The organism is Aureibacillus halotolerans (assembly GCF_004363045.1).
Classification (GTDB): domain Bacteria; phylum Bacillota; class Bacilli; order Bacillales; family DSM-28697; genus Aureibacillus; species Aureibacillus halotolerans.
In genome coordinates this window covers 1-57671 of the sequence record NZ_SNYJ01000021.1, presented here as the reverse complement: position 1 = coordinate 57671, position 57671 = coordinate 1, and the positions used below count along the sequence as shown (strand labels likewise).

Here is a 57671-nt window from a genome sequence, read left to right as displayed (position 1 = left end):
GCGCCGAGGAGGCTCGCAGTTCGCCCGCGGAAAGCGAGCGTATGACCGCTCGTATTTAAGTCAATCCCAAGTTATGGTGATAACCCGTTTAGGCTGAATGAAAACGCTTGTCTTATCTAAGCGCAAAGGCTTGGGAGGCGCGGAGTTGCCATTAGGGCAATGAGCATCGGACAAGGCAAAGCAACGAAGAAAGCGAGCGTTTCTCATCAGCCTAAACCTTACCAAGCGCGATCGTATTGCGTAGGAGGATCAATCTTTTCATTGAGCTCATTTGCCGCCTGAAGTGCCCAATACGGATTGACAAGCAATGCACGGCCAATAAAAATCAAGTCAGCCTGACGATTTTGAAGGATGTCCTCTGCTTGCTGCCCAGAAGTAATGAGACCAACGGCACCAGTAGGGATATTTGTGTCTTTACGAATTCCTTCCGCGTGAGGCACTTGATAGCCAGGAAACGTACTGATTGCTTTTGGTAATGCAATGACGCCACCCGTAGAGCAATCAACTAAGTTAACTCCTTGGGCTTTCATTTTCTGAGCAAATGGCACATAGTCTTGCCATTTCATACCGTTGTCATCATAGTCCTCGGCGGAAATGCGGACGAAAAGGGGACCGTCCCAAACGGTATTCACGGCTTCGATAATTTCTTGTAAAAAGCGATAGCGTTTCTCTGGCGTTCCCCCATACTCGTCTGTACGGTGGTTCGTTAATGGAGACAAAAAGGAATTGATCAAATACCCATGAGCAGCGTGGATCTCGATGATATCGAAGCCAGCTTTTTTAGCTCTTTCAGTAGCGTCCTTGAACGCTTGAATTGTACGCTCAATATCGCCAAGCGTCATTTCGGTTGGCGTTTGGTAACGATCACTAAAAGCAATAGGAGAGGGACCGTAAATCACGCCGGGACCTTCGGATTTTCGACCCGCATGTGCAAGCTGAATAGAGGTTTTTGCGCCATGCTCCTGGAGCAACTGCACAATCTCACTCAACCCTTCAATGTGCTCATCTGACCAAATACCAAGGTCCTTTGTTGAAATTCGTCCTTCAGGAAGAACAGCCGAGGCTTCTAGCATAACGAGACCAACCTGCCCAACAGCTCTGGACGTGTAGTGCGTTCTATGCCAATTCGTCACCTTTCCGTCTTCCTCCGGACACGAATACATACACATTGGCGACATGACGATGCGATTTTTAAGCGTTACATTTTTTATTGTATAAGGTGAAAACAAGGTTGGTGTCATATAGAAGTCCTTTCTAGGTTTTCTCCATCTAAGCACATGCATTTAATTAAAATCAAATATAATGAACGAATCAATGAAGCGGTTAGAGATCAAAGTGAATTCGCTACATCGTAAATATCAAGAAAATTTGTTCAGGACCCGAAGAAAATCGAGAAATATGTCGAAAAAACGGTTGTCACGTCTATAAGAGTATGTTATTCTTCAACATGTACTTATAATAACCGTTAACAACGCAGTGCTTCGCTCTCTATCATCGAAGCATTGCGTTTTTTATATGCCAATATATGTATATATATGTAATTTGCTATTTCCATCATGACGATCAACCGTGATATACTAATTTAAAATTCGTGAAAGGAAGCGGAGGCCAATGAACCAAATGCTCAAAGAAGATCTGATTGCCTATAGCAAAACCATCGGTATTGATGACATTGGGTTTGCCTCGGCTGACCCTTTTTTAACGTTAAAGGAACGCCTCAAGCAGCAACAGGCATTGAATTATCAATCAGGGTTTGAGGAGAGCGACATTGAAAAACGCACTCATCCAGAGCTATTGCTTCCACAAGCGAAGTCGATTATTGCCATTGCGCTCGCGTATCCTTCGAAAATGAAGAATACACCTAAAAGCACGAAAGAGGACCCCCGTGGTTTGTTTTGCCGTGCTTCATGGGGAGAAGATTATCATACGGTTCTTCGAGATCGTTTGGACAAGCTTCAAGCGTATTTGCAAGAGCGGGTACCAGAGGCTTATGTGACATCGATGGTCGATACGGGAGAGCTATCCGATCGCGCTGTTGCGGAACGGGCAGGCATTGGCTTTAGCGCGAAAAGCTGTGCAATTATATCGCCGATCTATGGCTCTTATATTTATCTTGGCGAGATGATTACATCGGTCCCTTTTGAGCCAGATACGCCTGTTGAGGATGGATGTGGGACGTGCAATATTTGTGTGGAGGCGTGTCCTACGGGCGCACTAGTGCAAGGTGGGCAGCTTGATGCGAAGAAATGCATCTCTTTTTTGACACAAACGAAGGGGTTCCTTCAGGACGAATATCGAAAAGTCATTGGCAATCGACTTTACGGCTGTGACACATGCCAAACCGTGTGTCCGAAAAATCGTGGCGTTGATTTTCATACCCAGCCTGAATTTGAACCAGACCCTGAGAAGGTGAAGCCGCTCTTAAAGCCGCTTCTTACGATTTCTAATCGAGAATTTAAAGACACCTACGGCCGGATGTCAGGCTCTTGGCGCGGAAAGAAGCCTATTCAGCGCAACGCCATTTTGGCCTTAGCCATATATAAAGATGACACTGCGCTTCCCCTACTAGAGGAGCTGATCAAAAGTGACCCTAGACCCGTTATTCGTGGGACAGCAGCGTGGTCATACGGAAAAATTGCCGCAAACAAGCAACCTGAAGCGTTGCGTTTTCTATCTGAACGTTTAGAAGTAGAAGAGGACGAGGAAGTACGAGAAGAAATTCAAAAAGGGCTTCGCTTTGAGAAGGAGATAACCCCATGACCATTTCATTTTATGAGCTAGATGATACACCTCTTGGAACACTCACCCTGTATTTTAGTGAAAAGGGCTTGTGTCGGCTAGCGTTTGGGACGTATGAGGAGCGTCTGGAAAAAGAAACTCCTTGGTTTGAGCGGTATTTTGACAATCCAAGTTTTGAGCAAATCAATGCATCTTCTTCAACGAGGTCCCAGCTAGAAGAGTATTTTTCTGGCGAGAGAACGGCATTTGACGTGCCACTTGATTTACGGGGAACAGACTTTCAAGCAAAGGTTTGGCAAGCCCTGATGGATGTGCCTTATGGAGAAATGACGGCCTACAAGGGAATTGCTGAAACCATTGCCTCCCCAAAGGCAGTGAGAGCAGCGGGTGGAGCGATTAATAAAAATCCAATCCCTGTCATTGTCCCTTGTCACCGTGTTATCGGAAGTGATGGATCACTTGTTGGGTATAATGGCGGCTTGTCCATTAAGAAAACGTTGCTTGAGATTGAAAAAAGATAGGTTGTTCAAATACAGACGGCAAAATCTACTTTCAATTTGTACTAAGACAAAAGCATTTCGGAGATGATGGATAGGATAAGCTTTTCATCGAATCGAAAATGTCACTAGTGATAGGTAACTAGCAAACATAAGGCTATTGAATAAGGAGTGTTCCATAATGGAGGAACGTGAGTTAAATCCGAAAGTTGATGAATTTTTAGCTAAGGCTAAAACGTGGAAGGAAGAGTACAAGAAGTTGAGGACCATCATTCTTGACTGTGAGCTGACCGAAGATTTCAAGTGGATGCATCCCTGCTACACATTGAATTCGAAAAACGTCGTGTTAATGCACGGATTTAACGACTATGTGGCGCTATTGTTTCACAAAGGTGCGTTGTTAAAGGACGAGCATGGGATTCTCATCCAACAAACGGAGAATGTACAATCAGCGCGCCAAATTCGCTTCACCAATGTTCAAGAAATCGTAGAGCTGGAACCGATCTTGAAAGCGTACGTGAAAGAGGCCACTGAAGTGGAAAGGGCGGGTATGAAAGTCGTTAAAGAGAAAAAAGACCTTGTTTACCCCGAAGAATTCAAAGCGAAATTGGACGAAGTCCCTGGCCTGAAAGAGGCTTTTGAAGCACTGACACCGGGGCGACAAAGAATGTATGTGATCCATTTCTCTTCACCAAAACAATCCAAAACACGGACGTCAAGAGTAGAAAAATGCATGCCGAAGATTTTTGAAGGCAAGGGGATAAATGATCGGTAGATGAAATTCGACTCAATCATTATAATAAGAAAAACGATCTGTTCAGGCGTACACCTAACGGATCGTTTTTTCTATTTAAAGAGATGAAGAGACACGACCGTTTTTCCGTCGTGATGTTCATCTTTTTAGCGATTGACTTGACGATGGATAGTCCGATGTTTGCGCCGAATTTTTCGGATGGCTGATCGAAACCTGGCCCTTTATCGACAATGTCAATTTGAAAGCCAGCTGCTGTTTTTGTAGAATAGATGCCTACAAATGCGCCGAATTTCGCATGACGAATAACATTCTGCAGCAGGTTGTCGCTTTTGCGTTGTTCGTCTTCATGTCAATCGGTCTCTTCTATACGACGAAAAAAGGATATTTATAGGGGGAAGGCACATAACTTCATTTTGGGCATAGGCTAATCGAAGATGACTACCTTTTTTGGAGGTTTGTGATGATTGAGATTAGCTTATGTATGATCGTGAAAAACGAAGAAGAAGTGCTTGCCGATTGCCTTAAATCCGTGGAGAACGTGGTGGATGAAATCATTGTGATGGACACGGGATCCACTGATCAAACGAAAGAGATTGCGAGTAAATTTACGCAACATGTGTACGAATTTGATTGGGTTGAGCATTTTGCTAAGGCACGTAACGCAGCTTTTGCTAAAGCAACGAAGCCGTATATTCTTTGGTTAGACGCTGATGATGTGTTGACAACAGAGGATCAGGAAAAATTCCTTAGACTAAAAGCGTCTCTTGATCCTTCCGTAGATGCTGTTTCAATGCATTACCATACAGCGTTTGATGACAGTGGCAAGCCTAGCTTTACGTATCGACGAAACCGACTCATTAAACGTGAACGAGGGTTTCAATGGATTGGTGCGGTCCATGAATACTTGGCCGTAGGCGGCAATATCTTTGCCTCCGACATTGCTGTCACGCATCAGAAGAGTAAAAAAACGACCGTCCCCTCAAGTGATCGAAATTTAAAGATCTATGAATCCATGCTGGAACGCAAAGAGGAAATGACAGCGAGAGACGTCTATTACTTTGCCAATGAATTGCGTGAGCACGGACAACATAGACGTTCCATACAATACTATGAGCAATTTTTAACATCAAAAGCAGGCTGGGTCGAGGACAACATCGCTGCCTGTTTGAGCATTAGCGATAACTACAACGCCTTAGATGAAAAAGACAATGCACAACGCGCGATTGTTCGTTCCTTTCTTTATGACATGCCCCGCCCACAGCATAGCTGCCGAATGGGGGATTTTTTCTTCGAAAAGGAGCAATATAAAGCGGCGATTTTTTGGTTTTCTCACGCCCTGTCGTTTGAAGAGGTTGAATTGCCTGGTTTTAATCTTAAAGCCTTCTCGACTTGGTATCCCGCGCTACAACTCGTTGTGTGTCATTGGCGACTGAATCAAATGGAAGAGGCACGTCGCTATCACGAAATCACTAAAAAACACCACCCTACCCATCCAAGCGTCCTTTATAATGAACCCTATTTTTTGACGTGACGTTAGCCAAGTTTTCCACTTGCTAGGTGAACGTCGCTACAAACGCAACACTCTCCTCATATGATGAAGCATACGGCAGGGAAATCCTGCTGAGAAAAGGAGAGTGTGCGTAAGTGAAACGTTACTTCCGAACTGAATCAATACTTGATTTAGAAGACCAGCTTCGTCGGAAACGCAAGCACAAAAAGTGTAAGAAAAAGCATGATTTCTGTGGAGAATCTGTAGAATCTGCTGAGTGTGAATCATGGAATGACGAATCTAGCGAGCGGAACACCGTAAACGAAATTCATATCCATTGTAATGATTCCAATGAGTCTAACGAGTCAAATGAAACAAATGGGCATCACAAGAAGCATCATCATTGCAAGCCTAAGAGTTGTGAGTGCCAAGAAGGTGCAGTAGTTGAAATGGGTGTCACAACTCAAAATGGATCCTTAATCATTACTGCAGCGGCTAATACAACCGTTGAAGAAATTCTTGGGCAAGTATCTGTTGAGTGTTCAGAAAACGGCGATGTCGTTCTTTTGACAGGCTCCATGTTTCTAGAATGGGGAGATCCATCGATTGCCCAGAATCTTCTAATTCGCAAGTCAAACCGTTACCAAGATCCACTCCAAGGTCAAATCATTTACTCTATGCCACTGTTAACAACAGATATGAACGTTCCTTTCGATGCAAAAGACGTTCTCAATAGTAGAGATGATGACATTATTTACACACTAACATTACGAAAAGTGGCTGGTGGAACCGCTTCATCTGTCGAAGTTTCCAACGCAACATTTACTCTATTCCAATACCGTTAATAGAGGTTGTGCAAAGGTCTGGGTTGTTTCCAGGCCTTTTTTATTTAGATGAGCACAATTTTAAAAAAGTAATGAAAAAGTGTAAGCAGATCAATGGAATACCACATAGGATAAATTTGATCCACTTTTAGAAAGGAGTCTTATAATCCAAAATGAGCGAAGACAAACAATCTCGAAAAAAGAGAAGAAGACGCAGTGAGTCTGAACATCGTAACGATTCCCGGAAGTCGTCTACTGAAGAAGAACAATGTTGTATCCCAGGTCCTCCAGGTCCCCCAGGGCGACCCGGCTCAAGAGGTCCACAAGGTCCTCCAGGTGCTGACGGACCTGCCGGAGGTCCTACCGGTCCCACTGGTCCAACGGGAGAACCTGGAGAAACGGGAGCAATAGGAGCGACCGGCGCCACTGGAGCAACGGGTGAAACAGGAGCGACCGGCGTCACCGGAACAACGGGTGAAACAGGAGCAACAGGAGCAACTGGCGCCACTGGAGCAACGGGTGAAACGGGAGCAATAGGAGCGACCGGCGCCACTGGAGCAACGGGTGAAACAGGAGCAACAGGAGCGACCGGAGCCACTGGAGCAACGGGTGAAACAGGAGCAACAGGAGCGACTGGCGCCACTGGAGCAACGGGTGAAATAGGAGCAACAGGAGCGACCGGCGCCACTGGAGCAACGGGTGAAATAGGAGCAACAGGAGCGACCGGGGCCACTGGAGCAACGGGTGAAACAGGAGCAACAGGAACGACCGGGACCACTGGAACAACGGGTGAAACTGGGGCAACAGGAGCGACCGGCGTCACCGGAACAACGGGTGAAACTGGGGCAACAGGAGCGACCGGGGCCACTGGAGCAACGGGTGAAACAGGAGCAACAGGAGCAACAGGAGCAACAGGGATTGGCCTAGATGGAGTCGTCCCATTTGATCCAGAAGATGCACCAGGATACCTAGCAGGTCAAGTCGTAAGCTATGAGGGCGGTTTGTATGTTGTCAATGTGGATAGCCCAACAGGCACTCCAGACACATCGCCTGACTATACGCTACTTATCCCACCTGCGCCAACCGGAGCAACAGGTGTCACAGGAGCAACAGGGGTAGGCCTAGATGGAGTCGTTCCATTTGATCCAGCGGATGCACCAGGATACCTAGCAGGTCAAGTCGTAAGCTATGAGGGCGGTATGTATGTTGTTAATGTGGATAGCCCAACAGGCACACCGGACACATCACCTGACTATACGGTACTTATCCCACCTGCACCAACAGGAGCAACAGGAGCAACAGGAGCAACAGGAGTAACAGGAGCAACAGGTCTTACGGGCGTCACCGGAGCAACAGGCGTAACTGGCTTGACAGGAGCAACAGGTCTCACTGGTTTGACAGGAGCGACAGGCATCACTGGCTTCACAGGAGTAACAGGCATCACTGGCTTCACCGGAGCGACAGGCGTAACTGGTTTGACAGGAGCAACAGGCGTCACTGGAGCAACTGGAGTAACAGGAGCAACAGGAGTAACAGGCATCACTGGCTTCACAGGAGTAACAGGCGTCACTGGCTTGACAGGAGTAACAGGCATCACTGGCTTCACAGGAGTAACAGGCGTAACTGGCTTGACAGGAGCAACAGGCGTCACTGGCTTGACAGGAGCAACAGGTCTCACTGGTTTGACAGGAGCGACAGGCATCACTGGCTTGACAGGAGCGACAGGCGTAACTGGCTTGACAGGAGCAACAGGCGTAACTGGCTTGACAGGAGCGACAGGCGTAACTGGTTTGACAGGAGCAACAGGCGTCACTGGAGCAACTGGAGTAACAGGAGCGACAGGAGTAACAGGCATCACAGGAGCAACAGGCATTGGAGTAGGTCTCACCGGAGTAACAGGTGTTACTGGAGCAACCGGAGTAACGGGAGCAACCGGAGTAACAGGAGCGACAGGAACAGGGGCGACTGGAGCAACGGGTGTCACAGGAGCAACGGGCGTCACGGGTGCGACCGGAGTGACAGGAGCAACAGGCGTGAGCGTCACCGGCGTCACTGGAGCCACAGGAGTGACTGGAGTCACTGGACCAACAGGAGAAAGGGGTCTTACCGGCGTCACCGGAGCCACTGGTATCACAGGAGCAACAGGTTCTACAGGGGTCACAGGTTTAACCGGAGCCACAGGTACGGGTGTAACTAGTACACTAGGTTTTGGAACAAACAGCGGCTCCGTTATCGCAGTCGTCCTAGCGGGAACCACAATTCCGTTACCGGTAGGTCAGGTACTAAACAACGTCACCGTTAACGGAGCAAATACGGTCTTCACCGTCACTCAAGCAGGAACGTACCGCATTAACTACAATGTAAACGTCACGGCAGCGTTACTCTTAAGTTCAGGGTTATTGATTAACGGCGTTGCCTTAGCCGAATCCAACGTCACACCACTTCTCAGCATATCCAACTTTAGTGCAGAGGTTATTTTACCTCTGACTGCAGGTACAACAATCAGCCTTCAACTATTTGGCTTGCTTGGAGCAGCAACCTTAACTACGGGTCAAGGTGCAGAGATGTCGATTATCCGATTGTCGTAAGAGTAGCTTTACTTTAAACATCCAGAGCATATGTATGACGCTCTGGGTGTTTTTTATTTTGTGGTTTCTGTTCGTTAAAGTCGCAACCTTACATATCATCTTTCATAGTCGGAATTAATATGTTTTTTTGTGCAATTGAAAACAAGGATGCCCCATCTCATCGTTCAACCATATCTATATAAGCATGAACACCACCCCTCCTCTCATAAGCTTTAACAGGAGGTGAGGCGGATGTCAGATGACTTACAAGCCCTTTGGAGGCAACGTCTTTCGTATCTAGTTCATTCAGGGTCAGCATTGACCGATCGGCATGCTGCGCCATTTATTGCAATGAAAGATTCCTTTCAGCGCCGTGGCATGAAGATTGTCAAAGCAGAGGCTGTGGCAAAACCGCTCGTTGAAGAGAATCACGATCATCGCATGTATTTTTGTCACCTTTCTCTTATGTATCAAGGAAAAGAAGGGATGTTATACAAGGAGGAGCGGTTGCAGGAACGGGTCTTCGATGAGAATGGGGATTGGGAGCATTACAGAGTAGAGGAAGAACAGCCAGTTCTTTCGCCAGGATCAGAGGACATTGATTCTCGTGATCCACACGAATCCACACGTTTTTCATACAATCGCAGGGAGGCTGTGCGCTATGCGGACTATTGGTGGAACTCCTACAATCCAGCGTATCGCGAGTTTGAGGTAGACTGCACCAATTACATTTCTCAATGCCTTCGTGCAGGCGGGGCACCGATGAGAGGGCAGCCAAACCGGGGCAAAGGCTGGTGGTATTCTGGATCCTCATGGAGCTATAGCTGGGCTGTGGCGCACTCCCTTCGTTGGTACCTTAGTGGGTCAACGGCAGGCTTGCAAGGGGAGGAGGTCGCAAGCCCATTGGATCTTCAGTTAGGGGATGTGATTTGCTACGACTTTGAGGGAGATGGCCGATGGAATCACAACACGATTGTGACCGCCTTCGATGAAAATGGAGAGCCGCTCGTGAACGCGCACACATCAAACAGTCGTATGCGATACTGGGCCTATGAGGATTCGACAGCGTATACGCCAAATATTCAATACAAGTTTTTTCATATTAAAGGGTAACGCACATCCCATTGCATTGGGTGGTATAATGGTACGGTAGTTTACACATGAGGAGATGACAGGTGTTTTGGCCAACCACATTGTATTATATCAACCAGAGATTCCATCCAATACAGGCAACATTGCTAGAACCTGTGCTGCAACGAACACTGCCCTTCATCTAGTGAAGCCCCTAGGGTTTTCCACAGATGATAAAATGTTAAAAAGAGCTGGATTGGATTATTGGGAGTTCGTAGAGGTTTACTATCATGACTCTTTAGACATTGCCATGGAGCAATTAAAAGGGGCATCTTTCTATTTTTTAACCAAACATGGCGCAAAGGCGCACAGTGAAGTGTCCTACAAACAGCCTGAGGATCAAGTGTTTGTGTTTGGGAGAGAAACGTCAGGATTGCCAGAAGAAGTGCTCGCGGCGCATAAGGACAATTGCTTGCGCATGCCGATGACGGAAAATGTCCGCTCGTTAAATCTTGCCAATACGGCGACCGTCATGATTTATGAAGCCTTACGACAGCAGGGGTATCCAAACCTGGGGTAGTCGAATACACACAAGCGTTTCCTGAGCAGTTTCTCAGAGAGAACGCTTGTTTTTTATGTTTTTTCGTTTCAATATTCAGTTAAATAAAAAGGCAATCACCATCAAATGGCGATTGCTGAAAAAGCGCTTACTTGCTTTTTCGCTTTAATGCGTTAGGTGGATCATTGTATCCGGCCGTCATAATAGACGCCAGGAACGTGAGCATTACAAGCAGGATGATAAAAAAGCTCATGTTCATTCCTCCTCGAACAAGCTTGTTTCAAGTGTGTATTATACGCTATTTTTCATCAAAAGTGAACGCTAATTCTACTCATGGGCATGCCATTAGCTTTTCGTGCATACAGTGGAAGTACACTAAATCCTTGAATTTTAGGAACCAGGATAGCCAAGGAGGTCCACATGAGCATACTGAGGAAAATTGAAGCATACAGGGAAAGGGAAAATGAACTTGAATGGGAAGGTACGTTTGCCGAATATCTTGAAATTGTAAAACAACGTCCTGAAGTCGCGCAAACCGCACACTCACGCATTTATAATATGATAAAAGATGCCGGCATTACCGAAAAAGAAGGCAAGAAGCATTATCATTTTTTTGACAACCATTTGTTTGGCGTCGAGGAAGCGTTGGAACGGCTTGTCGAAGAATATTTTCATCCATCTGCCAAACGTTTAGACGTTCGGAAGAGAATTTTGCTTTTAATGGGACCAGTGAGCGGAGGAAAATCCACTTTAGTTACGCTTTTAAAGAGAGGGCTCGAGCACTATTCACGCACCGATAGTGGAGCCGTGTATGCCATCAAAGGCTGCCCGATGCAAGAAGACCCACTCCATCTTATTCCGCAGCATCTTCGTGAAGATTTTTATGATGAATACGACATTCGCATTGAAGGCAATTTATCTCCGCTTAATTTGATGCGTCTTGAGCAGGAATATGAAGGGAAAATTGAGGATGTCCGTGTTGAACGTGTGCTGCTCTCAGAGGACAAACGAAAAGGTGTAGGTACGTTTTCGCCATCCGATCCGAAATCACAAGACATTGCCGATTTGACTGGAAGTATTGATTTTTCCACAATTGCAGAGTATGGCTCGGAATCCGATCCACGTGCCTACCGATTTGACGGCGAATTGAACAAAGCCAACCGTGGATTGATGGAGTTTCAGGAGATGCTGAAGTGCGATGAAAAATTTCTTTGGCATTTGCTGTCATTGACGCAAGAAGGCAATTTTAAGGCGGGGCGATTTGCCTTAATTTCGGCTGACGAAATGATCGTGGCCCACACGAACGAAACAGAGTATAAAACGTTTATCGGCAATAAGAAAAATGAAGCGTTGCAGTCACGGATGATTGTCATGCCGATGCCGTATAACTTGAAGCTTGATGAAGAAGAAAAAATTTACGAGAAAATGATCCGTGAAAGTGATATGGCGCATGTGCATATTGCCCCTCATACATTAAAGGTTGCGGCAATGTTCACGACCTTGACGCGACTGAAGGAATCAACGAAGAGTGGCGCCGATTCGTTGAAAAAGATGAAGCTTTACAACGGTGAGGAAGTCGAAGGGTTTAATCAAATCGACTTAGAAGAGTTACAAAAGGAATTTCCAGATGAAGGCATGGATGGCATCGACCCACGGTATGTCATCAATCGAATCTCGTCCTGTATTATTCGGAAAGATGTACCTGTGCTTAACGCATTGGATGTTCTTCGCAGTATCAAGGATGGGCTTTACAATCATGCTTCGATTTCACAGGATGATCGTGAACGCTATTTGAATTTCATCTCAGTTGCCCGCAAGGAATACGATGATATTGCCAAAAAAGAAGTGCAAAAAGCGTTTGTGTACTCTTACGAAGAATCTGCGAAAACCTTAATGGACAATTATCTCGACAATGTCGAGGCATTTTGCAACAAAAACAAGCTACGCGACCTGTTAACAGGGGAAGAAATGAATCCAGATGAAAAACTGATGCGTTCCATCGAAGAACAAATCGGGATTTCCGAGAATGCCAAAAAATCCTTTCGAGAGGAAATTCTCATTCGAATTTCTGCCTATGCTCGAAAAGGGAAGAAATTTGATTACAATTCACATGAACGTTTGCGTGAAGCCATCCAGAAGAAGCTGTTTGCTGACTTAAAAGATGTTGTCAAAATCACCACCTCGACGAAAACACCAGATGAACAGCAGTTGAAGAAAATTAACAATGTCATTGACCGTTTAACCGAGGAGCATGGGTATAACTCAACGTCAGCAAACGATTTGCTTCGTTATGTAGGAAGCTTGCTCAACCGATAAAACCATTCCATTTGGCTTACACCTTAGGTGATAAGCCAAATTTTCAAAAGGAAAGCTTGGATAAGCATCCTGCCCAATCAATAAGGATGAGACACTGCATACAATACAAGACCTTTTCAAAAGGATTTGATTGATCAACGAGGGAATGAGACGAGAAAAGGAATGGAATTGAGTAGAGGAGGGGGAACGTTGAAAGAAGAGGCCGCAAGCTGGATGATCTCCCAGGAAGATTGGTCACTCCACCGAAAAGGCCATGATGATCAGATGCGCCATCAGGAAAAGGTCAAAGAAGCAATTAAAAACAATTTGCCTGATTTAATCACTGAGGAAAACATCATCATGTCGAACGGGAAGGACGTTGTCAAGATTCCAATTCGTTCACTGGACGAATACCGCATTCGATACAACCATGACAAAAACAAGCACGTTGGCCAAGGTGATGGGGACAGTCAAGTGGGCGATGTCATTGGTCGTGATGGGTCCGCAAAAAAGGATACCGGTGCTGGCCAAGGCGCAGGGGATCAGCCAGGAGAAGATTTCTATGAAGCTGATGTGTCCATTGCTGACCTAGAGGAGGTTTTATTTAAAGAGCTCGAGCTACCGAATCTGGAGGAAAAGGAAGAGAAAGAGGAAATTATTGAGGATATCGCTTTTACAGATATTCGCAAAACCGGACTTATGGGAAACATTGATAAAAAACGTACGATGATGCAAGCTTTTAAACGAAATGCCCTAAAGGGAACGCCATCGTTTCAGCCTATTTTTCCAGAAGATTTGCGCTTTAAGACGTGGGATGAAATCATTAAGCCTGATTCAAAAGCTGTCGTGCTTGCCATGATGGATACAAGCGGGTCCATGGGGCTTTGGGAGAAGTATATGGCACGCAGCTTCTTTTTCTGGATGACACGGTTTTTACGCACTAAATACGAAACCGTTGAAATTGCCTTTATCGCCCATCACACACAAGCAAAAGTCGTATCAGAAGAGGATTTCTTTCAAAAAGGGGAAAGCGGTGGCACCATTTGTTCCTCAGCTTACTCAAAAGCGCTCGAACTGATCGATGAAAAATACTCACCGTCCATGTACAATATTTATCCCTTTCATATTTCTGATGGCGACAACCTCACATCCGATAACGCACGTTGTGTAAAACTCGTGAATGAACTCATGGACGTGTCCAACATGTTTGGGTATGGTGAAGTTAACCAGTACCAACGCCACTCCACCTTGATGAACGTCTATCGCAATATCGATCACCCAAAGTTTCTACACTATGTACTAAAACGAAAAGCAGACGTCTTCCCTGCGATGAAGCATTTCTTTCATGATCGGCAACTGCAGCAACAAGCATAAGCGATACAAGAAGCGGTGGTTTGCCGCTTCTTTTTTTGGGGGGCTGCAGAAAAAGTGAAGGGAAAGAACCACAATGAATTGAGTCATCTGCTGACGTGTTGCAGTGCAACGGATAGAAAGAAGATCTGCGCGGATAGGGAGCGTCAAGTGCTCGGATTATGGGACATGCCGCGCGTGTACGAGGTAAAAGTTCTCGCTAACGTGTCAAGTGCTCGGATAAAGTGAAGACCTGCGCGGATAGGAACGGAAGGTGCTCGGATGACAGGACAAACTGCGCGTGTACGAGGCAAAAGTGCTCGCTTATCAGGACAAGCCCTAGGATTCAACCTCAAACTACGCGGAAAGTGCCATCGATGAATCGGTCTCAACACGTTTGATAAGATGTTGCAAAACGAGCCACACTAGTACCATTATCATACATTGAGGTGGTGGTGAAATGTATCAAATTGAGGGGCACTCTTGGGAAGGAAGGACGCTTGTTTTGCATCTTAGCATTGACAAGGTTGAATTTGGTCAGGACATTGAGACGACGGACAGCAAATCAACGGGGTGGCTGGCGAGCGTGAAGTCTTACGTAAAGGAGCATCTTCCAGGGCAAGGATCGGAGTCGGTGAAGGTAATGCTTGGTCCTTTAATGCTTGCCAACCTTCCGGCGGACACACTCGGAATGAGAATGCCACTTAGCCAGCATAAAGCGAAGCTAACGAACCTTCACTATCGGTGGGGAAGAAGTAGCGACCGTATGGATATGGCTGAAGACTTTGGTGTGGACCTGCATGTTCTTGAAGGTGCAACAGAAAACGAGTTGATCACGATCCCCGTCCAACTGTATCAACGTCCATACCAGCTGCCAGTTAAGCAGGAGTGGACATTTACTTTTCGAGAAAGCGGGATGACACGTGAAATTCGACAACGTATGTCGAAATGCCCTCTGAGAGAGGAAATGAAGATTCTCCCAGACACAAGAAAATTACGCCTTATGTATCAATTGCCCTATGAAGTGAGGCTTGGCGACCGAAACACGGGTGTTGAAGCACTCCAAGAAGCGTTTCACGTGTGTGGTCTGCAATGTCCAGTAACAGGGACGTTTGATGAAGCAACAGCGGCTGCTTGTGAGGATTGGAAGGCGAGTTCAGGTTTTTCTCATACGGGGGTCGCTTTTGGACCCATTCATCGAGATGCCATGATTCAGCGATTGCTGCAAACCGCGGTGCACTTAAAAGGGAACGAACCAACGCCCCTCCTTGTGAACAGTTGGAATCGTCTAGAAAGAACAGCGAAGCCAACGGACTTAATCAAGCTTGGCGTCGACATTACTGGTGAGCACTGGCTGACATCACAAACCGCGCATGCATTGCATCGATGGATGGAGGAAGCGAGAAAACGCGGTCTGCAAATGACACTTCAAAAGGCCTATCGTTCAGGGGATATCCAGCACTTGGCTTACAGAGAAGCCTTGACACGAAACAAAATGACTCCATGTAAAGCGCCTGGTGAAAGTGAGCACCAAACGGGTGAAGCCATCGACATCATGCCTCTAGATGAAGAGGATAAAGGCTGGATTCAAGCAACAGCGGCTCGGCATGGATTCACGCTTCGCTATCCAGAAGGTAAAGAGGCTTGGACAGGGCAACCTGGGGAAGCATGGCATTTTCGTTATGTTGGCAAAGACATTGCCGATGTGCTCAAGCAAAACAATTGGGTCTTGGAGCAATGGTGGCTGTATCAAGTATTCGGCAGAGAGCCATTCAATGACCTATAGGAGGATGCGGTGAGGTTGAGGAACAATGAAGGGGGACGGAGCGAGCCGAAACGTTCAAAGCGAGCCCGAACAGCAAGGAAGCGAGCCCGAAATCCGTTCGAGCGAGCCCAAAATGAGGGAAAGCGAGCCCAAAACGGACCGAAGCGAGCCGAAACGTTCAAAGCGAGCCCAAATTGCAAGGAAGCGAGCCCGAAATTCGTTCGAGCGAGCCCAAAATGAAGGAAAGCGAGCCCAAAACGGACCGAAGCGAGCCGGAACGTTCAAAGTGAGCCCAAATTGCAAGGAAGCGAGCCAGAAATCCGTTCGAGCGAGCCCAAAATGAGGGAAAGCGAGCCCAAAACGGACCGAAGCGAGCCGAAACTTTCAAAGCGAGCCCAAATTGCAAGGAAGCGAGCCCGAAATCCGTTCGAGCGAGCCCAAAATGAAGGAAAGCGAGCCCAAAACGGACCGAAGCGAGCCGGAACGTTCAAAGTGAGCCCAAATTGCAAGGAAGCGGGCCCAAAACGGACCGGAGCGAGCAGCCAGCAACGGCAGTATGAACCAAACCCCATAACGTAGCAAAAAGGCTATCCCCTCACGTCATTCTATGACGTTTCGGATAGCCTTTTCATTTACCCAATAATTACTTTTTCTTTCGGGTAGCGATAACTGTCTTTTCTTAGATCTCCTCGAAGCAAAAAGAGAAATGAGAAGATGCCGATTCGTCCAATAAACATGAGCAGCATCAGGAGAACTTTACTTATTGGAGTCAGCTCTGGTGTAATGCCTAGTGACAATCCTGCTGTACCAAATGCAGAACATACTTCAAACAGAATTGGAATCACCGAGAAAGGCTCTACGACGGACATGATGAGAATGGAAGTGACACATAAAAAAATACCAGTAGTGACAACAACAAACGAACGTGTGACGTCTTCAAAATGAATTTCCCGTCGGAAGACTTTAATGTTTTCCTTTCCACGCGCATAAAACCACAGGGCAAGTAAGATAATCGCCAGTGATGTCGTTCGGATGCCGCCGCCTACAGAGCTAGGGGAAGCCCCGATAAACATTAGGATGGACATGACGAGCAACGAGGGCTCAGATAAAGCGTTGATGTCCATCGTGTACATGCCACCGCTTCGTGTTGAAACGGAACTGAACAACGCATGAAAAAACGATTGGTGCCAATTTAATGCGGCGAAGCTGTGGCCCAATTCTAAAACAAAAATGAGAAGGGCGCCAAGCGCTGTTAGGCTGAAAAACGTGACAACGGTTAGTTTTGTGAACAAGGAAAATCGGAACGGTTCTTCTGAACGCTGTGAGAGAAAGTTTTTCACCTCGATCAGCACTGGAAAACCAATGGCGCCGAGAGTAATTAAAATCATATGAATGAACTGGACGAAATAGTCGTTTGCATAGGGCTTTAGGGACGATCCTGAAATGTCAAAACCTGCATTTGTTGTTGCACTAATTGCCGAGAAAAAGCCATGCATAGAGGCCAATTCCCAAGTGGGGTAATACTGCAAATAATGAATAGACAAGATAAAGCCACCAATGATTTCAATGCAAAGAATGAGGAAAAGAATTTGCTTCATAAGCTGTACGAGCCCTGACAAATTGGATTGGTTTTGATCCGCCATAATCAGTTTGCGTTCCTTGAGGCCAATCCGTTTCCCGAGGATTAACCACACAAAGGTTCCCAGAGTCATAATGCCAATGCCGCCAAACTGAAAAATAAAAGCTAATGTAAAATAGCCGTATGTATTATAGGTTTCTGCTGCGGATTCTACAGTGAGACCCGTCACAGATACAGCACTTACTGCGGTAAACATCGTGTCCAGGAAATGATAAGGCACCCCTGGCTGTCGAATCCAAGGCATGCTTAGAAGCAGTGTGGCGACGGCAACGGCAGCGAAATAGAAAAGAACAATCAACTGAAATGTAGTGAACGAGGCAGAGTTTTGGCGCTGCCGAATTTTCCGTCTAAGCATTCCGTATCCAAGCCTCCAACGTAGAGTAATCCCCTTATTATAGCAAAGCCTTCGGCAATCTCAAGAACTCAGAGAATCAAAAAAGCGCCTGTCGCCAGCTCAACAGTCAAAGACTGGTCAGCGGGCAGCAGGCGTTTTGTTCAGCATGTCCAAAAAAGATACATTTTATTCTCAATCTGATCAAGGAAACAAATGAGCAAATTACGCTCTTCTGCGAGTGCCTCGTAAAATCGCACTTAAAATTAGCACAAACACGATGGCGCCAAGCAGTGCAGAGACAATTGAAAAACCACCAATGACAGGCCCAATGTCGCCAAGTACAAGATCGCCAAGCCAAGCACCTACAAAACCTGCCAATATGTTACCGATAATGCCACCAGGGACATTTTTACCTACAATCAATGATGCAAGCCATCCAATAATACCACCAACAATGAGAGACCATAAAAAGGCCATTTAGCTCACTCCTTTTTCGTGTTGTCTATATTACAGTATCCTTTTTGGACCATTTCTAATCCTATGTACAAGGTTTGAAGAAAATGATTAAAAGGAATAGGAGGGAAAGAGCATATAAAAGGAGCTGAACGTAATGTCATTCTCTAATAAACAAAAAGTATTCGTAGGTATAGTCGTTGGCGGAGCTGCTGGGTTGGCTTTCGCTTTAAAAGAACAGCAAACACGCAAGCACTTCGTGGATAATACGAATCGTATGAAGAATTCAACGATGCAGCTTTTACATGAGGTGCGGGCAAACCCATCACATTACTCAGAACAATTCCGCCAAAGCCTCACGGAGCTATCCGAACTTGTGAGGAATTCGACAAGCGATGTCAAAGAGGCGGTGGCAAAGCTTTCGGATGCGAAGGAGCATACGTTACGAGCAGCATCGATTGTGAAAGATACGGGGTCTGACTTAAGGCAAGTTGGGCAATCGTTGCAAGAAGGAACGAAAGAGCTGAAAGAAGATATTGAAACTACACATAACGGCAAGCCAACACCTAAAATTGAGGCGGTGCGAGAGCCTGCTCCATTATAAGAAGAATATTGACAAGTTGTTAATGTTACACATATAATGCTGTTAAAGGGGAGTAGCTGTGACAATATGGTCGTCATTACGGGAGAAATCCCCGGCCTTATTGGCAACGGAACCGTTGTTAGCAAGACCTTTGCCGCAAGACGCTATTTGGCGTGGGCAAAGGTCTTTTTGTGTGCCTTTTCCTCACGTTGGACGGTGAATAAATAGTAAGGTGGCAGGAGAAATTAGGGAAAACCTGCTATCGAAAAACGAGAGGAGAAAATACGTATGGATGTTACATTGCTACTCGAGTACGGTTGGGTATTGCTTGTCATTATTGGTCTGGAAGGTATATTAGCTGCAGACAATGCGCTTGTTATGGCCATAATGGTAAAGCATCTCCCAGAAAAACAACGTAAGAAAGCTTTATTTTATGGACTTGCTGGGGCATTTGTCTTCAGGTTGGCTTCTTTGTTTATTATTTCGTTTTTGGTTGACGTATGGCAGGTGCAAGCCCTCGGTGCAGCGTATCTGTTGTTTCTAGCATTTAACCATATTTTCCGAAAATATGTTAAATCCAAGCAAGAGAAAGATAAAACAAAAAAAGAATCGGGCTTTTGGATGACGGTCTTCAAAGTAGAGCTTGCAGATATTGCGTTTGCTGTTGACTCTATCTTGGCAGCGGTAGCTCTTGCACTCACTCTTCCAGACTCTGGATTAGGCACGTTTGGTGGTATGGATGCTGGTAAATTCCTTATTATCTTTTTAGGTGGTTTATCAGGGGTCATCATCATGCGATTTGCTGCGAACTTGTTTGTCAATTTGCTTCACAGAAAACCCGGATTGGAAACGGCAGCTTTTGCCATTGTTGGTTGGGTCGGGGTTAAATTGCTCGTTCTTACGCTTGCGCATCCAGCTATTGGTGTTCTTGATTCGGATTTTGCTCATAGCACAGGCTGGAAAACTACGTTTTGGATTGTCCTTGTCGGTATAGCAGCAGCTGGTTGGTTCCTCTCTAAAGATAACAAAGAAGAGCCGCATGTAGCGACAGACAAGGAAGAAAAAGTCGTTGAAGAAGAAGAAGAAGTCATTGAGGAACAGATGACACCAGGAAATGACGATGAAACAGAAAATAAAGATCGAGATCGATAATTAAAGTAGGGAGGCTGTCCTTTACGTCAGGGGCAGCCTCTTTGTTTTGTTGGCACACAGTTAAATCATTTTTGATAATGTCTCACAAACGAGAAGTTTTGGATTCACTTGCGTACAGAATTATTCACTTATGATGATAAATTTGACTATCATAAGCACATTTTTGAAAACGAGCACCACCTTTGTTGTTTGAAGAGAGGTGTGGTGTGTATAATCGACTTAGTTGATTGAACAACGGAGTTGAAAGGAAGAGAAAAATGACTGACCGCATAGATTTATCCCAATATGAAAAACATATCGAGGTTCGCCAAATTACGTTGAATGACATTGATCAGATTATTGCCCTTCAGAATCTTTGCTTTCCGGGCATGGAACCGTGGACACGTGCTCATTTAGAAAGTCATATTGAAACCTTTCCTGCCGGACAGCTATGCGTAGATATGGATGGGGAGATTATCGGCTCTACTTCAAGCTTAGTGATTAACTTCGATGAATACGATGACCGCCATACGTGGGACGAAATTACGGATGAAGGGTATATCTCCAACCACAATCCAGATGGCTATAACTTATATGGTATTGAAGTCATGGTTCATCCAAAATACCGACGAATGAAAATAGGACGTCGCCTCTATGAAGCCCGTAAAGAACTGGCACGACAACTAAATCTAAAAAGCATCATCCTTGGTGGACGCATACCGCGATACCACGAGTTTGCTAATCACTACAGCCCACGGCAATATGTGGAGGAAGTGATGTCACATAACATTCATGACCCAGTCCTGACTTTCCAGTTAATGAATGGATTTTCTGTGATGCGTATTAACCCTCACTACTTGCCTGATGATAAGGCATCGATGCGTTATGCGACCTTAATGGAATGGAACAACATTGAATATGTACAAAAAAGCAGACGGCATTTTAAAACGTCTTTGCCTGTGCGCATATGTGTCATTCAGTATATGATGAAGCGAATTTCAAGCTTTGAAGAGTTTGCGCAGCAAGTGGAGTATTATACAGACGTCGCTGCTGACTATGGGTCCGACTTTGCGGTGTTCCCAGAAATCTTCACGACGCAGCTTATGTCCTTTTTGGATGAAAAACATCCGAGCCAAGCGATTCGTCGTTTAACGGAATACACAGAGGATTACATTCAGCTCTTTACAGCACTTGCCGTTAAGTACAACGTCAATATTGTTGGTGGTTCTCATTTTGTGGAAGAAGGCGACAAGATATACAACATTGCCTATCTCTTCCGTAGGGACGGGACAATTGAAAAGCAATATAAAATTCATGTGACACCGAATGAGCGAAAATGGTGGGGCATTGCACCTGGAGATGCAATTCGTGTGTTTGATACGGATTGTGGAAAAGTCGCCATTCAAATTTGCTATGACATTCAATTTCCTGAGCTTGCCCGCATTGCCACCGATCGTGGAGCAAATATTATTTTCGTGCCCTTTTGTACAGACGACCGACAAGGCTATTTGCGCGTCAGGTATTGTTCGCAGGCGCGCGCTGTCGAAAACCAAGTGTATGTTGTCACCGCAGGGACTGTAGGTAACCTTTCTCAAGTTGAAAACATGGACATTCAGTACGCACAGTCGGCCATTTTTTCCCCATCTGATTTTGAATTTGCGCGGGATGGTGTGGTTGCAGAGTGCAATCCAAATATTGAGACCATCGTTGTTGGTGATGTCGACCTTGAGGTGCTACGTAGACAGCGCAAATCAGGAACGGTGAGAAATATCCAAGACCGTCGCCATGAGTTGTTTAAAGTGACGTATACACCACCATCAAAAAACTAACGACCTTATAGAGAAGAGGAACAGACATGGAGAGTTGGCAGCAAAATTTAAGTCGGTGGACCTCACATCCACGATTAGATGATCAAATTAAAGCAGAACTGCAGGAAAAAGCGGATGATGAGCAATGGCTTATTGATGGATTCTACACGAATTTAGCCTTTGGCACTGGCGGTATGAGAGGCGAGATTGGTCCAGGAACAAATCGCATGAATGTGTATACAGTCCGAAAGGCTTCGTATGGCTTAGCGCAATTTGTGAAAAAGAATGCCACAGAGCCAAAAGTCGTCATTGCCTATGATTCAAGGCATTTCTCGCCAGAGTTTTCGCTTGAAGCTGCAAAAGTACTCGGGACTGAAGGCGTTCAAGTGTTTTTATTCGAAGCCTTACGTCCAACCCCAATGCTATCCTTTGCTGTTCGTCATTTGAATGCGGATGCAGGCATCGTCATGACGGCGAGTCATAACCCACCAGAATACAACGGCTTTAAAGTCTATGGGAATGATGGAGGACAGCTTCCCCCTCATCCTGCAGAGGCCCTTGTCAAAGAGGTAAATTCGGTGGAGGACGAGTTGCAGATCGAGGTTAAGAGTGAAGACTATTTACGTCAGCAAGGGCTTTTGAATTTCATTGGAACCGACATTGATGAGGCGTACACGAAGGCCCTTTCACAAATCGCACTGCAGCCGTCCTTGTACACGGCGGGAATTCCACTGTCCGTCGTTTACACACCGCTACATGGCACAGGATTACTACCTTTTACACAAAGTATGAAGACGTTAGGTTTTGAGGCCCTTCACATTGTTGAGGAGCAGGCGATAGCAGATGGTGATTTTCCAACTGTATCTAGTCCAAATCCTGAAGAGCACGCCGCCTTTGAGATGGCCATATCTGTTGGCGATCGTGTCGACGCAGATTTGCTCATTGCTACGGATCCGGATGCCGACCGCGTTGGACTGGCAGTGAAAAACGACACTGGAGAATTTCAAGTGCTGACGGGGAATCAAACAGGAGCTCTTCTATTAGAGTATGTGCTCCAACAACGCAAAACCCAAGGAGTGCTTCCAGCCAATGGCATCGTCATGAAAACGATCGTAACGTCAGAGCTTGGCCGGGCCATTGCTGATTCTTACGGATTGACGACGGAAGACACGCTGACAGGATTCAAATTTATCGGGGAAAAAATAAATCAATATAACGCATCGAAAGAATTTCAGTTCCAATTTGGATATGAAGAAAGCTACGGATATTTAATTGATGATTTGGCTAGGGATAAGGATGCCATTCAAGCGAGCGTGATGGCAGTAGAGATGGCCTTGCATTATAAACAGCAAGGAAAAACGTTGTATGATGCCTTACAGGAGCTCTTTCAACGATACGGCTGGTATAAAGAAGGTCTTACCTCTGTTACTAGAAAAGGCAAAAGAGGTGCAGAGGACATTGAGCAGCTTATGCATCTGTTTCGTGAGCAACCACCTGAAACCATCGCAGGAATGCGCGTAGAAGCCATTGAAGATTATGCACAAAAAGAAGTGCGGAATCTAATGACCGATACGACCGAGCCGATTCAATTGCCCGCATCCAATGTATTGAAATACCGTTTGGCTGATGAGGCCTGGTTTTGTTTGCGTCCATCAGGAACAGAGCCAAAAGTTAAATTTTATTTTGGTGTAAAAGAAATAAGTGAAGACAAAGCAGTGTCGAAGCTACAAGCCATTGAAGAGGATGTAATGGCGCTTGTCAAAACACGTATGTAAATGATAGGTCTGTCCCAAAAGGGTGAATAGCACTTTTGGGGCAGCCCTATTTTTATGAATAAACGGGGATTTCCTTAAACCCGAAGGAAAGATACGCATTGTCAAGATAATGGTAAAGTGAATCTTGTTGTCTTTCCACCAACTGGTAATCCGTTTCATAATACAACGCGTGTAAATAACGTTCAATTTTTTTGGATAAAAAATCATCATTTGTGCGGATCATTAACACAAGCAAATCATCCAATTGCAGGCGATTCATGTAATACAACGCTTTGTCGTAATCAAGTGTACTCATACGTTCTAGCTCCTTTCTTCCCAACCATAGTGCCTGCGAATGATCGGGAAATCAGCGTCCTTATAGTGTATGGAGTATTGTAAAAAACATCGGCTTGTTTTGCGTGTAATCTTGGGCTCTTTTGGTGAAATCTACATTTGTATATTCGTGTCTTGAATCGTACAGGATAGTAATGACGTTCTCTCAGGGTAAACGAATAAAAAATATCCTACCGACAAAAAAGTATATATCAGGCTGATGGCAAACGCTCGCTTTCGTCGTTGCATGGCTTTGTCTGGTGCTCATTGCCTTAATGGCAACTCTGCGCCTCTCAAGGTTTCGTGTTAGAACAGACAAGCGTTATCATACAGCCTGATTTTTTAAATACTGGGTTAGAAACGACGTTGCTGTTTTATTGAATAAACGAATGTTCTCTGGTCTTGCTTCATACCTTGAATTAAAGTGTGGAGAAGGGGATGAGACACGTTTGGCTGAACAAAGCAAAGCACTTGAACGCGCCATTGCCGAGATCACGGAAATTGCTGAAGGGTTTGGTTTGGATTTTTACCCAATGCGTTATGAAATTTGCCCTGCTGATATTATCTATACCTTTGGTGCTTATGGAATGCCGACACGATTTTCGCATTGGAGCTTTGGCAAGCAATTTCATAAAATGAAGCTACAATACGACCTTGGGCTAAGCAAAATATACGAGCTTGTTATAAATTCCAATCCATGCTATGCCTTCCTACTCAATACTAATACACTCATTCAGAATAAGTTGATTGTCGCTCACGTATTAGCGCATTGTGACTTTTTTAAAAACAATTCACGTTTTAGTGCCACAAAGCGCGATATGGTGGAAAGCATGGCAGCTACGGCCGATCGAGTAAAATCGTATGAGTTGAAATATGGACGAAATGAAGTAGAGCTATTTTTAGATGCAGTCATTGCTATTCAGGAGCATATTGACCCGTCCATTATTCGTCAAAAGCTATCGTGGGTAGACGAAGATGAAAATGATCATAAACCTGAACGTAAGCGCGGTCCTTATGATGATTTATGGCATCTTGACCGTAAACAAGAGCAAGAAACAGAGAAGAAAAACAAGAAATTTCCTCCAGAACCCGAAAAAGACTTACTATCGTTCATTGAAGAGTTTAGCAAAGAATTAGAAGAATGGCAGCGCGATATTTTAACGATGATGCGTGAAGAAATGCTGTATTTTTGGCCACAGCTCGAAACTAAAATTATGAATGAAGGCTGGGCCTCCTATTGGCATGCGCGCATTCTTCGTGAAATGGACCTGACGACAGATGAAGTGATCGAGTTTGCCAAACTTAATGCCGGAGTCGTTCAGCCTTCACGAACGCAAATCAATCCGTATTATCTTGGTTTGAAAATGTTTGAGGACATTGAGGAGCGATACGATAAGCCGACGGAAGAAATGATTCGTCATGGCGTTAAGCCTGGAAGTGGAAGAGAAAAGATGTTTGAGGTTCGTGAAATCGAATCCGATACATCGTTTATTCGCAATTATTTAACGAAAGAACTGGCTTTTCGAGAGGACTTATACTTGTTTCAAAAGAAAGGAAAGGATTACAAAATCGTTGAAAAGGATTGGAAGCAAGTCCGAGATCAACTGATTAGCATGCGTGTCAACGGGGGATTCCCTTACCTTACTGTCACAGATGGCGATTACGAAAAAAATGGCGAGCTTTTCCTCGTGCATCATTTTGAGGACATCGAACTCGACCTCAAATACCTAGAAAAGGTTTTGCCTTATATTTATCAGCTTTGGGGGCGAAAAGTCCATTTGCAGACGATTATTGAGGGGAAGGCCTGTATTTTTACTTCTGATGGTAGTCAAGTGCATCGCAAGCACATCTAACTCAGGCTGATGACAAACGCTCGCTTTCTTTGTTGCATCGCCTTGTCCGGTGCTTTTTGCCTTTGTGGCAACTCCGGGCATCAAAAGTCTTCGCGCTTTGCACCTAAGCGTTTTTCATTTATACTGCAAAAATGCTGTCCAGCAACGTATTGCCCGGACAGCATTTTTTCTTCCTTCGATGTGTAAATTGCTTATCGTGCAGCTATTCTAGTCTTGGTTCTCCGTCCATAATGGAGAACCGAATTGTACTTTAAGATAAAATGTTATTCATCCTCAATTAATGGATACACGCCATTTTCATCATGCGTTTCTTTCCCGGTGAGTGGTGGATTAAATACACATACCATGCGCATGTCTTTCGTTGCGCGCAAATAATGCTCATCGTTCTCATTCAACGCGTACATCGTTCCATCTGTAATCGGGTACACCTTGCCGTCTGATACAGTTTCAATTTCGCCTTCTCCTGCCACACAATAAACGGCTTCAAGATGATTCTGATACCAAATATGTGTTTCTGTGCCAGCGTAAATCACGGTATCGTGGAAAGAAAAACCCATCTTGTCTTTTTTCAAGAGCATACGACGACTCGCCCACGTATCTGCTTTTGTTTCATTTTCAGTACCAATAATATCGTTTAGATGACGAACAATCATAAGTTCATTCTCCTTTTGATGTAATGTAAAACCAGGCTAAAAACGCCTGGTTTCCAGATGATTGATAAGCCGCTCGCGTTCTCGTCATGCCGCCATATCCCTTTTTCATAGGGCTACAGAGGATTGTACCCATTTCGAAGGCCAACGTACCCAATCAATCCGGTCATCTTGCTGTTTAGGAGGCTACATGCTTTTCAATAGCAGCCTTAATACTTTCTTCCATAATATTGAGGCCTTGAACAAGTGCTTCTTCTGTAATTGTCAATGGAGGAAGAAGCTTGGCAACTTCGCTTTGTGGTCCAGAGGTTTCCATGATGACCCCGCGAGAAAAGGCTTCCTCACAAATTTTTTCAGCAATGCCTTCGACACCACAAGCAATCCCTTGCATAAAGCCACGGCCTCTAGCTTCCGCTTTTAATTCTGGATAATTTTCTGCGAAGCTTTGTAGCGTTTCTGAAATTACGACTGATTTGCCTTGCACATTTTTTTGGAATGTATCATTTGACCAAAACGTTTTAAGCGCTTTTGAAGCCGCAACGATGGCCAAATTGTTCCCGCGGAACGTTCCATTATGCTCGCCAGGTCCCCATTGATCGTACTCAGGTTTAATCAACGTAAGGGCGAGAGGGAGACCATAACCGCCGATGGATTTTGAAAGACAAACTACATCAGGTTTGATGCCTGATGGCTCAAAGCTAAAGAACGTTCCTGTACGTCCACAGCCGGCCTGTACATCGTCTACGATGAGAAGAATGTCATATTGACGGCATAGTTTTTCTACGCCTTGAAGCCATTCCTTGCTGGCAGCATTAATGCCACCTTCGCCTTGAACAGTTTCTAGAATAATGGCTGCCGGTAACGCTACGCCACTGCCTTTGTCTTCAAGATACTTTTCCAAATACGCCAGACTGCAGCTATCTTCAATATAATCGTCAAATGGCATTGAGACAGTATTTGATAGCGGCATTCCAGCACCATGACGCTTAAAGGAGTTCGCAGTCACAGATAAAGCCCCAATCGTCATGCCGTGGAACGCATTTGTAAAGCTGATGACCAGTTCTCGCCCTGTCACTTTACGGGCAATTTTCAGAGCAGATTCAACTGTGTTTGCACCAGTTGGCCCAGGAAACATTACCTTATAGTCCAAGTTGCGTGGCTCAAGAACGACTTTCTTAAAAGTCTGTAAGAAGTCAACTCTTGCTTCAGTTCCCATATCAAGACTATGGCTAATATAATCATTTTGAAGATAGTCGATGAGGACCTTTTTCATTTCATCATGGTTATGCCCATAGTTCAGTGCCCCGGCCCCTGCAAAAAAGTCAATATACGCATTGCCATCGGCATCCCAAATGGTATGACCTTTGGCTTTTTTGAAGATGGTCGGAAAACTTCTTGAGTAGCTTCTTACTTGTGATTCATTTTCTTCAAGAATACCCATTGGATTTGTTGATTCAGTTTTCATTATCGTGTTTCCTCCTGATTCTTCAATTCTTTTTGTGAAATAGGTCCAACTCTGTATAGGTCTTCATCCTCGTGGCTATCTGGAAACAGCTCTTTTCCAAACAAAGGCTCATGGTGAATGGAGGTGTGCAATGTCTCCGCTAGCTTCTCGAACAAGCGGAAAGATGCTTTATTGTCAGGGGATATCGTCGCTTCAACGTGGACAATAGGCTGACAAAAGGGCCTGGTAAGCAGATGCTGGATCAATGACGTCGCTATGCCTTTCCCTTGCTGAGAAGGATGGGTAGCAATTTGCCATACAAAAAGAGTTTCAGGCTTTTTAGGCAATAGGAATGCTGATACAAATCCAACCAATTGATCTCCCTCGTAAGCAACAGCAGAAGTATCCTGGTAGTGATGACACCAAAGCAGATAGCTATAAGAAGAATTCACATCAAGAACACCGGTGTTTTTGATGAGATTCCATACATGTTTACCATCTTCTTTTGTAGGTGCTCGAAAAAGTAACGTTGCATCTGTAGATGTTGTGATGGACAGTTCACCTCCGTTTTTCTTTTAGCTCCTCTTTAACCATATAGGGGAAAACGAAAAGCGTCAAAACGCTTATTTTTACGTTTAAGCGTATAAGCAAGCAAATTTCCGCTTGTCGTAAGATTATCTCTCAATCGATGACATTCCCATACAGTACCACTAAAAAGGAGCAAAATGCTTTTACCATAGTGTTTATACCCCAAAATATCAGAATGGAACCCCTTAATTACACATTAAATCAAAAAGTCACGAAATAGAGTTTGCTCATACATCGAGAAGACGCTGCAAGGAAGTGAAAATCGTCAATCTGATCGAGTAAAGCGTATGACGGTTATCGGGATAAAGCGTCATTACTATTATATATACGATGATCGACGTTAATCCTTAAGCCGTGGCGAAACGTATAATAACTAATTTCGCATAGGTCAAAAGGATTAATTGTTAATAATGACCACAAAAATAAAGGAAGTAACTGCCTTATGTCGAAAATAAAAATTGAAGAATAAGTTAGTTCTAATGAAACCTTTTTAAAGGTGAATCGTATATTTTAGAAGAGCAATCTTGGAAGGATGAACCTGTTTTACGCGGCAGGTTTTGGGGAAAACTTATAAAAGCTAATCTTTTAGAGATAGGAGCATTCTTATGGGCCTCTCAAAAGCAAAAAAACTTGTCTTGAAATTGAAGGAACAAGGGATTAAAGCAGAGCTTTGTATCCCCCGTTCGCACCTGCACATTAACAATCAAGGACCTAAAACTGAACCCCAATCATAATAGCTATTAAAAAACATCACGCTCATTGACGGCGTGATGTTTTTCTAAGTCAATGTGTGATTAAATTCAAGAGGCAAGGATAGGACAATTCCCACAGGAACGTTTATCTAGATCTACTTTTGTGTAGAGACAGCATGATTTTCGATACCCATCAGTGATCCGATTCTCCATTTGCGCATAAGGGCTTGATGGATTAGTGAGCAACCAATCTTTCACAGCGTTTGCCCGTTGCCGTACATCTTCTGATGCGCCCTCCGACTGAGGGATGGCAGTGTTGAGATACCAGGACAAATACGCTGCGGCATTTTCCCAAAGTAGGCGATCTGGCATTTTACAGGTCGTTTTAAAAATGTCCCATAGCAGGTCAATATGTGCAATCGCATCGTCCATAAAAAGAGCTGTTGAAGAAGGGACAGCTGCCGAAAGTGTCGATACCGGAGCGGACCATTTCATTGCAAAAGATGCCGGTTCATAGGCTAAGGTAATGTCTTTCAGGTTAGGAAGCCATTGTTTTCCATACCAAATGTACATCGCAAAGCTGGGAAGCACAAGCATGTAAGATAAGCTCCTAGATAAAAGTGACGCCGTTACATATGGATGAGAAGCGCCATAAGCAGCTTGTAATGCAGGTAAGCCCTGTTGAATGGAATCATTCGACAGGGCCTTAATAGTGTAATTATGCTCGTCTATAGTAGGCAAGTAGCTAAAATTTGTTTCAAGAAATTCTAGCTCAGCTTGAGTAAGACATTTCGCGTTCATTTTGAGCACCTTCCTGTTGCTGTATACGTTGCAAACATCGCCCTTTGCCGTGAGGAATACACATTGGCGTTCCAAAAAGGGGATCACAGGCAACCTGACAAGTCATATTAAAAACTTCGTGAACCATTGCTGGAGAAATGACTTCTTCAGGCTCACCTTCAGCGTATACACATCCATCACGGATAGCGACGATGTGATGTGCGTATCGACAAGCAAGGTTTAGGTCATGAAGCACCATAATAATCGTTCGGCCTTCTGTTTCATTAAGCTCAAACAGGAGATCAAGAATTTCAATTTGATGCGTCATATCTAAATAGGTTGTTGGCTCATCAAGTAAAATAATATCCGTATCCTGAGCAAGAGTCATTGCAATCCAAGCACGCTGACGCTGCCCACCGGAGAGAGAATCGACGGCACGATCCTGAAGCTCAGTCATTCGTGTAGATTCCAGTGCTTTTTGCACTGCCTTTTCATCTTCCTCAGACCATTGCTTAAACCAGTTTTGATAAGGATAACGACCTTGCTTTACTAGCTGTAAAACGGTTAATCCTTCAGGAGTGACGGGACCCTGAGGGAGAATAGCAAGTTGTTTGGCAATATCCTTTGTTTTTTGTTTCGAAATGTCCTGTCCATCTAAAACAACATTACCACCTTGAGGCTTAAGCAGACGAGCTAGCGTGCGAAGGAGAGTCGATTTACCGCACCCATTGCTGCCAAGAAAAACCGTGATCTTTCCTTTAGGAAGCGTTACATTAAGATCCTTTAAAATCAGTTGTTCCTGATAACCAACGGACAGCGAGTTTGCCTTCATTCCGTACATCCTTCACAACACCCCTCAGTAAGATAGATAATGTTCAAACCGAACCAACCGATAATGACTATCAGTTGCGATAAACTAAGCCTATTTTAGCACAGGATTAAAATAGTGTAAATGAAAATCATTATCATTTTTTGTAGCATTGAGTGAATTTCCTCATTATTCTTATGTGGCTAGCATTTAAACCATTGATATGGACTTCTGTATCGTCTCATAATGACTTTTCCTAATTTTTATGGGCATTAAGGCTAAACTGTTAGGATTTACTCGGGTAGTGCTCATGACCGCATTTTGTTCTTAACCACCAGTTGTCAGCGAAAACGTTCATTTCCACGACTTTTAAATGACTTATTCTACGTATGCATTTGACTAGGGCGTGTCTGAGAACTCAAAAGGGCAGATTTTTCGTTCCAATCGAGGCGCTTTTTCGCAGGCGTACCGGACGTACGTCAAGGAAAAGGAACGCAGCAGGGGACGAAAAGGCGGTGACAGATGCCTCTTAGCGAGTTTTAAGGCATGCCCTAGAACCCAAGTAGTATGGCAACACGTGATTAGATGCAGATGACTATTCAAATCAAGCCTGATGTGGTATCGTTTTTTACGAAAGAGAGCCGTTTTTTATTGGGAGGGACGACGTTGGAAAGAGCGACATTTGGTGCAGGCTGCTTTTGGGGTGTAGAGCTTGCTTTTTCAAACATTCAAGGCGTACAAAGCACACGTGTTGGGTATTTAGGAGGGGCGCTTGAGAATCCTTCCTATGAAGATGTATGCACAGACAAAACGGGGCATGCTGAAGTGGTAGACATGGAGTACGATCCAGCAGTTGTCACCTTCGAAACCTTGCTTGCTCATTTTTGGGAACTTCATGACCCTACAACGCTAAACCGTCAAGGGGAAGATGAAGGCACACAATATCGATCTGCGATTTTTTATCATACATCTCAGCAAAGATTGAAGGCAGAGGAAAGCAAACAAAAGCAAGATGAGACAGGTGGATATGCTTCACCGATTGTTACTGAAATCACTGAGGCGTCAACGTTTTATCCAGCTGAAGAGTACCACCAAAACTATTTGAAAAAGCGCGGGTTGAATGCCTGTAGCGTTGAACAATAAGGAGCTGAACATGATGAAAGATATCAAAACAACAGAAGAATTCCAAACTATTATTGATCAAGATAGCCTCTCCATAGTGAAATTTTACGCTGGCTGGTGCCCGGATTGTGTACGAATGGACATGTTCATTCCTGAGATCATTGAACAACATTCGGAGTATCAATGGTATCAATTGAACCGCGATGATTTTATGGAGCTTGCCCAGTCATACGAAGTGATGGGCATCCCAAGCCTGCTTGTGTTTAAAAATGGCGAAAAGCTCGCTCACTTGCACAGCGCAAATGCAAAGACACCAGAAAGTGTTGAAGCATTTTTGCAAGAAAACCAAGCGTAATTCAAGCAAAATGGCTCAGCCTTAAAGGGCGGGATGAAAACGTTTGTCTTATCTAAGCGCAAAGCTTTGGGAGGAGCGGAGTTGCCACAAGGGCAATGAGCACCGGACAAAGCAAAGCAACGAAGAAAGCGGGCGATTGTCATCTATCTTGTTCAGGTGGAATGAAAACGTTTGTCTTATCTAAGCGCAAAGCTTTGGGAGGCGCGGAGTTGCCATAAGGGCAATGAGCACTGGACAAAGCAACGAAGAAAGCGAGCGTTTGTCATCCGCCTGAACCGCCTGAAATTTACATACAAATAAAGCGCTTTATTTTAAAAATTGAAGGAGGAAAAGCAAATGGCAGAACGTATTGAACGAGACACAATCGGAGAAATTGCCGTACCAGCCGATAAATTTTGGGGTGCGCAAACGCAACGAAGCCTGCAAAATTTTAAAATTGGTGAGGAAAAGATGCCCGAGCTTTTGATAAAAGCCTTTGCAATTTTAAAAAAAGCGGCGGCACAAGCCAACGCTGATTTAGGATTATTGGAAACGGAAAAAGCGGAAGCCATTAAAGAAGTGGCGGATGACATTATTGCTGGGAAGTTGAATGACCATTTTCCGCTAGTCGTTTGGCAGACCGGTAGTGGCACACAAAGCAACATGAATGTAAATGAAGTGATTGCTTTTCGTGGGAATCAGCTTCTTGAAGGAAAAAGTGAATTGCGATTGCATCCAAACGACGATGTGAACAAGTCGCAAAGCTCAAATGATACCTTTCCAACGGCAATGCATATCGCCGCAGTATTGGCGGTGACGAACGACTTAATTCCAGCAATTGGGGCATTCCGAGATACGTTAAGAAAGAAGGAAGCGGAATTTGCTGATGTCGTTAAAATTGGTCGTACGCATTTGCAGGATGCAACGCCGTTAACATTAGGTCAGGAAATCAGTGGTTGGCGCAGCATGCTCGACCGCAATATCGACATCATCGAAGAGAGCAAGCAGCATCTGTTCGAGCTTGCCATAGGTGGGACAGCAGTAGGAACAGGCATAAACACTCACCCGGATTTCGGCGCAAATGTATCTGCAATTATTGCCAGTGAAACAAATCAGCCATTTAAAGCGTCAGACAACTTTTTTCATGCATTAACAAGTCATCAACCTTTCGTCTATGCGCATGGAGCACTGAAAGCATTGGCAGCTGATGCACATAAAATTGCTCATGATGTACGCATGCTGTCGAGTGGCCCACGGAGCGGCATCGGCGAATTAATTATTCCGGCCAATGAACCGGGGAGCTCCATCATGCCAGGCAAAGTAAACCCTACACAAAGTGAAGCGCTCACGATGGTTTCTCTGCAAGTCATAGGGAATGATGCTGCGGTCGGTATGGCAGCAAGCCAAGGGCATTTCGAATTAAACGTGTACAAGCCACTTATTATTTTTAACTTCCTGCAATCCTGTCGTTTGTTAGGAGATGCGTTAACGTCGTTTAACGACAATTGCGCGGTTGGAATTGAACCAAACTATGAGACAATCGAGAAATTGGTTAGTGATTCATTAATGCTCGTCACGGCCTTAAATCCACATATCGGGTATGAAAAAGCAGCGAGTATCGCCAAAGCGGCTCATCAGAACAACACGACGTTAAAAGAAGAAGCGATCAAAAGTGGTCACTTAACGGCTGAACAATTTGATACCTATGTGAAGCCTGAGGAAATGGTTGCACCGAACGTGAAATCGCCAAAAAAATAATAACGAAGAAACCCCGCGGCCGTAGCCTGCGGGGTTTTTCCATCATATAGGGCAATTACGCTTGACGTCCGCCAAGTTGTTGTTCAGCCATTTGGACTAAACGTTTTGTGATTTCTCCACCAACAGAACCATTTGAACGTGAAGTCGCATCAGGTCCAAGCTGAACGCCGAACTCTTGAGCGATTTCGTATTTCATTTGGTCGATAGCTGCTTGTGCTCCAGGAGCAACTAGTTGGTTGCTGCTGTTGCTACGAGATTGATTTTGTGCCATGGGTCATCAGACTCCTCTACATAGTGTGGGCATCTCAACCAGTTCCCTGATGAGTGCCTTCTTACTTTGCGCATTTTTAAAAACATTATGCAGGAAAATAAAAAAAGTTTTTCTCTTATCCTTTTGTCTTGTTTAACAATTTTGTGCAAACGTATTGCGTCGGCTTGGTAAGAAGGAATTACCAACGATGAGAGGTACATATTAATCCGCAAACATCACAAAATAGGTGTACAATCCGGAGGAGGTGAAATAACAATGTCAAACTCATCTAACCAATTGGTTGTACCAGGTGTACAACAAGCAATTGACCAAATGAAATATGAGATCTCTCAAGAATTTGGTGTTCAACTTGGACCAGATTCAACTGCACGTGCTAACGGTTCTGTAGGTGGAGAAATCACTAAACGTCTTGTTCAGTTGGCTGAACAACAAATCGGCGGTTACCAAAAATAACACCGATCATATGAATGGATGGGCAGGGTGGTCTATATAACCACCCTGCTTTTTATTTTGTTTACAAGTGGCATTTTAGTGTGGCCGTATGGATGTGAACTGATTCTTTGTGAAATTAATCCAATGGTACATGCTTATTATTAGCGGTCAGAATCAGTATTTAGATAGTGCACCATAAAAAAAAGAACGTGCTCGAGTGGCACGTTCTTTTTTTTAACGCATATTAGCGAATGCGAAGCTCTGACTCGATATCAAAGAAATGAACTTTGTTCATGTCAAAGGCAAGGTTAATCTTCTGCCCGTTTTGAATATCTGTACGAGAGTCGATCCGAGCGATGAAGTTGTTTTCGCCAATTTTAGAGTAAAGATATGTCTCAGCACCCATAAGCTCGGCAACATCTACCAAGGCTTCAACGTTTGTGTCTTTAGAGGATTCAACGAACACAGGCTCATCATGAACATCCTCTGGACGAATACCAAGAATGATTTCTTTGTTTGCATATCCTTGTTCGCGAAGAAGCTTCATTTTACCTTCAGGAACAAGCACCTTTACGTTATCGATATGGAAATGAGTGTCATCCAATTTACCGTGGAAGAAGTTCATGGCAGGTGAACCAATAAAGCCACCTACGAAAACGTTCTCAGGGTTTTCATATACTTCTTTTGGAGAACCAACTTGTTGGACAAGACCATCCTTCATAACAACGATACGAGAAGCCATTGTCATCGCTTCTGTTTGGTCATGTGTTACATAAACAGTTGTCGTTTGGAGGCGATGGTGAAGTTTTGTGATTTCCGCACGCATTTGTACACGTAGCTTTGCATCTAGGTTGGACAAAGGCTCATCCATTAGGAAGACTTTTGCGTCACGAACGATCGCACGACCAAGTGCAACACGCTGACGCTGACCACCAGAAAGGGCTTTTGGTTTACGATCAAGGTACTCTTCAAGACCGAGAATACGTGCAGCATCTTTAACGCGACGATCGATTTCATCCTTTTTGAACTTTCTCAGTTTCAAACCGAAAGCCATATTGTTATAAACGTTCATATGTGGATAAAGGGCGTAGTTCTGGAACACCATCGCGATATCGCGATCTTTAGGCGCTACATCGTTTACACGACGCTCATCAATGTAAAAATCACCTTGAGAAATTTCTTCAAGACCAGCGATCATACGAAGAGTTGTTGATTTCCCACAACCTGAAGGACCTACCATTACGATAAATTCCTTATCATCAATCTCTAGATTAAAGTCTTGGACTGCAGTTACATTTTTGTCATATACCTTATAAATGTTTTTTAAGCTTAGCGTTGCCATGCCCTTTTCCTCCTCGAAAATGAAAGCGTTTTATTTGTTATTACCAGTGTAGCTTTCTTTTGAAAAAAGGTAAATGGACGCAATGCACAAAAAAATCCATCCGCTTTTGTGCATGTCTCCCAAAACAGCTAAAAGAACGCAAAAGAGGTTGGACATAACTAATTTATCTCCATAAAAATCGACTAACTCAATTTGAATCTGTTTTGGCTAATGCCCTTTCATGTAACTTTTACTGTAAAGGAAATATGAAATGAGAAAGTTCTTGTGACTTCATTTTCAATCGTTAACCAAAATAAATTCGTGGAAAGATCACTAGGGCGTGTCTTAAAACTCGCTAAGAGGCATCTGTCACCGCCTTTTCGTCCCCTGCTGCGTTCCTTTTCTTTGACGTACGTCCGGTACGCCGGCGAAAAGGCGCCTTGCTTGGAACGAAAATTCGGCAACATCTGCTCCCTTCTGAGTTCTCAGACACACCATAGTAAAGTATTTGACCGCTTCGTCAAAATACTACACGTTTACCCTAAGTGGTATAAGTGCAACTTCGACTCGAAAAAGACTCGTCGTGTTTCATTAGCCGCTTGGCACGGCTTCAGCTTCCTCGGAAAGCAAAAGCGGCTTTCCTCCAGGATCTTCAGCTCGCATTGTTTCCTTAAGAGTCTATGTATTTTGCTTGTCCCAATGACCTATATTTATACATCAACAACTATTTTTTTCGATTAGAGTAAAGTTTTTTTGACAACTTTCGCAGTGAAAAAATAAGCGGATCTCTACACTCTAAATAACAAGATGAGCCCTTTTTAATTCATATCACTTCATAAAATTAGTGCATTATCAAAAGCTGCCACTAGCGAGACTCCTGTGGGAAAAGCGAGCTAAGCGAGACCCCGCAGTGCGCTGATAAGCGCCGAGGAGGCTCGCAGTTCGCCCACGGAAAGCGAGCGTATGGCAGCTTGTATAAAAAACAACCCCAACAATGAATTTCAGGTTTACCCAGACTGCTTGACTTTCAAGGCGCAAAGCCTTAGCGAGCGTTTGTTTTCAGAACAACATTCAGGCTGAATGAAAACGTTTGTCTTATCTAAGCGCAAAGCCTTAGGAGGCGCGGAGTTGCCATAAGGGCAATGAGCACCGGATAAGGCAAAGCAACGAAGAAAGCGAGCGTTTGTCATCAGCCTGAGAGGTTAACGCTTTGTATGAAATGGAGGCTCTTCTTTCGGAAGATCTCGTGCTTCATCGACTTGGTTCGTGGGGCCTTCACCTAATGTGCTTGCCCCCATGCCTTCACTCAACATTCGATCCACATCGACTTCAACTTTCTCACGACCTTCAAACGAGCTGTCTTTCCTTCCTTTTGGCACATCCGTCACCTCCTTTATTACGTAGTATGCGAAGGAGGGGAGGTGAGCATACGTTTACGGTTTTGCTTGCTAAGGTGCTTTGCATAAGCAAACGGCATCTTTTGAACAGTGGAGAGTTCGCCGGACAAGGCAGGATGTGAAAATGCAGACTTGCCCGGCTTGGAATTCACCTCGATGACATACCATTGCTGTGATTCGCTTTCCGCCATATCAATACCAATTTCGCCTATTTCTTCGTTGTAGTGGTGGTCAAGCCATTGACACACGTCGAACGCCTGCTGAATCATTTTATTTTTCTTATCGCGTTTAGACGCATCCCGGCCAAGTACATGCTCAGCAGGAAGTACAGTTCCACCGTGTTTAATATGGGTCGTTGGGTTGTCAACCAAAGCTAGTTTTGCTGCTATTCCGCTCAATTGCCATACGCCTTTTTCATCTTTATTCATGTGAACACGATAGTCGACCGGACGTCCTTGATGCTTATGCAAGGCAATGCCTTCCTGAAGCACACAGCCATCAAGTCGAATCCCTGCATCAGAAATAATAGCAAACAGCTGTGAAAATGAGAGCCCGTGCTTTTGAATGGTCTTGTCTTGGGAATAATAGGCACAAGCATACTGTCCTTTATCCTCTTTAGTAACGTAAAAAATGCCTCGACCAAAGCTACCGGTCGATGGTTTGATATAGACCGTGTCATACTTTTCTAAAAATGCCTCTGCACTCAGCCTGTCAGGAGATAGCAACGTTTCTGGTAGCAGGGCTTTTGTTTTCGTCCCTTGCAGCAGCTTAGCATAAATGTCTTCTTTATTAAAAAAGCCGTTATTAAACCAAGGGATGTGCAATTCTTTCGTCGTTTTATAGCGAAGTGCTGTAAATTCATACCGTTCTTCAATTTGTCGGTTGGGAATTTTATCATAAATGACTTCTGGAAATGGGAAGGTCGCTCGCTCCCATTCATCATCCACAAGTGTCCAGGCCGTCACAGTGAGCGCCTGCCAATCAACATGATGATGTCCGAAGACGAACGGTAAAACCCCTGTTGTGATGCCATGCTGAAGCAGTTGCTTGAACGCAGCTGACCGTTTGCCTAATGGAGAATTTGCATCGTCCATAAAGCCAGCCGTAACAATACCGACAAGCGGCCCAATCTTTACGCTCTTCTCGTCACTGTCCAGCCAAAGGGGAACCTCAGTCAACGTAGCTGGAAGTCTTAATTGGTTTTGTAATGCCTGGCTAATTAGAAGCTCATCAGTCGTATTCGTTTGGCACTTTACAGAGCGCTGTTGGTTTCCAAACGTTATGGACAACTGCTCTGGGATGGAGAGTAACGTTTTAGGTAGGTGGAAAAACAAATCGTCCGAAGGCTCCACAAGTAATCGAAAATGTTGAGACATGTCTTTTGCCTCCTCTTTATTGGGTTGATAATGGGGTACCTCATTCATGGACAGGAGGGATGTGCGACGGTATGATGGCTAAGACTACACTATGCATAGACTGGCATGCGCATGCTTCGTCTTTTCTATAGAGAAAGGAAGACTCTGTATGGATACCGTAATATTATTTAGCTTTATGGCTTTTGTTGGTGCTGCCGTGGGCGGAGCAACAAACTATTTAGCCATCAAAATGCTTTTTCGTCCATTCCACCCAATCTATATCGGATCTTGGCGTTTGCCTTTTACTCCAGGCTTAATTCCAAAACGAAGAGAAGAAATGGCAAAAAGCTTTGGAAAAACAGTCGCCGAACACCTTGTGACGCCAAAGCAGTTCCTTGACTTATTGCAGCAGGAAAAGGTGACGGATTGGATGGAGGCAAAAGGAGTTTCATATATAGATGAATGGGCTCATGAACAAATGACGGTTCAGCAGCTTGGAGAGCGTTTTGGCATTAACCTTCAACAAAAAGCACCGGAAACCGTACAGCACATCCTGCAACAGCATATAACAACGTGGTGGAGAGCGCACAGCGAGGAATCGATCGGAGAAGTTCTTCCTGAAAAGTGGAAGCATTCCATTGAAGACAAGATTCCTGAGGTGTCAGCAGTGTTATTGCAAAAAGGCATTACATGGTTGGAGAGCGATCAAGGCAAGGAGGACATCCGTCATGCAGTGAATGATTTTTTTGACTCCCACCATCGTATGTTCGGCATGGTGCAAATGCTGTTTGGTCAGGAGCGGCTTGAGGATCGCATTCAACAAGAGCTTGTTGGTTTTATGAAACGTGAGCAAATGCGACCGATGGTACAAACCTTTGTAGAAAAGGAATGGCGAGCCCTGCTGCAAAAACCGTTAACTGAAGTGGAGAAGGGGTTATCGGCTACGGCCGAAGAAATCATTCCAATGTTTGCAAAGGACTTTGTTGAAAAGTGGCCGTGGGAGAGATGGTTGCAACAGCCAGTAGCGACACTTTTGACTGAGGAAAGGGTTATTTCCTTGAAAAAGCTTTGGCGAACGGCCTACAAAAGGCTCTTTGCTTATGTGGTCGAGCACCTTCAGACGTGGTTTTCACTATTAAAGCTTCATGACATCGTTGAAAAGCAGGTGTCCGCCTATCCAGTGCAACGATTAGAGGAGCTTGTACTAGGTATTTCAAAAAGAGAGCTGTCCATGATTACGTATTTAGGTGCGTTCCTAGGTGGGTTGATTGGCTTAGTTCAAGCATTGTTTGTGCTCATTTTTCCGCTATAAGGGCTCTCGGTGTACGTAAGGAAAAACTTTTGTTACGATGAGGGCATAATGGTTTTTTGGAGGGATTCAATTGGCAAATGTATATGATGAAGCGTACGCGCTAGAAACAGCAATTCGAAATAGTAATGATTACAAAGAATTACAAGAACTTTATGCCCAACTACAAGCAGATGAAACAGGTAAAAAACTGTTTGATAATTTCCGCCAAGTGCAAATGAGCTTGCAACAAAAGCAAATGCAAGGCGAAGAAATTTCACAAGAAGAAATTGAACAAGCCCAAAAACAAGCGCAGCTTGTTCAGCAGCATGACGTGATTTCAAAAGTCATGGAATCAGAGCAACGACTTTCTCAAACGCTGACAGATGTAAATAAAATCATCATGAAGCCACTTGAGCAACTTTACGAAGGCTTTGACAACGAAAACGAATAAGATGACAAAACTCCTAGGATCGAAATCGATTCTAGGAGTTTTTTCTTTGTGGAGAGCTGCTTTACACGTGCCTAGATAATTATCATACACCTAGATACAGCTGGATAAACCCGAAGTTGATTGTTGTGGTTGCTTTTTATACAAGCTGCCATACGCTCGCTTTCCGCGGGCGAACTGCGAGCCTCCTCGATCGCTTGCGCGCTCTGTGGGGTCTCGCTTAGCTCGCTTTTACACCCTACGGGTACAAGTGCAACATCGATTCGAAAGGACCTCATCGTGTTTTCTTTGCCGCTGGAGTCTCGCTAGTGGCTGCTTTTGATTTATTACGCTTTTTATTGTTCTGACACGGCTAAAACAATTATGTTCTGGATTTTACTCATTCCAGCTAATTTCATATGTTGAAGAATTCTTAGCCTAAAGAAATGAAGCTTCATTTCTTTAGGCGGTATAAGATAGTGAACGTTGGTATCTTCACTTTACTAAATAAAGTAAGTGGTTTTCTCCTTATTTCAATAGACCTAATTCAGATTGTCTCCACTCAAGCACAGCTAACGTTGAAGTTGATTTTGCACTGCGAAAGTTGTTTGAATCACAAACAAACATGAAGTCCACTGCTGAATCTACATTAGGTGTTATAACTTTGCATGTAACGATGCGCTTACTTGTCTTGTTTCCTAAAGCAATATGGTTCAACTCGCTTTTCCGTTTCTCCGCTATACGAGACCCAGACAAAATAAAAACAATTTACGCAGAAAGAAACATCAGCGTAGTCAAAATACGCAGACTCCAGCGGGAACAGCGCGAGCTGAAGATCCCGGAGGAAAGCAAGACTCCGAGGAAGCTGAAGCCGTGCCCGCGGAAAGCGAAGTATTTTGACGAAGCGGTCGTATTTTCTTTACACCTTACTGGTACAAGTGCAACATCAACTCGAAAGTACCTCGTCGCGTTTTCTTTGCCACAGGAGTCTTGCTAGTGGCTGCTTTTGTTTTGTTAACGCTTTTTTTCTTGCTCACGCTACAGCTGGCCCCTTGATTGGTCACATCTACCTCTACAAACGAATATCCTCCTGTTCAAGCAGTTCTATTGCCTGACTTGCTTTCATAAAGTGGGAACAGAAACGAAAAAAGGAGGAGCATGCAAATGGTCTATCGCTTGCTTGCTTTAAATGTAGACGGTACGCTCCTGAAGTCGAACGGACGACTGACGAAGCAAACCAAAGAGGCTGTTCAGTATGTAAGAGACAAAGGCGTACATGTCACTTTAGTCACGAACCGGCATTTTCTTTCTGCTCGTAAAGTTGCCAAGGCCTTGAAAATACCAGAGGATTTAATTACGCATGGCGGGGCTTACGTCAGCAAGGACACTGAATTCCCAGTAGTCAATCGTCGGCTGAATAGCGATATTATTTTTGGCGTTGTGCAAATTTTAGAGACATTTAAGTGCAGCATACGTTTAATGCATGAGAAGTATGCCATTGGCAACAGCCACCCATCCAAACCACAACTTGTGTCAAAAACAGTCTTTGGTTTAGGTGATCCTGTCATGTATCCAATCCAATTTGTTGAATCACTTGGGGACCATGTGAGAGATCATCCACTCGATTGTCCTAAAGTGGATTGCCATTTTTACGATGACCATGTGCTCGAAAAAGCAGAGGATTACATTGCGTCAGCTTTCCCAGAGCTCACAATTATTAAAGAAGGAAAACACCACCTATCCATTCTCCCATCAGGCGTGAATAAGGCGTATGGACTGCAGCAGTTGGCGAGAATGCTCGAAGTGCCGGCCGCTGAAATTGTCGCCATTGGTGATGATGCGTCCGACATGGGCATGATCCGTTTTGCGGGGGTTGGCGTATCAATGGGCAATGCCCCGTTTGAAGTGAAAAAAGCATCGGACTGGATTACTCGTTCAAACGATGAAAATGGCGTCGCCTATATGATCAAAGAACTTTTCCGAAAACAGCTTGATACGAGCTTTGTCCATTCCTTGACGCTACGCAAATAACGGCTTTTTTCGCAATTGCTTTTCTGACGTTGGTTCTGTACACTTGGTTACAGCAACTGACGAAAGGGATGACAGGCAAGGATGAAAATGATCCGCATCACAGGAGCCTCAGAACGACTGCATCCTTCGATTCGACGAATAGCCGATTTGTTCTTTGAAACAACGACGATTTGTTCCGATGAGGCGGATGCCGACATGGAGGTCGTCATTCAACAAGAAGGTACTAAACTTACTGTTACATTGATTACAGCAGAGAAGACGTTAATCGAAGAGCGAACCGTCGCACCTGATGAAGAAGACCTCGTGAAACGGGCCATTAATGAAGGGCTGTTAGCCACGTTGGAAAAGCTGACTGATCGCACACAGCCATGGGGCTTTTTAACAGGCATTCGTCCGACAAAGCTGTTTCATAATCAGCTTCGAGAAGGGGCAAATTCTGAAGCCATAGAAACACAGCTACAAAGCACTTACAAAATACAGCCTGATAAAACAAGGCTTATGAATAGAATTACAAAAAGGCAGCAGGCGTCGCTGCCTGATTTGTATGCTCTAAAACAGGAAGTCAGTTTGTACATAGGCATTCCATATTGTCCGACAAAGTGCGCGTATTGTACGTTTCCCGCTTACGCAATTAGGCGTGCTAGTGGGCAGGTGAGTGGCTTTCTTAAAGCACTTGAGGAAGAAATAGAAGCCATTGGAGAGTGGCTCAGTAAGAACGATGTCAGGGTGACGACGATTTATTTTGGTGGTGGAACGCCTACAAGTATTACCGCTGAAGAGATGGATCATTTGTATGAGCATCTTTATGCCACAGTGCCGGATGTCGCAAATGTTCGGGAGCTCACTGTGGAAGCAGGTAGACCGGATACGATTACACCGGAAAAAATTGATGTCATGAAGAAATGGAACGTCGATCGAATTAGCATTAACCCTCAATCGTATATCCAGAATACACTTGATGCGATCGGAAGGCACCACAGTGTCGAGGAAACGATTGAAAAGTACTGGCTTGCCAAGGACATGGGATTGGACAATATCAATATGGATTTAATTATTGGCCTGCCCGGGGAGACGACGAAGGAATTTCTTTATACATTGGAAGAGACGAGAAAACTGATGCCTACGTCGTTGACGGTGCACACGCTGTCCTTTAAACGGGCCTCTAAAATGACGAAAAATCGTGACCGCTACAAAGTGGCAGATCGTGATGAGGTCGTTCGTATGATGGAAGCTGCCGAGCATTGGATGGGACAGCACGACTATTTGCCGTATTATGTTTATCGTCAAAAGAACATTCTTGGGAACCTTGAAAATACAGGGTATGCAAAAGCTGGATTTGAGAGCCTATACAATATTATGATTATGGAAGAAATGCAGACCATTATAGGCATTGGCTGTGGAGCGGCAAGCAAATTTGTCGATCCAGCTACAGGAAAAATTCAACGGTTTGCCAACCCGAAAGATCCAGCTTCCTATATGCTAAGTTACAGAGACAGCATTAAAAAAAAGCTGCACATGTTAGATGAGATATTTAACGATCAGACAAATGAAAATAAGGTTATATAAGGGGGAGCCATACGTTGAAGCATATACGCACGGAACGCTGGGAGAAGCACGATAGGGTCAATGAGCATCGCGCCAGGTTGCTCATCAGCTGTCCAGACAAGCCAGGCATCGTAGCCGCTGTCTCTGATTTGCTTTACATGCAAGGAGCGAACATCATTGAATCCAGTCAATACACAACGGATCCTACTGGTGGGCAATTTTTCTTGAGAATTGAATTTGAATCAGCATACATGGATCAATTTCTATCGGTTTTCGAGACGAAAATGAACGACGCAGCCACAAAGTTCCAAATGGATTGGAGGCTCTCACGGGCATCTCAGCGTAAAAATATGGTCATCTTTGCATCGAAGGGGAGTCACTGCCTGCTAGAGCTTCTTTGGCGCTGGCAAGCAGGAGATTTACTTGTGAACATTCCTATGGTCATTAGCAATCATGAGGATTTACGGGAAAGTGTCGAAATGCTGGGCATCCCTTTTCACCACATCCCAGTTACGAAAGACACGAAAAAGGAAGCTGAGGCAAAGCAGCTCGAGCTTGTTGGAAACCAAGCGGATCTCATTGTTCTTGCCAGATACATGCAAATTCTTTCACCAGAATTTGTCGTTACCCATCCTCATTCAATCATTAACATTCACCATTCCTTCCTGCCTGCATTTGTGGGAGCACATCCTTATGAAAGAGCATATGATCGCGGTGTAAAGCTGATTGGTGCTACCTCTCATTATGTGACCGACGAGCTGGACGAAGGGCCAATTATTGAACAGGATGTCGCCAGAGTCGACCATAAAGACGATGTCGAGGATCTAAAACGTATTGGGCGAACAATTGAACGTAATGTATTGGCACGTGCAGTCACATGGCATGTCGAGGATCGCGTTATTGTTCACGGAAATAAAACGGTCGTTTTTCAGTAGGCGAAGATAGGGACGAGCATGTAGCACTAAACATTCATCCAATATGGAGGTCGATGTGATGCTCACATTGTTTCAATACAATTGGCAAGTTCGCGAAGACTGGTTCTCATGGTGCGAAGGCATATCCGAAGAAGAATTGTTGAAGCAGCGAGTAGGTGGACCAGGAAGTTTACTCTACACTCTGTTTCACATTGTCGATGTTGAATACAGCTGGCTAGTAGGGCTCCAGGGCAAGGAAGAGCCTGAAGAACCACCATTTGAACACTATGCGACCTTACAGAAAGTGAAGCAGCTCTCACATGAATATCATATGGAAGTGGTCAGACCCTTTGTCAAAGCGTGGACAGACGATATGGAAGCTCAAACGTTATCCGAGACAAATGCTAATGGGGAAACGATCAGTTTTAGGCATGGTGAGGTAATGAGGCATGTCATTGCCCACGAGATTCACCATGTTGGGCAACTCTCTGTATGGGCACGTGAGATTGGGAAGCCGCCAATTACGGCGAACTTGATCAACAGGGGATTGTTTGATAAACAGTAGCCAATTCATCGATCAGATCTGTTGAGGCGTCCTTTTGACCCGCACGTTTAATGAGATATCCTTATTTTTAAAAACCACTAGGAATGATTCATTCATCCTTGGTGGTTTTTTTGTATGCACGTGGAGCAGTAATGGTTAGGAGGGGGGACGTTCTAGTACCTCCAGCAAGACGTGTGCGTGATTATACGTTTCATCTTTGGCCGCGTAAAGGAGAGTGACCGTCTGCTTACTCGCCTGGTTTCGTAGCTGTCGGATCGCTTCAGTGGCCACCTTGCTTGTCAGTTCAAGTTTATAACGCTTTGAGAATTCTTTAAATTTATCTGGATCGTGTTGAAACCATTTCCTCAATTCTGTACTAGGGGTAATGTCTTTCACCCAATCATCTAGCCTTGCATCTTCTTTAGACATACCCCTTGGCCAAACACGGTCAACGAGCACTCTGGTTCCATCTGATTGCTCCGGAGCTTCGTATATACGTTTTATTTGAAAACTCATTGGCCCATCCTCCTCCTTCCTTGAATGGATAACCTGTAAGGCTTTACCCTGTATTTTGGTGTCCTATTCATCTGGCTAGTGCCCTTTCCACTACCTTCGTTGGTTATGGTCGAAATTGAACCAACAAGGTCATTTCATTCGTTCTTTACAATAACCAAAAGCGGTAACTAGCAAGACTCCTGCGGCAAAGCAAACACGATGAGGTGTACGGGAATGTCGACCGCTGCGTCAACATACTTCGCTTTCAGTGGGGCACGGCTTCAGCTTCCTCGAAAAAGCATGGCTTTTTCGAGGGGGATCTTCAGCTCGAGCTGATCCCACTAGAGTCTACGTCTGTTGACTACGCTGATGTTTGTTTCTGCGTACATTGTTTTCATGTGGCTCGGTCTCCAATAGAGGGTAAAAAGCCGTGTTGCAACCAAATAAGGCAAGTTAGTGCATTGTTTCAAGGTAGAGGACTTGGTGCCTTTTACACGAAATTCGTTTGGTAACAGTTGAAAATGAAGGCTCTTACCCAAAAGTCGGGGTTGACTTGGACAACATTCGTACATTTCGCAACAATTAATGTCTGCGTTTAACCTTTAATTTCCAAACACGTGGTCTAACTCCACCGTCTTTAGAAGGTATACGCTTTTATCCTTAACCTCTGCTGTCCATACTGAAGGTACGAGGTGAAAAGTATGGCCGGTTATAAAAAGAGTAGTCACCCAGTGTATGACATTAAATATCATGTCATTTGGGTAACAAAATACAGATATAAAGTATTGAAAGGCCCCATTGCCGTAAAGGTACGTGAGTTAATTCGGCAAGGTTGCGAAGCGAGAGGGATATTCATTCTGCAAGGGAGTGTCGGGAAAGATCACATTCATTTGTTGCTATCGTGTCCGCCGAGTATTGCTCCAAGTAAAATCATGCACTATCTAAAAGGGAGGTCATCAAGGCTGCTTCAGGATCAATTTCCTGACCTCAAAAAGAAATATTGGGGACAGCACTTATGGGCAAGAGGTTATTTTTGTGCGACAGTAGGCACGGTAGACGAAGAAACCATTCGGAACTATATTGCGAACCAGCTTAACGATGAGAAAGAAGATATTATTAAAATTGAAGAATGAGTTTAGTCAGATTCAGCTTGCTTAAGCATGTGGTGCTTCAAGATGACTTCAGTCTTAGCAACGACTTTAGTCGTCGACATTTCATGACCAAATCCACCTGCTTTAGCAGGTGGTCGTTTAAGTCTGCCTTTCCTTGCAGTTGAGTGTCGTCACAAAGCAAATCTGTTGAGGTACAACCGATTCAGAAGGTGCAAAAAGTAAAATTCTATAAACCAGCGGTCACTAGCGAGACTCCTGCGGGAAAAGCGAGCTAAGCGAGACCCCACAGTGCGCTGATAAGCGCCGAGGAGGCTCGCAGTTCGCCCGCGGAAAGCGAGCGTATGACCGCTCGTATTTATGTCAACCCCAAGTTGTGGTGATGACCCAAAATGAAACCATAAAAGGTCGGCCTTTTTTGATTCGCCCTTTATCATAACCAAAAGCGACGACTAGCGAGACTCCACGACTAAGAAGTCATGACGAGGTCTTTTCGAGTCGATGTTGCACTTGTGCCCTTTAGGGTGAAAGCGAACGTATAGCCGTTTGCCCAGAGAAAATGATTTCCAGCTGTTAACTTGTGCGAAAACAAGCACGATAACTCATCCTGAATAAAATAAGATCTACGTTACCTGATGGGGCACTAGGTATTTCCCTAAGTTCGAAAAAACTAGGTATTCGTCTATAGCAATCTACCCACCTTACGCATAGTCTGTAGTGAAAGAAGGAGGTGGCTTACATGAGTGCAACGGGTTATGGACGTGGTAGTGCTTTTACATTCGTTGTTGTCTTGTTTATTCTATTGATCGTTGTTGGAGCAGGTGCTAGTGGTTATTGTTAACCGATAGCCAGTAGGGATAAAAATGATTGAAGGGCTTCATGAAGCCATCTTCGAAAACGATAAGGAGGATTCCAATTATGGGATACTATGGAGGATACGGCTGTGGCGGTTATCAACAAGGTTCTAATTGTGGTTGCGGCGGCGGCTATGGCAAAGGTTTCGCGTTAATCGTTGTGTTGTTTATTCTATTGATCATCGTAGGAGCAGCTTGGCTGTAAGCTGAAAACTTGTATTCAGGAGGGCGTCCCAAAAGTTATGAAAATGACTTTTGCGGTCGGCCTTCCTTTTTCATATAATGAATACACGAAGGGCTTTTCATAACAACGAAAGCAAATATTACGGTTTACCCCAACATAGAATCCATGCTAATTCCATGTTAAAATAACGCTAGACTTGATGGGATTAAAAACGGAGGTTAAGTTGCGTTGTAAACGAACAAACTAGGAAGTGTGACCTCCATAGAATTAGGGTATACATAATGCGACATGAAGTACCAATGTGACTCGCCAGAGAGGATGAAGGGTATGCCACCAGCTGATGAAGAATGGCGGAAATACGAGCATACGAAGGAACAATTTATTCATATTGTCGCAAAAAACATGAACTTGTATGGAATTACGCCATCGGTCGGTCGGTTATACGGCGCATTGTATTTTTCAGATGATTCGATGACGCTAGATGATATGAGAGATGCGCTTGGAATGAGCAAGACGAGCATGAGCACTGGGGTCAGGCAGCTTATGGATCTAAAAATGGTAGAGCCTGTGTTCAAGCGAGGCGTCCGAAAAGATTTGTATGCTTCTGAGGAAGATTGGTACAAGTCGTTCACAGCTCTTTTTTCAATTAAATGGAAGAAGAGTGTGCAAAAAAACCTTGAAGAACTTCGTGAAGCACGACATAGCCTTCAGGAATTGGGTGTGCAGACGGAGGATAAAGGACTGCAAGAGCATATTTCAAAAGATATCGTTCGATTGGATTATGCGTATGAATATTACGAATGGTTGCTTCGCCTCATTGATACAATGGAGAGTGGAGAGATTTTTGATTTTGTGCCAAAGCGACATGAACACAATGATGATGTAAATGGGTAACGTTGGGGGGAACAACATATGAAAAAAGGAGTTACATTTTGTGAAGTTGGGGAGCAATTCTCTGATTTCCTTCTTATTAAATCGTCAACACGTGGAACAGCGAGTAATGGGAAACCGTTTTTGACTTTAATGCTTCAGGATCAAAGTGGCGAAATTGAAGCAAAGCTATGGGATGCAGGTCCTGAGGATGAGACCACTTACAAGGCTGAGAACATCGTCAAGGTGCTTGGAGATGTCCAAAGTTACCGGGGAAGGCAACAGCTAAAGATTAAAAAAATCAGACCTTCCACGGATACAGATTCTGTGAGTATTGCTGATTTTCTGGAAACAGCACCACAGCCTAAAGAAGAGCTCATGGATGAAATTAACTCATGTATATTTGAGATGAAAAATTCCAATTTGCAGCGAGTAACAAGGCATCTTGTTAAAAAACATCAGGTAGCATTTCTCGAATACCCTGCCGCCACGAAAAATCACCATGAATTTGTTTCAGGTCTTGCTTATCATGTCGTTTATATGCTGAAGCTCGCAAAATCCATGTGCTCGATCTATCCGAGCCTTGATGCTGATCTGTTGTATGCTGGTGTGATTTTGCACGATCTAGGGAAAACGACAGAGCTTTCAGGGCCAATAAGTACACAATATACTGTTGAAGGAAACCTCATTGGACACATCTCATTAATGGTGACTGAAATTGCAGATGCCGCCAAAGAGCTAGACATTCATACAGAAGAAATGACCATGCTCCAGCACCTCGTTTTGTCTCACCACGGCAAAGGGGAATGGGGAAGTCCTAAGCCGCCGATGCTTAAAGAAGCAGAAATTCTTCATTATCTAGACAACATTGATGCGAAAATGAACATGATGGATCGTGCGCTTGAAAGAACGAAGCCGGGAGACTATACAGAACGCATCTTTGCTCTCGACAATCGTAAGTTTTATAAACCATTCTATCAAAACCAATCATAAACGGGTTGCCCTTCTCATACAGTAAAGTCATAAGACAAGTTATTATGAGGAGGGAGCCTATGGTACCGGAACCATCTTTAATCATGTATGTGCTTCTTGCTGGCATCCTGTTTAGCGCTGTGATGATGCTGCGTTCAGGACATAAAGAAGATGTCGAGCACCAAGTGTATATAGAACAAGAAGGACAAAAATATATGGAACGATTAAAAGAAGCACAAGACAAACGAGAAACCGATGTTCTTAATGTATATCACGAGGAATCAGAAGATAAAAAAGAGAACATCTCATGAACCGTGAGATGTTCTCTTTTTTATCGTGAGGCGAAATACTATCGTCGTTGCCGCAAAAAAACGGAGGGCATCTCGCGCCTCCGTTTTTTTCAATACCCTCAATTTTATTACTGAGGCATTTGCGGCATTTGGGGTGTATCGAGCAATCCTTCGAAAAATTCATCCTTGTACTCAATGTTTTCTTTGGCAGCATCAATGAGTTCTTGAATGTTTGCCTGATCGGCTTCCTTGAGTTTAAGCTGCTTTACAATCTCATCACGCATGTCCTCAAGAGGCTCAACTTCTTCTTCAGAAGGCTTTTTGTCAGTCACTTTAATGATGTGAAAGCCAAAGTCAGATTGTACAGGGTCGCTCACAGCGCCAACTTCAAGTGAATATGCGGCATCTTCAAAAGGCTGAACCATTTGTCCAGGTCCGAAGTAGCCGACGTCACCGCCATTTTGCGCGGAGCTATCTTTAGAATATTCAGCGGCCAGATCCTCAAACGATTCACCAGCATTAAGTTTTTCCACAACCTCTTTTGCGGTTGCCTCGTCTTCGACAAGAATATGACTTGCTTTCACCTGTGTTTGTAAGCGGTCATAATGTTGCTGAACTTCCTCATCAGTGACTTCGACCCCTTCAGTGGCGGCTTTTTGCTGCAACAGAACGAACCTGATGCTTTCTTTAAGCTGCTCTTCTGATTGGCCAGATTGCTCTAGCGCCTGGGTATACGCATCTTCGTCACCGTCAAAGTTTTCTTTTACGACTTCAAGTTCTGCATTTACTTCTTCTTCAGTGACTTCGTATTTATTGGCAAGAATTTTTTCAGTTACGAGCTGTTGCATGACTTGTTTTCCTGCCTGAGTTTTCATGGCATCATATAGCTCGTCCTTCGTTACTTGAGCCCCATCTACCTCTACAAGAACCGGTGAATTATCTTCATTCGGCGTAGATTCTGATGTGTTGTCATTATTACTGCAAGCGGCAAGCGCCAAGAGGCTTGCAGAAAGCGTAACTGATACCAATACCTTTTTCATTAATGTACACTCCTAAAGTCAAATTTCAATGATCCATTCCCTATGTTGTATTAAAACATTTTTTAGGAATGACTTCAAGCAAGCACATCGCACGTTGTTTAAAAATAAAAAAAACAGTATCTATAAACGAATAGACACTGTTTGCTCCCAATTATCAGACCGTGAACAAAATCTCAACATATGAGGATACCAATAAGATGGTAATGAGCACATTTATAATTGTGAACACTCTAGACTGCTTCTCGTCTGGAATTTCTCGTTGTACACAAAGTGTATTCGTCAGCGAGTTGATCCAAAAGAGGATGAGTAATGAAAAAGGAATGAAAAACACAAACCAAGACATAAAGAGCCTCCCTCCGTAGAACAAAACATACCCTTACAATAGCAAAAATAAACAAAAAGATACAGTAATAACACGTACGTCAAGTTACTCAGTTGTTCGATTATAAAGAATGCCTGGTGTCCGTCATTTGCTGGACAAGAATTTCATATTGACCACTACGACGTTCTATAACTGCGCGTTTCGGTGCTTTGGCAAGAATCGTGATATACAAAAAATGTTTGAAGCATAGACCATTATTTAAAGCAAACGCCATGCAAATAAAATGAGCATATTGCGGAAAGAAAAAAAGAAGTAAAATACAGCTTACAGTGACCCCAACAAAAGGAAAAAATAATGAAAGAAGCATTATATATTTTTTCACTTGTGTAGGGTAGTGTATGGCTAAGTATGGTAAGTGGGAAACATAACGGATGCCAATTCGAGCCTTTTTTTTACTAAAAAGAAAAGGAAGAACCTCAAAAGCGATAGAGGAAGGTTGTACAAAAAGAATAAAAACGACTAAAACAAGCATTGAGTCACTTAAATCGGGATTTAGGACCCATTCAGTCATGAGAAAAGCCCCTATAAAGGAGAGAATGACGATAATAAAGGCCCAGCTATTCATTCGAGCACGACCGAATTGACGATCGATGTTCATCATTTTCCAACAGTACAAGGACGTGACCACCACCTAATAAAACGTTCAAGACTATGATAATGTACAGCGAATTGGATGCAAATTCAAGCTTTTTTAAACGCGCTAAAATATATTTTAAAAACCGCCATCAGAAGCCTTAAAGGAAGGTTCTGATGGCGGTATCGCTGACTACTTAGGTTGCAATATTTCTGAGGACTTTCGGTCATCCAAAAGGGAGTCTTCAAAAATGCGCATAAAATCCTCGCCATAAATTTCCCTTACAATACACACAAGCTCTGTAAGTTCAGGGTGCTTACCATAAAGTGTGCGTAAAGGTTCAGCACCTCCGTAAGCCGCAATCTGGTCTGGGTTGTAGGTACGCATCGTTTCTTCAAATATATCGACGCCGAGATCAGTAAGCTTGATATACGTATTCCGTTTATCATTCTCTTTTTTCGAGAATGTTAAATATCCACGTTGCTCAAGCTTCTTCGAAAAATTAAAGGCAGTCGATACGTGCATCACTCCGAATTTTGCAATTTCAGAAATCGACGCACCATCAAGGTGATAGGCAATCCATAAAATGTGGTGTTCGTTAATATTTAAATCAAACGGTTTTACCCACGACTGCCAATCCTTTTCTACAGACTTCCAAAGGGCTTTGCTTAATTGAGCGACCCGATGGCTAAACAACAAGGCTTCTTTTTTTGTTTTATTCTCGGCGCTGATCATTTGTTCACCCACTATTCTATATCTAATAATAAATATGTACCTCTATTATGCCACAAAAATGAAAAAGATAAAGACCTTCTGTATATTAATTCATATGGAAATAATAATGGGAATTGTTTGTGGGAGTGGTTAGATAGCTATAGATGCCGAGGAATATAGATTAAGGGATTGGGGAGCGGTATCTTTGGTTCGAGAGAAATGAATTAAAATACTATTTTAACAGAAAGTTTTATAGCATTTTAATTCATTCGGGTGTATAAAACTTTTGGTTTTACTACTTTTTTAAAAAAAGAGGTTTATAAATCTAAGATATGAGGAAAAAGTAATAGGTACTTAATCACGGATTCAACTTGCCCAATGCCTCAATTCTACGATCCATTTCTTCAAAGAAGGTGAGAAGAGAAAGAATGCGTGTTTGTTCATTAGAGTCGTTTTCTACATTGGCGCCTATATCTTCAAGCCGTTTTATATAGCTGTGAATCTGTGAACGAAGAGGGTCAGCAAAGGCATATTGAAATTGTTTGAACAAATCGCGTTCTGCTGAAAAATGGGCTTTTCTAAACCCTTTTACCCACGTCTTTTTGACTAGGTTTTTATCGACAAGGATACGCAAATTTTTACTTGCGGTCGTTGTACTTAACCCTAGCATTGTGCATAAATCTTCATTGGTTTTTGGCGTATTATGTGAATATAATGTACTTAGAACCAGTGCTTCTGATGAGGTTAAGCCGTAAATTTGGAGCCAGTGGGCAGTCAATTGATTCATTGGAGAGACATCGAAAGTTGAATTTGTGTCATTGCTCAAAGTACTCACCTAGCCGTTTTAGAATAATATGAACCATCATACCCCAACATTCGAGCAAGAGACATCGTCGCATCGATGAGCTTTTGGAAGGAAAATGGAGGGAATAGCGCGCTCTATTTGTTCAGTTTAAACTGTACATAAAATAAGAACGGTTAACACGAAATATGCTGTTTGATAATTTATCCTCTTCTCTGTATAGTTCTAATGGTGTGCTTCGCTACGATCCATAACATAAAAGAAGACGAATGAACGTTTTTTCATAGGAAGTTTGTAAAAAGCTGTTTTGATGCTTTACGAAAGAGAGGTGGCTATGTATGCCCAAAATTAGAGTAGAAAAGTTGACAAAAGTGTTTGGCAAACACCCTAAGCAGGCGTTGAGTTTATTAAAAGAAAACAAAAACAAAGATGAAATATTGAACGAAACAGGAATGACGGTTGGGGTGAATCAAGCGACCTTCGATGTTGAAGCTGGAGAAATTTTTGTGATCATGGGGCTTTCCGGTAGTGGTAAATCAACATTGATTCGACTCGTGAATCGTCTTATCGAACCAACAACAGGTAAGATTCTGATTGATGACGAGGATTTGGCTACTATGAATAAAGCAGAGCTTCGCGCAACACGGCGTAAAAAGCTAGGTATGGTCTTTCAGAAATTTGCCCTGTTCCCTCATCGAACAATCCTTTCCAATGCTGAATATGGTCTTGAAATCCAAGGCATGGCGAAAAATGAACGTGAAGCAAAAGCGAAAGAAGCGTTAGAGCTCGTAGGTTTAGGTTCGTATCTCGACAAATATCCTGATGAAATGTCTGGTGGAATGCAGCAACGTGTTGGGTTGGCTAGAGCACTGGCGAATGATCCTGACGTGTTGCTGATGGACGAAGCTTTCTCTGCATTGGACCCATTGATTCGTAAAGAAATGCAAGATGAGCTCTTAGATCTGCAGGAAAAAATGAAGAAAACGATCCTTTTTATTACACATGACCTTGATGAAGCGCTTCGTATTGGAGATCGAATTGCGTTAATGAAAGATGGATCAATTGTGCAGATTGGCACGCCAGAAGAAATTATGATGTCGCCGGCAAACGATTACGTGGAACGCTTCGTAGAAGATGTTGACCGTTCAAAAGTGTTTACAGCGGAGAATGTAATGAAGCGACCAGAAACGATCAACGGTGAAAAAGCGGGTCCACGTGTTGCCTTGCAACGGATGAAGGATGTTGGCATTTCGAGCATTTATGTAACGGATAGCAAGAAAAAGCTCATGGGCTATGTGACGGCAGAGGAAGCAGCGAAGGCGGTTCAGAATAACTTGCCGCTGTCATCCATTTTAGCTACAGATGCTCCAATCGTGGAAAAGGATACGTCTTTAAACGATCTGTTTGATAAAATTTACGATGCACAAGTGCCGGTTGCTGTTGTTGAGAATGACCGACTGATCGGCATTGTCATTCGTGGAGCAGTCTTGGCCGCATTGGCAGGAAATGAGGTGAACAACGATGCTACAGGATTGGATACCGGAGTTACCACTAGCTGAATGGATTGATAAAGTTGTTGGTTGGGCGGAAGACAACCTGAAATTTATTTTTGATCCGATTACGAAAGGGCTAGAAGTGACAACCGATGGATTAATAGAATTTTTAAATTGGATGCCTGCATGGCTTCTTATCATAATTTTAATGGCTATTGCATTTTTTGCGGGCAAAAAACGGGGTATTGGTCTTCCCATTTTTATTCTAGTAGGCGGTCTTTTAATTATTAGTATTGGCTATTGGGAGCAAATGTTATCGACCTTAGCACTAGTCCTGATAACGACGATTATCTCCGTCATTATAGGGATACCCGTCGGCATTCTTATGGCCGCAAGTGCGCAAACTCAACGTGTATTAGTGCCTGTGCTCGACTTTATGCAGACGATGCCTGCCTTTGTTTACTTGATACCTGCGGTTACGTTCTTTGGAATCGGTATGGTGCCTGGGGTTGTTGCATCTGTCATTTTTGCAATGCCTCCAACTGTTCGTTTGACGAATTTAGGAATTAGAGGCGTATCGACAGAGCTAATTGAAGCTTCGGATGCGTTTGGTTCGTCCGGATTACAGAAGCTTTACAAAGTACAACTGCCTATGGCGCGTCCAACGATTATGGCTGGCGTAAACCAAACAATCATGTTGGCCCTGTCAATGGTTGTTATTGCCGCGATGATTGGTGCGAAAGGTCTTGGACCAGAAGTCTTTAAGGCTGTTACACAAAACCAGGCAGGCGTCGGTTTTGCCTCCGGTTTAGCGATTGTTATTCTAGCCATTATATTGGACCGTATTACCCAAAAGTTTAATGCTGCTAAACGATAAAATATCGTTTTGAACAGATAAATACAGAGAAAAAAGGAGCGATTTTATGAATCATGTATGGAAAAAGTTAGGGTTAACTGCAGGATTGTCACTTTCATTGGTAGTTGCAGGTTGTGGAACAAGTGGATCAGCTGACGGGGGATCAGCAGATGGAGGAGACACTTCAGGAGATGCTGGCAACGCGACAGCAAACATTGGTGAGTCTATTGATTATACAATCACCGGCATTGATCCAGGCGCAGGGATTATGACAAAAACAGAAGAAGTTATTAAAGAGTATGGTCTAGATGAGTACTCACTTCAAACCTCTTCTGGAGCGACAATGACAAAGGCGTTGGAAACCGCAATTGAAAATGAAGAGCCGATTGTTGTCACAGGCTGGCAGCCACACTGGATGTTTACTAAATTTGAAATCAAATATTTGGAGGATCCAAAAGGGGTCTATGGTGAGTCTGAAACAATCAACACAATGGTGCGTAAAGGGCTTGAAGAAGAGATGCCAAGCGCGTACACAGTGCTTGACCAATTCAATTGGAGTCTTGAACAAATGGGTGAAGTAATGCTTGACGTTCAAGAAGGTACGGACATTGAAGATGCTTCACGTGCATGGGTCGATGAAAACCAAGAGCTTGTGTCTGAGTGGACAGAAGGCGCTGAGCCAGTTGAAGGAAAAGAAATTGAATTGTTGTATGTGACTTGGGTCTCTGAAGTGGCTTCAACGAATGTATTAAAAACTGTTCTAGAAGATATGGGCTTCAATGTAACGATTACTTCACTGCAGCCACAGTTTATGTTTAGCGGTCTTGCTGAAGGTGACGGCGATGGTATGGTAGCCGCATGGCTTCCAGTCACTCACGGTCAATATATGGAACAGTTCGGTGATCAAATTGTCGACCTCGGTCCAAACTTAGAAGGCGCAAGCACAGGTCTTGCCGTGCCAAGCTACATGGATATCGACTCTATTGAAGATCTAAAAGCTGCTGAATAATGAATAATAATGCTTAATCGAGTAGCCTCCGTGTAAAGCGGAGGCTGCTTTTTACGTGTTTTGAATCGCAGGAACATGATAAGCGAGCCGAAAAGTTCCTGAAGCGAGCCTATTTTGAGATAAAGCGAGCCGAAAAAGAAGGAAAGCGAGTCCAAACCGGTTCAAAGCGAGCTGATCCGTCAGAAGCGAGCCGAAAAGTTCCCGAAGCGAGCCTATTTTGAGATAAAGCGAGCCAAAAAAGAAGGAAAGCGAGCCCAAACTGGTTCAAAGCGAGCCGATCCGTCAGAAGCGAGCCGAAAAGTTCCCGAAGCGAGCCTATTTCGAGATAAAGCGAGCCGAAAAAGAAGGAAAGCGAGCCCAAACTGGCTCAAAGCGAGCCGATCCGTCAGAAGCGAGCCGAAAAGTTCCCGAAGCGAGCCTAGTTCGAGGTTGCACATGCTCCTGTCAAGTAGACACATTCAAAAGCGCACAAAATCAAAGATGAAAAGCTCATCGAATTTGACATTCTTCCCCGTCTTCAACTCA

The 57671-nt window shown here is 44.0% G+C and carries 54 protein-coding genes and 1 pseudogene; 36 read left to right on the top strand and 19 right to left on the bottom strand.

Going from position 1 to position 57671, the window contains the following annotated elements:
* Window positions 1-218: 218 nt before the first annotated feature.
* Entirely contained in the window at window positions 219-1241 is a 1023-nt protein-coding gene (gene namA, locus EV213_RS17785; protein WP_133581915.1) for an NADPH dehydrogenase NamA, read from the bottom strand.
* Between the two features lie 370 nt (window positions 1242-1611).
* Here namA and queG point away from each other — a divergent pair, with 370 nt between their 5' ends.
* The 11 genes from queG to EV213_RS17730 all read left to right on the top strand — a co-directional run bounded on the left by queG (window position 1612) and on the right by EV213_RS17730 (window position 15931).
* Window positions 1612-2760 (top strand): tRNA epoxyqueuosine(34) reductase QueG, encoded by a 1149-nt coding sequence (gene queG / locus EV213_RS17780; protein WP_133581914.1) that lies wholly within the window; start codon window positions 1612-1614, stop codon window positions 2758-2760.
* Window positions 2757-3260, top strand: a complete 504-nt coding sequence (locus EV213_RS17775; RefSeq protein WP_133581913.1) for a methylated-DNA--[protein]-cysteine S-methyltransferase — start codon at window positions 2757-2759, stop codon at window positions 3258-3260. Before queG ends, EV213_RS17775 begins: the two co-directional genes overlap by 4 nt.
* Before the next feature lie 157 nt (window positions 3261-3417).
* Window positions 3418-4011: a YdeI/OmpD-associated family protein gene (locus EV213_RS17770; RefSeq protein WP_133581912.1), complete on the top strand. Its 594-nt coding sequence runs from the start codon at window positions 3418-3420 to the stop codon at window positions 4009-4011.
* A gap of 439 nt (window positions 4012-4450) precedes the next feature.
* The gene (locus tag EV213_RS17765; RefSeq protein ID WP_133581911.1) at window positions 4451-5521 is read left to right on the top strand and encodes a tetratricopeptide repeat-containing glycosyltransferase family 2 protein; all 1071 of its coding nucleotides are present in this window, start codon (window positions 4451-4453) and stop codon (window positions 5519-5521) included.
* Window positions 5522-5634: 113 nt separating this feature from the next.
* Window positions 5635-6324, top strand: coding sequence for a hypothetical protein (locus EV213_RS17760; protein ID WP_133581910.1), 690 nt, complete (start codon window positions 5635-5637; stop codon window positions 6322-6324).
* 152 nt (window positions 6325-6476) lie between these two features.
* Window positions 6477-8891: a BclA C-terminal domain-containing protein gene (locus EV213_RS17755; protein WP_133581909.1), complete on the top strand. Its 2415-nt coding sequence runs from the start codon at window positions 6477-6479 to the stop codon at window positions 8889-8891.
* Between the two features lie 231 nt (window positions 8892-9122).
* On the top strand, window positions 9123-9983 hold the full coding sequence (locus EV213_RS17750) for an amidase domain-containing protein (RefSeq protein WP_243740255.1): 861 nt from the start codon (window positions 9123-9125) through the stop codon (window positions 9981-9983).
* Window positions 9984-10050: 67 nt separating this feature from the next.
* A complete protein-coding gene (gene trmL / locus EV213_RS17745; protein WP_133581908.1) occupies window positions 10051-10521 on the top strand; it encodes a tRNA (uridine(34)/cytosine(34)/5-carboxymethylaminomethyluridine(34)-2'-O)-methyltransferase TrmL in 471 nt (156 codons plus the stop codon).
* Window positions 10522-10920: 399 nt separating this feature from the next.
* Window positions 10921-12816: a PrkA family serine protein kinase gene (locus EV213_RS17740; protein WP_133581907.1), complete on the top strand. Its 1896-nt coding sequence runs from the start codon at window positions 10921-10923 to the stop codon at window positions 12814-12816.
* Between the two features lie 213 nt (window positions 12817-13029).
* Window positions 13030-14169, top strand: a complete 1140-nt coding sequence (gene yhbH / locus EV213_RS17735; protein ID WP_243740258.1) for a sporulation protein YhbH — start codon at window positions 13030-13032, stop codon at window positions 14167-14169.
* A 436-nt stretch (window positions 14170-14605) separates the two neighbouring features.
* Complete coding sequence (locus EV213_RS17730) at window positions 14606-15931, top strand: D-alanyl-D-alanine carboxypeptidase family protein (RefSeq protein ID WP_133581905.1); 1326 nt, start codon at window positions 14606-14608, stop codon at window positions 15929-15931.
* A gap of 611 nt (window positions 15932-16542) precedes the next feature.
* On the opposite strand, the gene EV213_RS17725 is transcribed toward EV213_RS17730, so the two are convergent.
* A complete protein-coding gene (locus EV213_RS17725; protein ID WP_133581904.1) occupies window positions 16543-17904 on the bottom strand; it encodes a TrkH family potassium uptake protein in 1362 nt (453 codons plus the stop codon).
* Window positions 17905-18105: 201 nt separating this feature from the next.
* Window positions 18106-18360 (bottom strand): GlsB/YeaQ/YmgE family stress response membrane protein, encoded by a 255-nt coding sequence (locus EV213_RS17720; RefSeq protein ID WP_133581903.1) that lies wholly within the window; start codon window positions 18358-18360, stop codon window positions 18106-18108.
* A 133-nt stretch (window positions 18361-18493) separates the two neighbouring features.
* Between EV213_RS17720 and EV213_RS17715 the strand changes: the two genes are divergently transcribed.
* The 5 genes from EV213_RS17715 to EV213_RS17700 all read left to right on the top strand — a co-directional run bounded on the left by EV213_RS17715 (window position 18494) and on the right by EV213_RS17700 (window position 23633).
* A complete protein-coding gene (locus EV213_RS17715; RefSeq protein ID WP_133581902.1) occupies window positions 18494-18940 on the top strand; it encodes a YtxH domain-containing protein in 447 nt (148 codons plus the stop codon).
* A 66-nt stretch (window positions 18941-19006) separates the two neighbouring features.
* Window positions 19007-19147 carry a hypothetical protein gene (locus tag EV213_RS20870; protein WP_166639397.1) on the top strand — a complete coding sequence of 47 codons (141 nt, stop codon included), beginning with the start codon at window positions 19007-19009 and terminating at the stop codon, window positions 19145-19147.
* A gap of 60 nt (window positions 19148-19207) precedes the next feature.
* Window positions 19208-20071 carry a TerC family protein gene (locus EV213_RS17710; RefSeq protein WP_133581901.1) on the top strand — a complete coding sequence of 288 codons (864 nt, stop codon included), beginning with the start codon at window positions 19208-19210 and terminating at the stop codon, window positions 20069-20071.
* Window positions 20072-20328: 257 nt separating this feature from the next.
* Window positions 20329-21879 carry a bifunctional GNAT family N-acetyltransferase/carbon-nitrogen hydrolase family protein gene (locus tag EV213_RS17705; RefSeq protein ID WP_133581900.1) on the top strand — a complete coding sequence of 517 codons (1551 nt, stop codon included), beginning with the start codon at window positions 20329-20331 and terminating at the stop codon, window positions 21877-21879.
* Window positions 21880-21905: 26 nt separating this feature from the next.
* Entirely contained in the window at window positions 21906-23633 is a 1728-nt protein-coding gene (locus EV213_RS17700) for a phospho-sugar mutase (protein ID WP_133581899.1), read from the top strand.
* Window positions 23634-23685: 52 nt separating this feature from the next.
* On the opposite strand, the gene EV213_RS17695 is transcribed toward EV213_RS17700, so the two are convergent.
* On the bottom strand, window positions 23686-23928 hold the full coding sequence (locus EV213_RS17695; protein ID WP_133581898.1) for a YhdB family protein: 243 nt from the start codon (window positions 23926-23928) through the stop codon (window positions 23686-23688).
* Between the two features lie 466 nt (window positions 23929-24394).
* On the opposite strand from EV213_RS17695, the gene EV213_RS17690 reads away from it, so the two are divergent.
* Window positions 24395-25798: a SpoVR family protein gene (locus EV213_RS17690; protein WP_243740253.1), complete on the top strand. Its 1404-nt coding sequence runs from the start codon at window positions 24395-24397 to the stop codon at window positions 25796-25798.
* Between the two features lie 263 nt (window positions 25799-26061).
* On the opposite strand, the gene EV213_RS17685 is transcribed toward EV213_RS17690, so the two are convergent.
* The 5 genes from EV213_RS17685 to EV213_RS17665 all read right to left on the bottom strand — a co-directional run bounded on the left by EV213_RS17685 (window position 26062) and on the right by EV213_RS17665 (window position 30793).
* Window positions 26062-26451 (bottom strand): ectoine synthase, encoded by a 390-nt coding sequence (locus EV213_RS17685; RefSeq protein ID WP_133581897.1) that lies wholly within the window; start codon window positions 26449-26451, stop codon window positions 26062-26064.
* Between the two features lie 175 nt (window positions 26452-26626).
* Window positions 26627-27913, bottom strand: coding sequence for a diaminobutyrate--2-oxoglutarate transaminase (gene ectB / locus EV213_RS17680; RefSeq protein ID WP_243740252.1), 1287 nt, complete (start codon window positions 27911-27913; stop codon window positions 26627-26629).
* On the bottom strand, window positions 27913-28443 hold the full coding sequence (gene ectA, locus EV213_RS17675) for a diaminobutyrate acetyltransferase (RefSeq protein WP_243740256.1): 531 nt from the start codon (window positions 28441-28443) through the stop codon (window positions 27913-27915). Before ectA ends, ectB begins: the two co-directional genes overlap by 1 nt.
* A gap of 837 nt (window positions 28444-29280) precedes the next feature.
* Entirely contained in the window at window positions 29281-29973 is a 693-nt protein-coding gene (locus EV213_RS17670) for an IucA/IucC family C-terminal-domain containing protein (RefSeq protein WP_133581895.1), read from the bottom strand.
* Entirely contained in the window at window positions 29945-30793 is an 849-nt protein-coding gene (locus EV213_RS17665) for an ABC transporter ATP-binding protein (protein WP_133581894.1), read from the bottom strand. The genes EV213_RS17670 and EV213_RS17665 overlap by 29 nt, the downstream gene beginning before the upstream one ends.
* A 633-nt stretch (window positions 30794-31426) precedes the next feature.
* Here EV213_RS17665 and msrA point away from each other — a divergent pair.
* The 3 genes from msrA (at window position 31427) to fumC (ending at window position 33974) form a co-directional block, all read left to right on the top strand.
* Window positions 31427-31903 carry a peptide-methionine (S)-S-oxide reductase MsrA gene (gene msrA / locus EV213_RS17660; protein ID WP_133581893.1) on the top strand — a complete coding sequence of 159 codons (477 nt, stop codon included), beginning with the start codon at window positions 31427-31429 and terminating at the stop codon, window positions 31901-31903.
* 13 nt (window positions 31904-31916) lie between these two features.
* Window positions 31917-32237: a thioredoxin family protein gene (locus EV213_RS17655; RefSeq protein WP_133581928.1), complete on the top strand. Its 321-nt coding sequence runs from the start codon at window positions 31917-31919 to the stop codon at window positions 32235-32237.
* 336 nt (window positions 32238-32573) lie between these two features.
* Window positions 32574-33974: a class II fumarate hydratase gene (gene fumC, locus EV213_RS17650; protein ID WP_133581892.1), complete on the top strand. Its 1401-nt coding sequence runs from the start codon at window positions 32574-32576 to the stop codon at window positions 33972-33974.
* A 55-nt stretch (window positions 33975-34029) separates the two neighbouring features.
* Here the strand turns inward: fumC and EV213_RS17645 are convergent, their stop codons facing one another.
* Complete coding sequence (locus EV213_RS17645; protein ID WP_133581891.1) at window positions 34030-34245, bottom strand: alpha/beta-type small acid-soluble spore protein; 216 nt, start codon at window positions 34243-34245, stop codon at window positions 34030-34032.
* 249 nt (window positions 34246-34494) lie between these two features.
* Here EV213_RS17645 and EV213_RS17640 point away from each other — a divergent pair, with 249 nt between their 5' ends.
* Window positions 34495-34698, top strand: a complete 204-nt coding sequence (locus tag EV213_RS17640; RefSeq protein ID WP_424923076.1) for an alpha/beta-type small acid-soluble spore protein — start codon at window positions 34495-34497, stop codon at window positions 34696-34698.
* A 223-nt stretch (window positions 34699-34921) separates the two neighbouring features.
* On the opposite strand, the gene EV213_RS17635 is transcribed toward EV213_RS17640, so the two are convergent.
* The 3 genes from EV213_RS17635 to EV213_RS17630 form a co-directional block, all read right to left on the bottom strand.
* Complete coding sequence (locus EV213_RS17635) at window positions 34922-36019, bottom strand: ABC transporter ATP-binding protein (protein ID WP_133581889.1); 1098 nt, start codon at window positions 36017-36019, stop codon at window positions 34922-34924.
* Between the two features lie 1181 nt (window positions 36020-37200).
* On the bottom strand, window positions 37201-37377 hold the full coding sequence (locus tag EV213_RS20865; RefSeq protein WP_166639396.1) for a hypothetical protein: 177 nt from the start codon (window positions 37375-37377) through the stop codon (window positions 37201-37203).
* Between the two features lie 17 nt (window positions 37378-37394).
* Window positions 37395-38771, bottom strand: coding sequence for a YheC/YheD family endospore coat-associated protein (locus EV213_RS17630; RefSeq protein WP_166639395.1), 1377 nt, complete (start codon window positions 38769-38771; stop codon window positions 37395-37397).
* A gap of 148 nt (window positions 38772-38919) precedes the next feature.
* Here EV213_RS17630 and EV213_RS17625 point away from each other — a divergent pair, with 148 nt between their 5' ends.
* From EV213_RS17625 to EV213_RS17595, 6 genes are all read left to right on the top strand, one after another.
* Entirely contained in the window at window positions 38920-40062 is a 1143-nt protein-coding gene (locus EV213_RS17625; protein ID WP_166639394.1) for a DUF445 domain-containing protein, read from the top strand.
* A 70-nt stretch (window positions 40063-40132) separates the two neighbouring features.
* On the top strand, window positions 40133-40492 hold the full coding sequence (locus EV213_RS17620) for a YlbF/YmcA family competence regulator (protein WP_133581886.1): 360 nt from the start codon (window positions 40133-40135) through the stop codon (window positions 40490-40492).
* Window positions 40493-41632: 1140 nt separating this feature from the next.
* On the top strand, window positions 41633-42499 hold the full coding sequence (locus tag EV213_RS17610) for a Cof-type HAD-IIB family hydrolase (RefSeq protein ID WP_133581884.1): 867 nt from the start codon (window positions 41633-41635) through the stop codon (window positions 42497-42499).
* 81 nt (window positions 42500-42580) lie between these two features.
* Window positions 42581-44065 (top strand): coproporphyrinogen III oxidase, encoded by a 1485-nt coding sequence (locus EV213_RS17605; RefSeq protein ID WP_133581883.1) that lies wholly within the window; start codon window positions 42581-42583, stop codon window positions 44063-44065.
* Window positions 44066-44079: 14 nt separating this feature from the next.
* Complete coding sequence (purU, locus tag EV213_RS17600; protein WP_133581882.1) at window positions 44080-44979, top strand: formyltetrahydrofolate deformylase; 900 nt, start codon at window positions 44080-44082, stop codon at window positions 44977-44979.
* 58 nt (window positions 44980-45037) lie between these two features.
* A complete protein-coding gene (locus EV213_RS17595; RefSeq protein WP_133581881.1) occupies window positions 45038-45523 on the top strand; it encodes a DinB family protein in 486 nt (161 codons plus the stop codon).
* 135 nt (window positions 45524-45658) lie between these two features.
* On the opposite strand, the gene EV213_RS17590 is transcribed toward EV213_RS17595, so the two are convergent.
* Window positions 45659-46018: a DUF488 domain-containing protein gene (locus EV213_RS17590; RefSeq protein ID WP_133581880.1), complete on the bottom strand. Its 360-nt coding sequence runs from the start codon at window positions 46016-46018 to the stop codon at window positions 45659-45661.
* A gap of 680 nt (window positions 46019-46698) precedes the next feature.
* Here EV213_RS17590 and tnpA point away from each other — a divergent pair.
* The 6 genes and pseudogenes from tnpA to EV213_RS17560 all read left to right on the top strand — a co-directional run bounded on the left by tnpA (window position 46699) and on the right by EV213_RS17560 (window position 50297).
* Window positions 46699-47130 carry an IS200/IS605 family transposase gene (gene tnpA, locus EV213_RS17585; protein WP_133581879.1) on the top strand — a complete coding sequence of 144 codons (432 nt, stop codon included), beginning with the start codon at window positions 46699-46701 and terminating at the stop codon, window positions 47128-47130.
* A gap of 715 nt (window positions 47131-47845) precedes the next feature.
* Complete coding sequence (locus tag EV213_RS17580; protein ID WP_133581878.1) at window positions 47846-47947, top strand: YjcZ family sporulation protein; 102 nt, start codon at window positions 47846-47848, stop codon at window positions 47945-47947.
* Window positions 47948-48087: 140 nt separating this feature from the next.
* Window positions 48088-48165: pseudogene (locus EV213_RS21135) on the top strand (YjcZ family sporulation protein); the annotation flags it as partial.
* 306 nt (window positions 48166-48471) lie between these two features.
* Window positions 48472-49038 carry a GbsR/MarR family transcriptional regulator gene (locus tag EV213_RS17570; RefSeq protein ID WP_133581876.1) on the top strand — a complete coding sequence of 189 codons (567 nt, stop codon included), beginning with the start codon at window positions 48472-48474 and terminating at the stop codon, window positions 49036-49038.
* An 18-nt stretch (window positions 49039-49056) separates the two neighbouring features.
* Window positions 49057-50007, top strand: a complete 951-nt coding sequence (gene yhaM, locus EV213_RS17565; RefSeq protein ID WP_133581875.1) for a 3'-5' exoribonuclease YhaM — start codon at window positions 49057-49059, stop codon at window positions 50005-50007.
* 59 nt (window positions 50008-50066) lie between these two features.
* Window positions 50067-50297 (top strand): sporulation YhaL family protein, encoded by a 231-nt coding sequence (locus EV213_RS17560; RefSeq protein ID WP_166639393.1) that lies wholly within the window; start codon window positions 50067-50069, stop codon window positions 50295-50297.
* A gap of 107 nt (window positions 50298-50404) precedes the next feature.
* On the opposite strand, the gene EV213_RS17555 is transcribed toward EV213_RS17560, so the two are convergent.
* The 5 genes from EV213_RS17555 to EV213_RS17535 form a co-directional block, all read right to left on the bottom strand.
* Window positions 50405-51316, bottom strand: coding sequence for a peptidylprolyl isomerase (locus tag EV213_RS17555; RefSeq protein WP_133581873.1), 912 nt, complete (start codon window positions 51314-51316; stop codon window positions 50405-50407).
* Between the two features lie 154 nt (window positions 51317-51470).
* A complete protein-coding gene (locus EV213_RS17550) occupies window positions 51471-51659 on the bottom strand; it encodes a hypothetical protein (protein WP_133581872.1) in 189 nt (62 codons plus the stop codon).
* A gap of 100 nt (window positions 51660-51759) precedes the next feature.
* The gene (locus EV213_RS17545) at window positions 51760-52209 is read right to left on the bottom strand and encodes a DUF3267 domain-containing protein (protein WP_166639392.1); all 450 of its coding nucleotides are present in this window, start codon (window positions 52207-52209) and stop codon (window positions 51760-51762) included.
* Between the two features lie 255 nt (window positions 52210-52464).
* The gene (locus EV213_RS17540; RefSeq protein ID WP_166639391.1) at window positions 52465-53007 is read right to left on the bottom strand and encodes an HTH-type transcriptional regulator Hpr; all 543 of its coding nucleotides are present in this window, start codon (window positions 53005-53007) and stop codon (window positions 52465-52467) included.
* A gap of 337 nt (window positions 53008-53344) precedes the next feature.
* Window positions 53345-53812, bottom strand: a complete 468-nt coding sequence (locus tag EV213_RS17535; protein WP_133581870.1) for a GbsR/MarR family transcriptional regulator — start codon at window positions 53810-53812, stop codon at window positions 53345-53347.
* A 314-nt stretch (window positions 53813-54126) separates the two neighbouring features.
* Here EV213_RS17535 and EV213_RS17530 point away from each other — a divergent pair, with 314 nt between their 5' ends.
* Genes EV213_RS17530 through EV213_RS17520 form a run of 3 tightly spaced genes read left to right on the top strand, consistent with a single transcriptional unit; the run spans window position 54127 to window position 57146 of the window.
* Window positions 54127-55347 (top strand): quaternary amine ABC transporter ATP-binding protein, encoded by a 1221-nt coding sequence (locus EV213_RS17530; protein WP_133581869.1) that lies wholly within the window; start codon window positions 54127-54129, stop codon window positions 55345-55347.
* Window positions 55310-56158, top strand: coding sequence for an ABC transporter permease (locus EV213_RS17525; RefSeq protein ID WP_133581868.1), 849 nt, complete (start codon window positions 55310-55312; stop codon window positions 56156-56158). The genes EV213_RS17530 and EV213_RS17525 overlap by 38 nt, the downstream gene beginning before the upstream one ends.
* 46 nt (window positions 56159-56204) lie before the next feature.
* Entirely contained in the window at window positions 56205-57146 is a 942-nt protein-coding gene (locus EV213_RS17520) for a glycine betaine ABC transporter substrate-binding protein (protein WP_133581867.1), read from the top strand.
* The last annotated feature ends 525 nt before the right edge of the window (window positions 57147-57671 follow it).

Bases quoted from the DNA above. Each gene is read 5' to 3' on its own strand.
- namA (WP_133581915.1), bottom strand. From the start codon at position 1,241: ATGACACCAACCTTGTTTTCACCTTATACAATAAAAAATGTAACGCTT.
- queG (WP_133581914.1), top strand. From the start codon at position 1,612: ATGAACCAAATGCTCAAAGAAGATCTGATTGCCTATAGCAAAACCATC.
- EV213_RS17775 (WP_133581913.1), top strand. From the start codon at position 2,757: ATGACCATTTCATTTTATGAGCTAGATGATACACCTCTTGGAACACTC.
- EV213_RS17770 (WP_133581912.1), top strand. From the start codon at position 3,418: ATGGAGGAACGTGAGTTAAATCCGAAAGTTGATGAATTTTTAGCTAAG.
- EV213_RS17765 (WP_133581911.1), top strand. From the start codon at position 4,451: ATGATTGAGATTAGCTTATGTATGATCGTGAAAAACGAAGAAGAAGTG.
- EV213_RS17755 (WP_133581909.1), top strand. From the start codon at position 6,477: ATGAGCGAAGACAAACAATCTCGAAAAAAGAGAAGAAGACGCAGTGAG.
- EV213_RS17750 (WP_243740255.1), top strand. From the start codon at position 9,123: ATGTCAGATGACTTACAAGCCCTTTGGAGGCAACGTCTTTCGTATCTA.
- EV213_RS17740 (WP_133581907.1), top strand. From the start codon at position 10,921: ATGAGCATACTGAGGAAAATTGAAGCATACAGGGAAAGGGAAAATGAA.
- yhbH (WP_243740258.1), top strand. From the start codon at position 13,030: ATGATCTCCCAGGAAGATTGGTCACTCCACCGAAAAGGCCATGATGAT.
- EV213_RS17730 (WP_133581905.1), top strand. From the start codon at position 14,606: ATGTATCAAATTGAGGGGCACTCTTGGGAAGGAAGGACGCTTGTTTTG.
- EV213_RS17725 (WP_133581904.1), bottom strand. From the start codon at position 17,904: ATGCTTAGACGGAAAATTCGGCAGCGCCAAAACTCTGCCTCGTTCACT.
- EV213_RS17720 (WP_133581903.1), bottom strand. From the start codon at position 18,360: ATGGCCTTTTTATGGTCTCTCATTGTTGGTGGTATTATTGGATGGCTT.
- EV213_RS17715 (WP_133581902.1), top strand. From the start codon at position 18,494: ATGTCATTCTCTAATAAACAAAAAGTATTCGTAGGTATAGTCGTTGGC.
- EV213_RS20870 (WP_166639397.1), top strand. From the start codon at position 19,007: ATGGTCGTCATTACGGGAGAAATCCCCGGCCTTATTGGCAACGGAACC.
- EV213_RS17710 (WP_133581901.1), top strand. From the start codon at position 19,208: ATGGATGTTACATTGCTACTCGAGTACGGTTGGGTATTGCTTGTCATT.
- EV213_RS17705 (WP_133581900.1), top strand. From the start codon at position 20,329: ATGACTGACCGCATAGATTTATCCCAATATGAAAAACATATCGAGGTT.
- EV213_RS17700 (WP_133581899.1), top strand. From the start codon at position 21,906: ATGGAGAGTTGGCAGCAAAATTTAAGTCGGTGGACCTCACATCCACGA.
- EV213_RS17695 (WP_133581898.1), bottom strand. From the start codon at position 23,928: ATGAGTACACTTGATTACGACAAAGCGTTGTATTACATGAATCGCCTG.
- EV213_RS17685 (WP_133581897.1), bottom strand. From the start codon at position 26,451: ATGATTGTTCGTCATCTAAACGATATTATTGGTACTGAAAATGAAACA.
- ectB (WP_243740252.1), bottom strand. From the start codon at position 27,913: ATGAAAACTGAATCAACAAATCCAATGGGTATTCTTGAAGAAAATGAA.
- EV213_RS17670 (WP_133581895.1), bottom strand. From the start codon at position 29,973: ATGAACGCGAAATGTCTTACTCAAGCTGAGCTAGAATTTCTTGAAACA.
- EV213_RS17665 (WP_133581894.1), bottom strand. From the start codon at position 30,793: ATGTACGGAATGAAGGCAAACTCGCTGTCCGTTGGTTATCAGGAACAA.
- EV213_RS17655 (WP_133581928.1), top strand. From the start codon at position 31,917: ATGAAAGATATCAAAACAACAGAAGAATTCCAAACTATTATTGATCAA.
- fumC (WP_133581892.1), top strand. From the start codon at position 32,574: ATGGCAGAACGTATTGAACGAGACACAATCGGAGAAATTGCCGTACCA.
- EV213_RS17645 (WP_133581891.1), bottom strand. From the start codon at position 34,245: ATGGCACAAAATCAATCTCGTAGCAACAGCAGCAACCAACTAGTTGCT.
- EV213_RS17635 (WP_133581889.1), bottom strand. From the start codon at position 36,019: ATGGCAACGCTAAGCTTAAAAAACATTTATAAGGTATATGACAAAAAT.
- EV213_RS17630 (WP_166639395.1), bottom strand. From the start codon at position 38,771: ATGTCTCAACATTTTCGATTACTTGTGGAGCCTTCGGACGATTTGTTT.
- EV213_RS17625 (WP_166639394.1), top strand. From the start codon at position 38,920: ATGGATACCGTAATATTATTTAGCTTTATGGCTTTTGTTGGTGCTGCC.
- EV213_RS17610 (WP_133581884.1), top strand. From the start codon at position 41,633: ATGGTCTATCGCTTGCTTGCTTTAAATGTAGACGGTACGCTCCTGAAG.
- EV213_RS17605 (WP_133581883.1), top strand. From the start codon at position 42,581: ATGAAAATGATCCGCATCACAGGAGCCTCAGAACGACTGCATCCTTCG.
- EV213_RS17595 (WP_133581881.1), top strand. From the start codon at position 45,038: ATGCTCACATTGTTTCAATACAATTGGCAAGTTCGCGAAGACTGGTTC.
- EV213_RS17590 (WP_133581880.1), bottom strand. From the start codon at position 46,018: ATGAGTTTTCAAATAAAACGTATATACGAAGCTCCGGAGCAATCAGAT.
- tnpA (WP_133581879.1), top strand. From the start codon at position 46,699: ATGGCCGGTTATAAAAAGAGTAGTCACCCAGTGTATGACATTAAATAT.
- EV213_RS17580 (WP_133581878.1), top strand. From the start codon at position 47,846: ATGAGTGCAACGGGTTATGGACGTGGTAGTGCTTTTACATTCGTTGTT.
- EV213_RS17570 (WP_133581876.1), top strand. From the start codon at position 48,472: ATGCCACCAGCTGATGAAGAATGGCGGAAATACGAGCATACGAAGGAA.
- yhaM (WP_133581875.1), top strand. From the start codon at position 49,057: ATGAAAAAAGGAGTTACATTTTGTGAAGTTGGGGAGCAATTCTCTGAT.
- EV213_RS17560 (WP_166639393.1), top strand. From the start codon at position 50,067: ATGGTACCGGAACCATCTTTAATCATGTATGTGCTTCTTGCTGGCATC.
- EV213_RS17555 (WP_133581873.1), bottom strand. From the start codon at position 51,316: ATGAAAAAGGTATTGGTATCAGTTACGCTTTCTGCAAGCCTCTTGGCG.
- EV213_RS17550 (WP_133581872.1), bottom strand. From the start codon at position 51,659: ATGTCTTGGTTTGTGTTTTTCATTCCTTTTTCATTACTCATCCTCTTT.
- EV213_RS17545 (WP_166639392.1), bottom strand. From the start codon at position 52,209: ATGACTGAATGGGTCCTAAATCCCGATTTAAGTGACTCAATGCTTGTT.
- EV213_RS17540 (WP_166639391.1), bottom strand. From the start codon at position 53,007: ATGATCAGCGCCGAGAATAAAACAAAAAAAGAAGCCTTGTTGTTTAGC.
- EV213_RS17530 (WP_133581869.1), top strand. From the start codon at position 54,127: ATGCCCAAAATTAGAGTAGAAAAGTTGACAAAAGTGTTTGGCAAACAC.
- EV213_RS17525 (WP_133581868.1), top strand. From the start codon at position 55,310: ATGCTACAGGATTGGATACCGGAGTTACCACTAGCTGAATGGATTGAT.
- EV213_RS17520 (WP_133581867.1), top strand. From the start codon at position 56,205: ATGAATCATGTATGGAAAAAGTTAGGGTTAACTGCAGGATTGTCACTT.